The sequence below is a fragment of the Devosia geojensis genome, assembly GCF_000969415.1.
GTDB lineage: Bacteria > Pseudomonadota > Alphaproteobacteria > Rhizobiales > Devosiaceae > Devosia > Devosia geojensis.
The window spans coordinates 1-42,209 of the sequence record NZ_JZEX01000021.1 but is presented as its reverse complement, the minus strand read 5'-3'; the positions used below and the strand labels follow the sequence as shown (position 1 = coordinate 42,209).

Genomic DNA, 42,209 nt, shown 5'->3' with positions numbered 1-42,209 from the left:
TTGCAAGCCACCGCTCTTCGCACCCCTCCCCTCAAGGGGGAGGGGAGCGAAGAGCGGTGGCTTGCAAGGCAAAACGCTGCTGCCGCACTCTGTCAGCAGGGGTGGGGCAAGCTCCTTGTCGAAGCCGGACGGTGGTCGCCCGGCCGAAATCAGGAGCCGAAGATGTCCGACCTCACCCGCCGCGATATGCTCACGTCCGGCGCCGCCCTGTTGCTGGCGTCCGCATTCGGTCCTCTCGCCTCCGCCACGGCACAAGGAGCAAGCCAAATGACCGACATCGTCCCGTTCAAGATCGAGATTCCGCAAACTGCCCTCACCGACCTCAAGGAGCGCCTGGAGATGACGCGCTGGCCGGTCGCGGCCACGACCGACTGGAGCCACGGCCAGCCCGTGCACTTCATCAGGGAACTCGCCGACCGGTGGCTGCACGACTATGACTGGCGGGCGCACGAGGCCGAGCTCAACCGCTACCCGCAGTTCATGACGCAGATCGACGGGCAGACCATCCATTTCCTCCACATCAAGTCGCCCGAGCCCAATGCGTTTCCGCTGATCCTCACCCATGGCTGGCCCTCGACGATCGCAGAGTTCCTGAAGGTCATCGGGCCGCTCTCGAACCCCCGCGCCCACGGGCTCGATGCCGGCATCGCCTTCGATCTCGTCATCCCGTCGCTCCCCGGCTACGGCTTCTCGGGTCCGCTGACGCAGGCCGGCTGGGACAGCGCCCGGGTCGCCAAGGCGTGGGACACGCTGATGAAGCGGCTGGGCTACACCGAATACGGCGCGCAGGGCGGCGACGTCGGGGCGCTGGTGTCCAAGGAGCTCGGCATCCTCGCGCCCGAAGGCCTCAGGGGCGTGCACCTGCAGCAGATCTTCGCCTTTCCCAACGGCACGCCCGGCGAGATGGAAAAGCTCACCCCCTTCGAGCTCGAGGGCTTCGCCAATCTCGACATGTTCGAGAAGTACAACGGCTATCAGGTCATCCAGTCGAAGCGCCCCGGCACGCTCGCCTACGGCCTCGTCGATTCGCCCGTGGCGCAGATGGCCTGGAACACCGAACTGTTCTTCGGCTTCGAGGGGCAGGGGGTCGAGACGGTCGACCGCGACCTCTTCCTCGCCCACGCCTCGATCTATTGGTTCACCGCCACCGGCGGCTCTGCCGCCGCCATCTATCTCGAGGATACCCGCTCGGGCTCGGGCTACCGCGAGGCCGAGAACAGGACGCCGACCGGCGTTGCCGTCTTCCCGTGGGACTTCCGTTCGGTGCGCACCTTTGCCGAGCGCGCCAACAACATCGTCCACTGGACCGAGATGCCCTATGGCGGGCACTTCGCCGCCACCGACGCGCCGGACCTGCTGGTCGCCGACATCCGCGCGTTCTTTGAAAAGGTGCGCTGAGCGGTTTCACGTGAATCAGCGGCCCGGCAGGCGTCACGCCTGCCGGGCCCGCAATCGTCAGCGGATTGAAGATGTGGGAGAATCGGGCCTAGACTGTGCAGATATCATCTGCACTTTCCTCGCCGATTTCAGTCATGAGCAATCGCGCAAAACGTTTCGTCGAGCAGCAGCTCGCCGCCGCGGATATCGTCATCAATGGCGATCGCCCCTGGGACCCCCGGATCCATGACGAACGGCTCTATGCCCGCCTCATCGCGCAAGGAACGCTGGGGCTCGGCGAGAGCTACATGGACGGCTGGTGGGACGCCGAGGCGCTCGACGAGCTGATCTACCGGCTGCTCACCGCCGCCGTGCCCGACGCCTTTCCGAAGGACACTGCCGTCCTCTGGAGCGCCGTCAAGGGACGCCTCCTCAACCTGCAGCGCCTCAAGGTCAAGGAAGTCGGCGAGAAGCACTACGACATCGGCAACGACCTCTATGAGGCGATGCTCGACAGGCGCATGATCTATTCCTGCGGCTACTGGAAGGACGCCGACAGTCTCGACGCGGCGCAGGAGGCCAAGCTCGACCTCATCTGCCGCAAGGTCGGGCTCGAAAAGGGCATGCGGGTCCTCGACATCGGCTCGGGCTGGGGCGGATTCCTGCAGTTCGCCGCGGAGCGCTACGGCATCTCCGGCGTCGGGGTCACCGTGAGCAGGGAGCAGGCGGCGCTCGCCAACGAGCGCACGCAAGGCTTGACGGTCGAGACGCGGCTGATGGACTATCAGGCGCTCGACGGAAAGTTCGACCGCATCGTCTCGGTCGGCATGTTCGAGCATGTCGGCTACAAAAACTACCGGGCGTTCTTCGCCAAGGCGCGCACGCTCCTCGCCGACGACGGGCTGATGCTTCTCCACACGATCGGCGGGCATCACTCGACGACGCATGGCGAGCCGTTCAGCGAGAAGTACATCTTCCCCAACGGCATGCTGCCCTCCATCGCCCAGATCGGGCGGGCGAGCGAAGGCCGCTTCGTCATGGAGGACTGGCACAATTTCGGCGCCGACTACGAGAAGACACTCCTCGCCTGGTGGGCCAATTTCGATGCCGCCTGGCCCGGGCTGGAAGGCAGGTACGGCGCGCGCTTCTATCGGCTGTGGCGCTATTATCTCCTCAGCTTCGCCGCCCTCTTCCGGGCCCGCAACGTCTCGCTCTGGCAGATCGTCTTCTCGCCGAGGGGTGTGCCCGGTGGCTACCGCAGCATCCGCTAGCTTGCGCCCTTGCAGGCAGTGCTCCAGAGTGCGCGCATGAAGCACCTCTACACCACCCTCGGGCCGATGGCGGCCGACGACCTCGGCATGATCCTGCCGCACGAGCACGTGTTCGTCGACCTGCGAACGCCCGACACACCGGGGTATGCAGAGGCGGAGGCGGACGATGTCGTCGCGCTGATGGCGCCGCAGATCGAGGCGATCAAGGCACTCGGCGTCACCGCCCTCGTCGAATGCTCGACGGGCGGAGTGGGGCGGCGCGCCGATTTCGATCTCGCGGTCAGCCGCGCGACCGCCTTCCCGATCGTCGTGCCGACCGGCAACTACCGCGAGCCATGGATTCCTGCCTGGGTGCGCGAGGCGAGCGAGACGCGGCTTGCCGACTGGATGCTGGCCGAGCTCGCCGACCAGATCGAAGACACCGGCTACAAGGCCGGCTGGATCAAGCTCAGCGCCGGGGACGAGGGCATCACCGAGCTCGAGGCCCGGATCCTGCGCGCTGCCGTCACCGCGGCCAAGGGGACCGGCGCGGTCATCGGCAGCCATACGATCAAGGGCCGGGTGGTGATGGATCAGCTCGACATCATCGGGCAGGCGGGCGGGCGGGCCGACCGGTTCATCTCCATCCACACCCAGGCCGAGCCGGATTTTGCCCTCCACAAGGCGGTGGCGGCGCGCGGCGCCTGGATCGAATACGACCATATCGGCTCGGCGCCGGACGAGGAGATCGTCGCGATGATCCTGCGCGCCCTCGAAGCCGGGCTCGAGCGTCAGCTGCTCCTCAGCCACGACCGCGGCTGGTACGACCCGGCGCTGCCGGGCGGCGGCACGCCCAAACCCTATACGGTGCTCAGCGAAAGCATCATCCCGAAGCTGCGCGCACAAGGCGTCGGCGAGGAGACGATCGTGCAGCTGACGCACACCAACCCGTTCGAAGCCTTCGCGCGCTGATCGGTCACGCAACGGACACCTGCCTGCGCTAGGCTTTATGCGCGCGGAGGATGTGTCATGCGCAAGCGAGCCTCGGCAGTCGCAGCGCTGCCCCTGTTGGTCTTTGCCACCATGAACGCCGTCGCCGTCGATCCGGGCGGCTACATGGGCAGCGCGGCGCGCAACGGCACGCCGCATCTGACGACGGCGCGTGCCTATATCGGCGGCGGCAATTTCGCCGGCGCCATCGCGGCGCTGGAGCCGATCATCATCGCTAATCCGCGCGATGTCGAAGCCTTGAGCCTCATGGGCTTTTCCCAGCGCAAGAACGGCAACCACGAGGCGGCGCTCGGCTACTACACCCAGGCCCTCGCCCTCGATCCGGAACACCTCGGCGCCAACGAATATCTGGGCGAGCTCTATGTCGAGACCGGCAGGCTCGCCCTGGCGCAGGAGCGCCTCGACATCATCGAGGCCGCCTGCGGCACGGAGTGCGACGCGTACAAGCAGCTCGCCGCGATGATCGCGGCGGCGCGGTAGCCCAGGTTGCGTGGACGGTTGCGTCAGGGCGAGGCGAAAATGGCGGATTTCGAGAACCGGCGCGCAGCGTACGTTTGGGTACGTGAGCACCCGAAGCGCAGAAAACGGCCATTTGCAGCCCGCCATCACGCAACCTACGCCGCTCCGAGGTTCAGCCGGTAGCTCAATGCCTCGGCCACATGCGCGCGGGCGACCTTCTCGGCGCCGGCGAGGTCGGCGAGGGTGCGCGCGACCTTCAAGACCCGATGATAGGCGCGGGCCGAGAGATTGAAGCGCTCGGCCGCCTGGAGGAGCAGCGCCTGGCTCTCCCTGTCGGGCGCGACCACCGCCTCGATCAGGGTCGGTCCGGCGGCGGCGTTGGTCAGGACCTGCGGATGCCCCGCCTCCATGTAGCGGCGGCGCTGGCGATCGCGGGCGGCGGCGACGCGCTCGGCGACATCGGCCGAGGGTTCACCCCTTGCCGGGGCGATCATGTCGGCGGCCGAGACCGCCGGCACGTCGATGCGGATGTCGATGCGGTCGAGGAAGGGGCCGGAAACGCGCGCCTGGTAATCGGCGGCGCAGGCGGGTCCGCGCCGGCAGGTATGGCCCGGCGAGCCCGCCATGCCGCACTTGCACGGGTTCATGGCCGCCACGAGCTGCACGCGGGAGGGATAGGAGACGCGGGCGTTGGCGCGGGCGATGACCGTCTCGCCCGATTCCAGCGGCTGGCGCAGGCTGTCGAGCACCTGCGGGGCGAACTCGGGCAGCTCGTCGAGGAAGAGCACGCCGTTGTGCGCCAACGACACCTCGCCGGGCCGTACCTTCAAGCCACCGCCGACGAGGGCGGCCATGGAGGCCGAGTGGTGGGGCGTGCGGAAGGGGCGCCGGTCGGAGATGGCGCCGTCAGCCAGCTCGCCGGCGATCGACTGGATCATCGAGACGTCGAGCAGCTCGCGCGGATCGAGCGGCGGCAGGATCGAGGGCAGGCGCGCGGCCAGCATCGACTTGCCGGCCCCGGGCGGGCCGATCATCAGCATGTTGTGGCCGCCGGCCGCAGCCACTTCCAGGGCGCGGCGCGCCACCTCCTGCCCGCGCACATCCGCCAGGTCCGGCAGCGCGCCGCTCGCCAGCCAGCGCTTGGGGCTCGGGCGCGGGGCGAGCTGATGGCCGGTCAGGTGATTGACGATGGCCAGGAGCGTGTCGGCGGCAACGATATCGATCGCCTCGCCGGCCCAGGCGGCTTCCGGGCCGCAGGCGGCAGGGCAGACGAGCCCGAGGTCACGCCCCTGCGCGGCGATGGCGGCGGGCAGCACCCCGGCGACCGGCGAGAGGCGTCCATCGAGCGCGAGCTCGCCCAGCACCATGAACCGGTCGAGGGCGTCGGAGGGAATGGCGCCCATCGCCGCCATCAGGCCGAGCGCGATCGGCAGGTCGTAGTGGCTGCCCTCCTTGGGCAGGTCCGCCGGGGCGAGGTTGACGGTGATGCGTTTGGGCGGAAGCCCAAGGCCGGTGGAGGTGAGCGCGGCGCGCACCCGCTCGCTCGATTCCTTGACCGCCTTGTCGGGCAGGCCGACGAGAAAGAAGTTCGGATGCCCCGGCGCGATCTGCACCTGCACGTCGACGGGCACCGCCTCGATGCCCTGAAAGGCCACGGTCGTAACCCGCGTCACCATGCCTTCGCCCCCAAGCCCCAGCCGTGGCGACGCTAGCAGGCCATGCGCCTGCTTGGCAAGAACGTTTCAGGAACGGGTTAACCGCCGCCACCGGCCGGTTAACCATGCGCGCAGGCATCAGCCTTAACGCAAGGTTTCCTTAACCGGGCGATGTTGATTCAAGGACTTAACGTATTGCGTACCAAAGAGAAGAGTCCCGCCGGATGGTCGATGCCGCTTCCGCGACACCCCTTTCCCGCCTGATCAAGGGCCTCGGCATGGTTCTTCTCATCGCTGCGCTCGCGGCCTGTTCGCGCGGCGGCGGGCTCTACGGGCCCATTCCGGGAGACAACCGTCCGCATTCGGGGGTGGACCGGGCGCGCTCCATGCCGATCCAGGGCATCGACGTCGCGCGCTACCAGGGCGACATCGACTTCCACCAGGTGCGCGCCAGCGGCCAGCACTTCGTCTTCATGAAGGCGACGGAGGGCAAGGACTATATCGACCCCATGTTCTACACCAACTGGGAGAAGGCGCGCGCGGCCGGCATCCCGCGCGGGGCCTACCACTTCATGACCTGGTGCTCGCTGGCCTCGGACCAGGCGCGCTGGTTCACCCAGATGGTGCCGGCCGATCCGGACGCGCTGCCGCCCGTGCTCGACCTCGAATGGAACAACCATTCGAGCTGCAAGCGGCACCCGCCGCGCGAGGACGTGCTCGAAAAGATCGGGGTGATGCTGGCGGCGATGGAAGCCCATACGGGCAAGCTCCCGATCATCTACACCGACATGAACTTCTATAACGACATCCTGCGCGGCGTTCCGTTCCCCAATGCGCTGTGGCTGCGCTCGACGGCGGCCGAACCGCATGTGCGCTACGACCGTCATGACTGGACCTTCTGGCAGTACACGCAGACCGGCGTCGTACGCGGCGTCAAGACCGAGGTGGACCGCAACGTCTTCTATGGCGACCAGAACGCCTGGGTGAACTTCCTGCTGACGGGATGCGACCCGCGCACCGTGCACATCCTCGGGCCGACGGGTCGCTGCCGGATCCAGAAATAGGCAGCGTTTCTCTGCCTCGAGGGGCAGGGGTCAGTGCTGCGTGAACGGCACGAGGATTTCCGAGCGGGCCGAAGTCGTCGGCGCCGTGACCGCCATGATGGCGAAGGTCACGAGGATCATCGCTGCCAGAATGCGCATCTGCTTGCCCTGCCGGTGCCTGTCCATGGCGCCGTTCTAACGCAACGCCATGTCGGGTCAACGACAGGGTAAAGAAGTGCTTAACGATTGGTTTTGAAGAAACTTCGAGCGATCAGGCAATGAGCCCGCTCTGCTTGACGCCGTCGAAGACGAACTGCACGGCGAGCGCGGCCAGCAGGATACCGACGACCCGCGAGACGACGGAAAGGCCGGTCAGGCCCAGCAGCCGCTGGACGGGAATGGCGACAAGAAGCGTCAGCCAGGCGGCAAAGAGGATGAGGGCGAGGGCGACGAGCACCGCCCAGAACTCGAAATTGCTGCGCGCGCCGGTCGTCAACAGGATGACGGCGCTGATGGCGCCGGGGCCGGCGAGCAGCGGCATCGCCAGCGGAAACACCGAGATATCGTGCCGCTGGCGCGACTCGTGCTCTTCCTCGCTCGTCGTGCCGGTGCCGCCCGAATGGCGGGCGAACACCATGTCGATGGCGATGAGGAGCAGCAGGATGCCGCCGGCCGTGCGCAGCGCCGGGATGGTGATGCCGAAGAGGCCGAGGATGGCGTTGCCGGCAATGGCGAAGAAAAAGAGGATGACCGCGGCGACCACAACGCCGCGCGTCGCAAAAATCCGCCGCTCGGCCGGGGTGTTGTCCTTGGTGAGCGCGGCAAAGATGAAGGCGATGTCGGCAACGCCGACCGTGGCGAAGAAGGTCGCGAGCGCTACGAAGAAGGTTTCGGTGGGCATGCGCGAGGCCGCTATGCAGCCTGCTCGAGCACGTCGGGCGGCAGATGTTCTCGAGCGTTGAGAACTTCCATGCCGACGATGCGGCCCTCCTCGTCATAGTCGAGAACTATGCCCGCGGCGACCTCTTCGCTTTCCTCGACCTTGCCGGTCGAAAAACGGATATAGGCGGCATCCACCTCGGGATCGTAGGTGACGGTCGGTCTGGTCACTTCGGCCTCGCTCGCCTGTCGAAGAACACCGTGAGTATACGGAAATCGACCGACGTTTCCACTAGAGCCACCCGAAGGTAGCGTCCTCCATGCTCCGGAATGGGGCGAAAGTGACGCACCACTTCCGGATCGTTCGGATCGACCTCTATCCATTGCGGACTACGCACCGTAGCTTCGACCCACTCGATTTCGAGGTCGCGCTCTCCCAGAGCGGTCCGCGCATGTCCTGTATAGACGGTCGGCTTTTCCATCCCAACCGTTGGCGTCAGCCTCGCCGCTTCTCGATCGCGTCCCAGATCATCGCCGCGATGTCGGGGCCGCCGAAGCGCTTGATCTCGCGGATGCCGGTGGGGGAGGTGACGTTGATCTCGGTCAGGTACCCGCCGATGACGTCGATGCCGACGAAGATCATGTCGCGTTCCTTCAATGCCGGGCCGATGGCCGCGCAGATTTCGCGCTCGCGCTCGGTCAGCTCCGACAGTTCCGGGCGGCCGCCCACATGCATGTTGGAGCGCGCCTCGCCCTCGGCCGGCACGCGGTTGAGGCCGGCAACGGGCTCGCCGTCGACGAGGATGATGCGCTTGTCGCCTTTCCTCACGTCGGCCAAGTACTTCTGCACCATGAACGGTTCGCGGAAGCTCTGCTCGAAGAGCTCGATGAGGGACGCCAGGTTATGGTCGCCCTCCTGGATGAGGAAGACGCCGGCCCCGCCATTGCCGTAGAGCGGCTTGACGATGATGTTGCCGTGCTGGCGCCGGAAGGCGTGGATCTGCGCCCGGTCGCGGGTGACGAGGGTCGGCGGCATCAGCTCGGGAAACTGGGTGACGAGGATCTTTTCGGGCGCATTGCGCACCGCCGCCGGCGGGTTGACGACGAAGGTCTTGGGGTGCAGCCGCTCGAGGATGTGGGTGAGGGTGATGTAGTTCATGTCGAAGGGCGGATCCTGGCGCATCAGCACCACATCCTGGCTGGACAGATCGATGCGCGAGAAGGCGCCGAGCTCGAAATGCTCGCCCTTTTCCTTGTCGAACACCTTGATCGGAGCGACATTGGCCGAGACGACGTCGCCGGAAAGGCTGAGGCTGCTGGGCACGTAGTAGACGAGCTCGTGCCCGCGCGCCTCAGCTTCCAGCATCATGGCGAAGGTGGAATCCCCCTTCGGGTTGATGGTCTCGATGGGGTCCATCTGCACGGCGATCTTCAAGGGCATGAGGCGGTGTTCCCCTAGCGAATCTGGCTCATATCGAAGGCGTTGATGATGTGGCGCGGCCAAGCGAAGGGCGCAAGGAAAATCACGTCGTAGCGCAGGTCCGTGTCGGCGAGCTTCGGGTTGCGCGCCACATAGTGCTCGCCGGCGCGCAGGACCCGGCGGATGTTGACCGCTTCCAGCGCCTGCATCTCGAGGTGCGAGAAGGCGCGGGCCTTGACCTCGACGAAGACGGTGACGCCCCGCCGGCGGGCGACGATATCGATTTCGCCGACCGGCGTCTTCACCCGCCGGGCGACGATCCGGTAGAGCTTCAAACGCAGGTACAGCGCGGCCCAGAATTCGCCGCGGTGCCCGTCGCGCCAGGCGTTAAGCCGCAGCCTATCCCTGGGCTTTGAGGGCGAGGGCGGCATCGTAGACCTGCTTGCGCTTGAGCCCATAGCGGGCGGAAACATCGTCGACGGCGGCGCGCAGCGGTTTTTCGCCGAGCGCTTCGGAGAGCGCCGCCTGCCAGTCCTCCTGGCTTGGTGCTGCCGGCTCGGACGCACCGCCGACCAGGATCACCGCTTCGCCCTTGGTCTCGCCCTCGGCAAACGATGAGGCGAGCTCGGCAAGGATGCCGCGGTGGACGCGCTCGAAGCGCTTGGTCAGTTCCAGCGCGACGGCGGCGGGGCGATCCGGCCCGAATGCCTGCGCCATCGCGGCAAGGGTTGCGGCGAGCCTGCGGGGGCTTTCGTAGAAGACCAGCGTTTCACGTGAATCGGCGAGCGGCGCCAGGGCGTTCGCCCGAGCGCCGGCCTTGGCCGGCAGGAACCCGTGGAAGGAAAAGGCATCGGTCGGCAGGCCGGCGACGACAAGCGCCGAGAGCAGGGCGGAGGGGCCGGGGATGGCGAAGACCGGCAGGTTCTCCTCGGCGATGGCGCGCAGCAGCGGAAAGCCGGGATCCGAGAGGAGCGGCGTGCCGGCGTCCGAGATCAAGGCGATCGCCTCGCCGGCGCGGATGCGCCCGAGGATCTCGCCGATGCGCGCGCGCTCGTTGTGCTCGTGCAGCGCCTGGCGGCGCGCCTTGATGCCGTAGTGGTCGAGAAGCCGCGCCGAGGTGCGCGTGTCCTCGCAGAGGACGAGATCGGCGGCGGCCAGCGTCTCGAGGGCGCGGATGGTGATGTCCTTGAGGTTGCCGATCGGGGTGGCGACCACATGCAGTCCCGGCGCCAGAGGCGGGGCGGTGAAGGCCGTGCCGGCGACGAAATAGCGCGCGTCCTTCTGCTGGGCCTCGGTCATGCATGAGCTCCACGACATCGAGGTTGTGGAGGCTTCCCCCCACCCCAACCCCTCCCCTCCGGGGGGAGGGGCGCGCAAGAGCCGCGACCACCATGCAAAAGACATTCTGCGAAAATCGGGAGGGTCCCCTCCCCCTGGAGGGGAGGGACAGGGCGGGGGGTGCCGGCGGTTATACCGAGACGCAAGCCCGGTCGGCACCATGTTGAGGAAGACTTAAACATAAAGGGCGAGGCTTGCCGGTGAGCTCGAACGAAAGGATCAGTGGTTTTGCCGACCATGCCGCGCACGCGCTCGCTTCGCAAGTCCGGCTCGGCCGTCGTGGCGGCGGGAGTCGCGATCCTTGCCGGCTGCTCGCCGACGCAGATCAACATCGGCTCGCGCACGCTGATGCTGCCGTTCGGCGGAGGCGGCACACAGCAGACGGCACAAACGCCGCAGTCGCAGGCAGCCACAGCCGTCCTGCCCGCCGTGCCGGCCGCCGGGGCGGGCGGCGTGGTGCAATCGAGCCTGCCGGCGTTGCCGCAGGCGACGGGCGAAAACATCGGCACCGGACCGGTGCGCGTCGCGCTCTTGTTGCCGCTCTCGGGCGAGGCGGGACTATCGGCCACCGCCATCTCGATGGCCAATGGCGCGCGGCTCGCCATGGCCTATATCGAGGCCAATCCCAACATCGCCGAGAACACCACCATCGTCCTCAGGGACACCGGGGGAAGCGCCGCGGGCGCCACCGCAGCGGCGAGCGCGGCGGTCAGCGAAGGGGCGCGGCTCATCATGGGGCCGTTGCGGGCCGAGCAGGTGGCGGCGGCGGGCGCGGTGGCGCGCTCGGCCGGCATCCCGCTCATCGGCTTTGCCAGCACGCCGCATGCCGCAGGTCCGGGCATCTACCTCCTCAACGTGATGCCCGAGAGCGAAGTCAGGCGATCGCTCGCCTTCGCCCAGCGTCAGGGCCGCAGCCGCTTTGCCGCCATCGTGCCGGCCACCGCCGCGGGAGAGGCGCAGGAGGCCGCGTTCCGCGGAGCCCTGCAGCAGATGGGACTGATGCCGGCGGCGGTGCACCGGTTCGCCACCACCGCAGAGGCCAGCGCCATCGTCGCCAACCTCGCGCCGCTCCTGACCTCGGGCCGGGTCGACGCCCTGTTCCTTCCAGACCGGGCGAGCGCCCCGCTCTTTGCCGGGCTCATCGCCGATGCCGGGGTTGCGCGGCAATCGGTCGCCATCATCGGCTCGGCCGAATGGGAGGGCGATCCGACGATCGCCGCAACCCCGTTCCTTGCCAGCGCCCTCTACCCGACGGTCGACGATGCCGGCTATCGGGCGATCCTGCCCGAATACCAGGCCCGGTTCGGCGGCACGCCGCACCGGCTGACGACGCTCGCCTATACCGCGACGATCCTCGCCAACGCCGCCCCGCTCTCGCGCGCGAACCCGCCCTACAACGCTCCCGCGCTCACCAACCCGCAGGGCTTCAACGGCCGCGACGGCCACTTCCGCTTCGGCGCGGACGGGCGCGCGCAGATGGCGCTGGCGATGAAGGAGGTGCGGGCGGGCGGAGCGGTGACGGTGGACGCGGCGCGGTTGTGATTGCGTGCCCACCCTCGTGGTTCGAGGCCGCTGCGCGGCACCTCACCATGAGGGTTTCATTACATGTCAGGTTGATGAGGCCTCATCCAGAGGCGGGAGCGAAGCGATCCTCGAAGGACGGGGCCGAGCAAGTCTTCAAGCCGCGAGGTCCGCGACGACCGCGTCAAGCACCGGCCAGCCCTTGTCGGTGACCCGGATGTTGCCGTTGGGCAGGGTCTCGACGAAGCCGTAGCCCTTCAGTTCGGCGATCTGCCGCTCGGCGATGCGGCGCCCGGAAATGGCGGTGAAGCGGGCCGGCGAAATGCCTTCCTTCAAGCGCAGGCCCATGACGAGGAATTCGTCGCCCTGCTCCTCCCAGGTGAGGACCTCGTCGGTGACGAGGCCGTGACCCTTGGCCATGACCCGCTTCTGCCAGTCGAACGGCATCTTCTCGGCGGCGGTGGCGTGGCGCTGGTTGTTGAGAACGAGGCGGCCATGGGCGCCAGGCCCGATGCCGGCATATTCGCCATAGCGCCAGTAGAGGAGGTTGTGCCGGCTCTCCTGGCCCGGGCGGGCATGGTTGGAGATCTCGTAGGCCGGCAGGCCGGCCTCCGCCGTCAGTTCCTGGGTCAGCTCGTAGAAATCGGCGGCAAGATCCTCGTCGGGCATCTTCAGCTTGCCGGCGCGGTGCAGGTCGTAGTAGCGCGTGCCCTGCTCGATGGTCAGCTGGTAGAGCGAGACGTGACCGCGGGCAAGCCAAAGGGCTTCCTTGAGCTCGTCCTCCCAGTCATCGAGCGTCTGGTTCGGGCGGGCATAGATGAGGTCGAAGCTCGAGCGCTCGAAGATCGATTGGGCGAGGCGCACCGCCGCCACAGCCTCGTCGACGGTGTGGAGGCGCCCGAGCGCCGCCAATGGCTCGGGCTTCAAGGACTGGACGCCGAGCGAGACGCGGTTGATGCCGGCGGCGCGGTAGCCCCTGAAGCGGTCGGCCTCGACGCTCGTCGGATTGGCCTCGAGGGTGATCTCGGCGCCGCGCTCCAGCGTCCAGTGCCGGGCGATGGCGTCAAGGATCGTCTCGACGGCGTGCACGCTCATCAGCGAGGGCGTGCCGCCGCCGAAGAACACGGATTTGACCACCCGCCCGGGCGCAAGCGCTGCGGTATGGGCGATCTCCCGGGTGTAGGCGGCGAGGAACGCCTCCTCGTCGAACGGTCCGCGATGGACGTGGGAATTGAAGTCGCAGTAGGGGCACTTGGCCGCGCAGAACGGCCAGTGCACATAGACGCCGAAGAGCTCGTTAGCGCTCAATCGAGGTCCTCCAGCACGGCGTCGACGAATTTGGCGAAGGCGCGGGCGCGATGCGAGAGCCCCGGTTCGCCGGGCGCCCAGGAGTGCTTCATTTCGGGCGGCATCTGGCCGAAGGTGATGTCGTAGCCATCGGGCATGAAGACCGGATCGAACCCGTGGCCCTGGCTGCCGCGCGGCGGCCAGACGATCATGCCGTCGACACGACCCTCGAACAGCCAGTCATTGCCTTCCGGATCGGCGAGGCAGAACGTGGCCATGAAGTAGCCGTGGCGGTCGGCCGGCGAGGTGGCGTTGGCCGCCTGCAGCGCATCCTCGACGCGGCGCATGCCGAGGCTGAAATCGCGCTTGGGGCCGGCCCAGTTGGCCGTATAGACGCCGGGCTTGCCGCCGAGCGCTTCGACGCAGAGCCCGGAATCGTCCGAGAGCGCCAGCAGCCCCGAGGCTTCGGCCGCCGCATGGGCCTTGATGCGGGCGTTCTCGACGAAGGTCGTGCCCGTCTCTTCCGGTTCGGGCAGGCCCAGCTCGCCGGCCGAAAGGATTTCCAGGCCATAGGGCTCGAAAAGCTCCTGGAACTCGGCGAGCTTGCCCTTGTTGTGGGAGGCGAGCACCAGCCGATCGCCGGCGCCGAGTCGCGGGACGGGGACGCTCATTTGCGGCCACCCTTGGTGTCGAGCGCGCGGGCGATGTCGTGCCAGATAGCGCAATCGGGCGATGGGAAGGCTCCTTCACCCGGCGACGATGCCGCCGACCTCTTCTCCGAAGGGAGAGTTAAGGCGGAGCCCTCTTCACCTCTCCCCCGGGGGAGAGGTCGCCGCGCAGCGGCGGGTGAGGGGGCCTTTTTCAGGAACCCGATCATGACGAAAGCGCCGCCCGCTGGACCTGCGTCAATTCGCCGATCCCCTTCTCGGCCAGACTCATCAGGCTCTCGAGCTCGGCGCGGGTGAACGGCGCCTGCTCGGCGGTGCCCTGGATCTCGACGAAACGGCCGGAGCCGGTGAGGACGAAATTGGCGTCGGTTTGGGCCTCGACATCCTCGAGATAGTCGAGATCGAGCACCGGCGTGCCGCGATAGACGCCGCAGGAGACGGCCGCGACCGTGTCGCGCAGCACCGTGCCCTTGACCAGCTCGCGCTCGGCCATCCACCTGACCGCCTCGGCCAGCGCCACATAGGCGCCGGTGATCGCGGCCGTGCGGGTGCCGCCATCGGCCTCGAGCACGTCGCAGTCGAGCGTGATCTGGTTCTCGCCCAAAGCCGCCATGTCGACGACGGCGCGCAGGGACCGCCCGATCAGGCGCTGGATCTCCTGGGTGCGGCCGGACTGCTTGCCGGCCGCCGCCTCGCGGCGGGTGCGGGTGCCGGTCGAGCGCGGCAGCATGCCATATTCGGCCGTGACCCAGCCGACCCCCTGGCCGCGCCGCCAGCCGGGCAGGCTCGTCTCGACGCTCGCCGTCACCAGCACCTTGGTCGCCCCGAAGCAGACGAGGCACGAACCCTCGGCGTTGCGCGCCACGCCCTTCTCGAGGGTCACGGCGCGCATTTCGTCAGGCTGACGACCGGAGGGGCGCTGGAGGCTCATGCTGGCAAATCATCCGCGGCAAGTTGCGTTAACCGCCTCTTAACCCTGACGGGGCCCGCTCACAAGCGCCGGACGCTTGGCGCGGGCGCTCTTTGCCCTTAAATGATGGAGGACGGTTAAAGTGAACAAGTTTATCGATGGCTGACAGGCCCGAACCGGCGGAAGACTTTCTCGCGGTGCTCAACAGCCGCAGCCAGGACATTTTCCGCAAGATTGTCGACCGGTATCTGGAGACGGGCATGCCCGTCGGATCGCGCGACGTCTCCAAGATGCTGGAGATGGGCCTTTCCCCCGCGTCCGTGCGCAACGTCATGGCCGACCTCGAGGACCTGGGGCTGATCGCGGCGCCGCACACCTCGGCCGGCCGCGCCCCGACCCAGAGGGGCCTCAGGTTCTTCGTCGACGCCATGCTCGAGGTCGGCGCCATCGACGAGCGCGAGCGCACCCAGATCACCCGCCATATCGAAGACCAGGCCGGCCAGGGGCAGGTCGAGGACATCCTGACCGAAGCCAGCTCCCTGCTTTCCGGCCTCAGCCAGGGCGCCGGTGTGGTGATCGCGGCCAAGGCCGACATGGTCTTGAAGCACATCGAGTTCGTGCGGCTCGATGCCACGCAGGCCATGGCCATCCTCGTCGGGCAGGACGGGCAGGTGGAGAACCGGCTGCTGCCGCTGCCGCCGGGGCTGACGGCGAGCGCGCTGACGCAGGCCAGCAACTATCTTTCCCACTACGTCGTCGGGCGCACGCTGGCGGAAGCGCGAAAGGCGCTCGCCGCGCGCCGGGCCGAGCAGCGGGCCGAGCTCGACGAATTGACGCAGAAGCTCGTCGACGCGGGCATCGCCACCCTCTCCCAGCCCTCGCCCGCCGGCCATCCGACGGTGATCGTGCGGGGCCGGGCCAACCTCATCAACGAGGCGATGGCCTCCGAGGACCTCATGCGCATCCGCCAGCTCTTCGACGAGCTCGAGAGCAAGGACGGGCTGCTGGAGCTTCTCGGAGACGCCGAGCGGGCGCAGGGCGTGCGCATCTTCATCGGCTCGGAGAACAAGCTCTTCTCGCTCTCGGGCTCGTCGGTGATCCTCTCGCCCTACAAGGACGCCAACGAGAAGATCGTCGGGGTCCTCGGCGTCATCGGGCCCACCCGGCTCAACTACGCGCGCATCGTTCCGGTCGTCGACTACACGGCCAACGTCATTTCCGCCATGATGGCCCGCAAGGCTTGAATTGTCGGCGCCTTTGGCCGATATGCGGGGTCAAATCCCGAAAAAGCTGCGGAAGAAGCAATGAGCGACGAGAACACGACGCCCGAGCAAGAGCCCGAGACCGCCGTGACCCCGGAAACAGAGTCTGCGGAGGTCGATCCGGTCGAGGCGCTCACAGAGGAAAACGCCGAGCTGCGCGACAAGCTGTTGCGCATGGCCGCCGAAATGGAAAACCTCAGGAAGCGCACCGAACGCGAGATCACCGATACGCGCGCCTACGCCATCGCCGGCTTTGCGCGCGACATGCTTTCGGCGACCGACTCGCTCTCGCGCGCCCTGATGGTGCTGCCGGCCGAGGCGCGCGCCAATGCCGACGACACGACGAAGTCGCTGATCGAAGGCATCGAGATGACCGAGCGCGAGATGCAGCGGCTGCTCGCCAAGCACGGCGTCAAGCCGATCGAGGCCGAAGGGCAGAAGTTCGATCCCCACAAGCACCAGGCGATGTTCGAGGTGCCCGATCCGACGCGTCCGGAAGGCACGGTCGTCCAGGTGGTGCAGGCAGGCTTCGCCATCGGCGACCGCGTGCTGCGTCCGGCAATGGTCGGCGTTGCCAGGGGCGGCGGCGCGGCAGGCAAAGCCGAGGCGCCGGCCGAGGGTGAGGGCGGGGTCGACAAGCAGGCCTGAGTCCGGCAAAGCTGCTCTCAACGGGCAAGCCGTTGGGGGCAGCGATGAACAAGACCGTGCGCAACGAGCGCCGGAAGCTTTCGGCGAACTATGCCAATGGCATCGCCATTGCTCTCGTAGCCATCGGCGGCCTCGGACCAGTCATCGCCGTAGTTCAGGACGGCACGCTGTCTTGGATCACCATTGGCTTGGCCACGATTTGCATTGCGTAAGTGCGGGCCTACATTCGATGGCAAGGCAAATGCTGGGAGCGTTGGAAGAATGAGCGATCTGGTTACTCTGGTCCCGTTCGCCGTCTATATCCTCGGCATCTTCGCTGTCGCCGGATGGCTATTGTACATCAACCGCCCGCGCCACCACGGCTGATCTTTCTCACCCCAATATCTGCCGGCTCATCAGCCGCGTGACCCCGGCGGCGGCCATGTCGGCCCATGCCCGTTCCAGCGAGCCGTTGGCGTCGATGGGGCGGGTGCCGTCTTCGATGACGACGGTGGCAAAACCTTCGGCGCGCGCGTCGATGGCCGTCCAGGCGACGCAGAAATCGGTGGCGAGGCCGACGACGTAGACGCTGCCGAGGCCGCGTTCCTTCAAGTAGCCGGCGAGGCCCGTGCGGGTCTTGCGATCGGCTTCCTGGAACCCGGAATAGGAATCGACGGTGCGGTTGTAGCCCTTGCGGATGATGAGCTGGCCGTGGGGGATATCGAGGTCGTGGCTGAGCTCGGCTCCATGCGTGCCCTGCACGCAGTGGTCGGGCCAGAGGACCTGCGTGCCGTAGGGCAGCTCGATGGTCTCGAACGGCGCTTTTCCGGCGTGCTGGCTGGCGAACGAGACGTGGTTGGCCGGATGCCAGTCCTGGGTGAAGACGACGTTGGTGAACCGCGAGGCGAGCGTGTTGACCAACGGCACGATCTCGTCGCCGCCGGCGACGGCAAGATTGCCGCCGGGCAGGAAATCGTACTGCACGTCGACGACGACCAGCACGTCCCTGGGAGAAATGGCAATCGTCGTCATGGCACCTTAACCTCTTGAATTCCCGTCGCGTTCCGGCCGCAGCCAGCGGGCGTGCATCAGGCCGCGCACGGAGTTGCCGAGATAGATTGCATCGGCGGTTTCGAGGTCCGCAAGGGTCAATCGCGCCTCGCGGGCCTGGCCGCGCGCGATGAGCTCGGCGCGCAGCGTTCCCGGCAAGAGGCCGGCGGAGAGCGGCGGGGTGAGGAGGAGCCCATCGCGCTCGATGAAGAGCGTGGTGATGGAGCCTTCCGTCAGCTCGTTGTTCTCGTTGAGGAAAACGACCTCGTCGACGCCATGCTCGGCATGGGCCTTCTGCCGGGCGGTATCGAGAGCTTGCCGGTTGGCGGTCTTGTGGGCGAGCCAGGCATTCGCCGATGTCACCCGCTCGGGGGCGATGACGAAGGTGAAAGGCTGCGGATTTTCTGCGGGTTCCGGCAAGGGCGTGGCGGTTATGGCGAGGCCCTCCGTCTCATGGAGCGTGAGGCGCACGCGGTAGCGCGGTTCGTCAGCCTTCGCGGCCCAATCGGTTAGCAGAGCGGTAACCGTGCCGCGGCTTGCGGGGATGCCGAAATAGGCGGCGGAACCTTCCAGCCGGGCGAGGTGGCGGTCGAGGAGATAAAAACCCTCCCCGCGGGTCCACAGCATCGTCTCGATGAGGCACACCGGACCGGTGGGGTCGGTGAGGAACCGCATCTTCAGCAGCGCCTCGCGGTATTCGTCCTCCATGATGCTGTCGGCGACGATGCCGCCGCCGATGCCGATCTCGCCGTTCCCGCTTTCGTCGACGACTGCGGTGCGGATGGCGACGTTGAGAGCGAAGTCGCCGTCCGGGGCGAACCAGCCGATGGCGCCGGTATAGAGGCCGCGCGGCTCGCGTTCGACCTCGCGGATGATCTCCATCGCCCGCAGCTTCGGCGCGCCGGTGATCGAGCCGCACGGAAAGAGCGCGGTAAGGATGTCGGTGACCGAAAGACCGGGCCTGGCGGTCGCCTCGACGCCGGAGGTCATGGTGTGGAGGGTGCGGTAGGTTTCCACCGTGAAGAGATCGGTGACCCTGACCGAGCCGACCTCACCGATGCGCCCGAGGTCGTTGCGGATGAGATCGACGATCATCAGGTTTTCGGCGCGGTTCTTGGGATCGGCGGCCAATACCTGGCGCCGGGCGGCGTCCTCCTCCAGCGTGCGGCCGCGCGCGATGGTGCCCTTCATCGGGCGTGCCGAGAGCCGGTCGCCCTTCCGGGCGACGAAGAGCTCGGGCGAGCGCGACAAGACCCAATGGTCTTGGGCGCGAATCAGCGCGCCATGGGAGGCAGGCTGGCTCGCGGCGAGCGCGCGGTAGAGGGCGACGGGATCACCCTCGAGCCGAAAGCGCGCCTTGAAGGTGAGGTTGACCTGATAGGTATCGCCGGCCGCGATCAGCTCTTCCACGCGCTCGAAGGCGTCGGCGTAGGCGGTCTCGTCGAGGCTCGGCGCGATATCGATGGCCCGCCCGGCCTCGCCGGCATGGGCGGCAAGCCACGCCTCCGCCCCGGCGCGGTCCAGCGCCCGCGGCGCGTCGTAGAGGCCGAGCCAGAGGAGGGGCGTCTTCGTCCGCTCGGGCAACGGGTGAGCAAGCCGCTCCTCGAAGAGGAAGCCGAGCTCGTAGGCGAGGTAGCCGGCCGCCCACAATCCCTGCCGCCCCGCCGCCTCCAGCCGGACGAGCGCCTCGCGCGCCTCAGCGGCAGTGTGCGCGACGAGGATTTCGCGCGGCCCGGCAAAGAGCAGGCTGCGCCCTTGCGGGCTGCGCGTGTCGTGCAGCAGGACTGTGCCGGGCCGGACCATGGCGCGGTTGTAGTCAGGCGCCCGCGATTTGAAAAGCGACGGGCGGCGACGGGAACAGCGACCGACCACGGTCACATTTTGCTCACCTACGTGCTTGCAGGCCCCATGCACCCCCCCTATATAGCCGGCAAGGCCGAAGATCGGCCAAATCCAAACCCGGGGAGCCCGGCCGGAAAGGGCCACGGAGCCGCCTGCTTGCGGGGACTCCACCAGGGGCTTGCTGAGACAAGAGGTAGACGAAATGGCAAAAGTAATCGGTATCGACCTCGGCACCACCAATAGCTGCGTTGCGGTGATGGATGGGTCCAATGCCAAGGTCATCGAGAACGCCGAAGGCGCCCGCACCACCCCGTCGATGGTCGCCTTCTCCAAGGACGGCGAGCGGCTCGTCGGCCAGCCGGCCAAGCGCCAGGCGGTGACGAACCCCGAAGGCACGCTCTTTGCCGTCAAGCGCCTGATCGGACGGCGCTACGAAGACCCGATGGTCGAGAAGGACAAGGGCCTCGTCCCCTTCAAGATCGTCAAGGCCGACAACGGCGACGCCTGGGTCGAGGCGGCCGGCGAAAAATACTCGCCCAGCCAGATTTCCGCGATGATCCTGCAGAAGATGAAGGAAACCGCCGAGAGCTATCTCGGCGAGACCGTCTCGCAGGCCGTCATCACCGTGCCCGCCTACTTCAACGACAGCCAGCGCCAGGCGACCAAGGACGCCGGCAAGATCGCCGGCCTCGAGGTGCTGCGCATCATCAACGAGCCGACGGCGGCCGCGCTTGCCTACGGCCTCGACAAGAAGAACTCGGGCACCATCGCCGTCTATGACCTCGGGGGCGGCACCTTCGACATCTCGATCCTCGAGATCGGCGACGGCGTCTTCGAGGTGAAGTCGACCAATGGCGACACGTTCCTCGGCGGCGAGGACTTCGACATGCGCCTCGTCGATTATCTCGCCGACGAGTTCAAGAAGGAGCAGGGCATCGACCTGCGCAACGACAAGCTTGCGCTGCAGCGCCTGAAGGAAGCGGCCGAGAAGGCCAAGATCGAGCTCTCCTCCTCGACGCAGACCGAGATCAACCTGCCGTTCATCACCGCCGACGCCTCGGGCCCCAAGCACCTGACGCTGAAGCTGTCGCGCTCCAAGCTCGAATCGCTGGTCGATGACCTCATCGCGCGCACCATCGAGCCCTGCCGCAAGGCGATGAAGGACGCCGGCGTTTCGGCCAGCCAGATCGACGAGGTCGTGCTGGTGGGCGGCATGAGCCGCATGCCCAAGGTCCAGGAAGCGGTCAAGCAGCTGTTCGGCAAGGAGCCGCACAAGGGCGTCAACCCGGACGAAGTGGTCGCCATGGGCGCCGCCATCCAGGCGGGCGTGCTGCAGGGCGACGTCAAGGACGTGCTGCTCCTCGACGTGACCCCGCTTTCGCTCGGCATCGAGACGCTGGGGGGCGTCTTCACCCGCCTCATCGACCGCAACACCACGATCCCGACCAAGAAGAGCCAGGTGTTCTCGACCGCCGAGGACAACCAGTCGGCCGTGACCATCCGCGTCTTCCAGGGCGAGCGCGAGATGGCCGCGGACAACAAGCTCCTCGGCAATTTCGACCTCGCCGGCATTCCGCCGGCCCCGCGCGGCGTGCCGCAGATCGAGGTGACGTTCGACATCGACGCCAACGGCATCGTCAACGTCTCGGCCAAGGACAAGGGCACCGGCAAGGAGCAGCAGATCCGCATCCAGGCCTCGGGCGGCCTTTCCGACGCCGACATCGAGAAGATGGTCAAGGAAGCCGAGGCCAACGCCGAGGCCGACAAGAAGCGGCGCGAGGCGGTCGAGGCCCGCAACCAGGCCGAGAGCCTCGTCCACTCGACCGAGAAGTCGCTCGCCGAATACGGCGACAAGGTCTCGGCCGAGGAAAAGGCCGCCATCGAGACGGCGATCGCCGACTTGAAGGGCGTGCTCGAGAGCGACGACGCCGAGGCGATCAAGGAAAAGACCAGCACGCTCGCCGAAGCTTCGATGAAGCTGGGTGAAGCCATGTACAAGGCCGCCCAGGCGGAAGCCGAGGCCAAGGCCGCCGGCACCGACAAGAGCGACGAGGACGTGGTCGACGCCGACTTCGAGGAAGTCAAGGACGACGACCAGGACCAGAACCAGAAGTCGGCGTAACGGCTGGCCGGCTCGAAGTTTCACGTGAATCGAAAGGCCCGGGAGCGATCCCGGGCCTTTTTCTTGCGCCGGGTTCCCCGGATTGCCCGGTTCCGGTTTTTGCTCTAAGGCAGGCACCGCTGCGGGCCACCCGGCAGGAGTGCTTCGCGCCATTCGCCCGAAGCGGCACCGGGGACATGGGAGAGTTCGGCATGCCCTTCACCCTCGAAGACCTCGACGCACGGCTGGAGGTCCGCGCCGGCGCCTCGCCCGAGGAGAGCTACACGGCCAAGCTCCTTTCCCGCGGCGTCGATAAATGCGCCCAGAAACTCGGCGAGGAAGCGACCGAGGCGGTGATCGCCGCGGTCACCGGCGACAGGGCCGAGCTCGCCAAGGAAGCGGGGGACGTGCTCTACCATCTCCTCGTCCTGCTGCGCGCCGCCGATGTGCCGCTGGCAACGGTCATGGCCGAGCTCGAGAGCCGCACGGCCCGGTCGGGCCTTGCCGAAAAAGCCGCCCGCAAGCCGGAGTAGACATTTGAACAAGCGCGTTCAGGGCCTCAACCCCTACCACCACTTCACCAAGGCGGAGTGGAGCAAGCTGCGCGACGGCGAGCTGATGACGCTCAGCGCCGAGGACCTCGAGCGGCTGCGCTCCCTCTCGGACCCGATCTCGCTCGAGGAGGCCGAGGAGGTCTACCTGCCGCTGACGCGCCTCCTCTCCTTCTACGTCGAGGCGATCCAGGGCCTGCATTCGGTCTCGACCCGCTTCCTCGGCCGGCCCGTCGGCAAGGTGCCGTTCGTCATCGGGGTCGCCGGGTCCGTCGCCGTCGGCAAGTCGACGACCGCGCGTATCCTGCAGGCGCTGCTCGCCCGCTGGCCGTCCTCGCCCAAGGTCGACCTGGTGACCACCGACGGCTTCCTCTATCCCAACGCCGTGCTCGAGGAGCGCGGCCTGATGCAGAGGAAGGGCTTTCCCGAAAGCTACGACCGCGCCCGGTTCGTCTCGTTCCTTGCCGACATCAAGTCGGGCAAGCCGAACGTCGCCTCCCCGGTCTACTCGCACCTCGTCTACGACGTGGTGCCCGGCGCCGAGATCGTCGTCGACCGGCCCGACATCCTCATCGTCGAGGGGCTCAACATCCTCCAGCCCGGCGAACTCCCCAGGACCGGCAAGCCGATCCTCTTTGCCTCCGACTTCCTCGATTTTTCCATCTTTATCGATGCCGACGAGGACGACCTCTTCGACTGGTTCATGGTGCGGTTCTTCCGCCTGCGCGAAACGGCCTTCCGCGATCCGACCTCGTTCTTCCACCGCTTCAGCCAGCTTTCCGAGGAGGAAGCGCGCGCCTATGGCCGGCGGGTGTGGGAGACGATCAACCTGAAGAACCTCAAGGACAACGTGCTGCCGACGCGCAGCCGCGCCGATCTCATCCTCAAGAAGGGCAAGAGCCACTTCATCGAGGAGGTGCTGCTGCGGCGGGTGTAGCGGTGAACCGCTTCTGAACCACGCTCTCAGCCTTGCTTCAGGCACCAGGACACAAGCTTTCCCCGTGACGCAAACACGGGGAATCCAAAATGCGCGACCTTGCAATTGTCCTCGCCATCGGAGCGAGTCTCACCACCCCGGCTCTTGCCGGACCCTTCAAGCCGTGGCCGGTCCAGCACCAGCAAATGCCCGCCGCCGCCGAACTCGACATGGTTTACGTGCAGAACACGCTGAGCCAGCGGCAGATGGCTCTGCAGATGACCACCAACCTCATGAACAGCATGAATGAGGCCACCAAGACCATTATCGGCAACATGGGTGGTTCGGGTTCGTCGGGCGACGACGACTGAGTGACGGCCCCCTTGCTTGTCGGACAAACGCGGGGCAAATTCGCTTGTCTCGCCAAGCAGTTCGGATCGCCCGCATGCCCACCGCCCTCACCCTCTCCGGTTCCATCCGCCAGGGCTCCTGGAACCGCGTGCTGCAAAGGCATGTGGGCAGAAGGCTGGCCGAGGCGGGCGTGGAGGTCACCGAGCTCGACCTCGCCGACTTTCCGATGCCGATCTTCAACGAGGACCTCGAGCCCGACAACGTGCCCGAGACGGCCGTGCGCCTGGCCGAACTGTGGCGCACCCACGACATCGTCTTCATCGCCACCCCCGAATACAATGGCGGCGTCGCGCCCTTGACGGTCAACACCATCACGTGGCTGTCGCGCCAGAAGCCCAGCCCCTTCCGCCATGCGGTCTTCGGCATCGGCGGGGTGTCATCGGGCAAGTACGGCACCATCTGGTCGCTCTCGCACCTCAGGGATTCGCTGACCAAGGTCGGCACCCTGATCGTCCCGACCCTGCTCGGTATCGGCCCGGCCGACGAGGCGTTCGACGAAAAGGGCGATCCGGTGGAGCCCGCCATCATCCGCAAGGTCGGCACCATGGTCAAAGAGCTCACCGAATTCAGCCGCGGCAGCGCCTGATGGTCCGCGCGCTCTACATCACCCACCCGCAGGTGGTCATCGACCCAAATGTACCGACGCCGCGCTGGGGCCTCAACGAAACCGGCCGCGCCCGCGCCGAGGCTTTTGCCGCCCGCGATATCCTGCCGGCCGGCTCGGCCGTCTTTTCCAGCACCGAGCGCAAGGCCGCCGAGCTCGCCGAGATCATCGCCAGGCCCATCGGCGCGCCGGTGACCTACGAGACCGATTTCGGCGAGAACGACCGCTCCTCCACAGGCTACATGGAGCCGCAGCGGTTCGAGGCGACCGCCGACCGGTTCTTCGCCTACCCGCGTGAGAGCGTCGAAGGCTGGGAGCGCGCCATCGACGCGCAGGCGCGCATCGTTTCGGCCGTTGCCCGGGCCCTCGCGAGCGTGCCGGCTGGCACTCTCGCGGTCTTTTGCGGCCACGGCGCCGTCGGCACGCTCCTCAAGTGCCACTGCGGAAACCGCGCCATCGCCCGCGACGAGGACCAACGCCGCATGGCCGACCCCGGCGGCGGCAACGCCTTCGTCTTCGACCTCGAGGCACGCGAGCTCTTCTGCGACTGGGTGGCGATGGAAGCCCTCGATCCGGGCTTGCTATGAGGCCATAGCGGTTTGGTCCCCCTCATCCGCCCCTACGGGGCACCTTCTCCCACGAAGGGAGAAGGGGTGGTGGTCCGCTCTGAAATCCGAGGTTTACACCAAGGTTGTGCGTCCGCACCCTCCCTTCTCCCTTCGTGGGAGAAGGTGGCTCGCGCGTAGCGCGAGACGGATGAGGGGGCCTCCTTCAGGGAAAGGGAGATCCTATCTCGGATGTCTCACCGCCCGTCGCCGGTCTCCGGCAGCCAGGGCGCCAACCCGAAGAGTTCCACCGCATCGGTCAGCGCCGCCGTCAGCGCGTCGAGCCGGGCAGGGTCGCTCGTTTGCGTGCGCAGGCGCACCGGTCCCGCCTTGGGCGCGGTCTCCAGCACCTCGAGGCCCTTGGCCGTAATCGCCACCACCCGCGCCCGCCGGTCCTCGGGGTTGGAGCGCACGATGACCAGTTCCAGCCGCCGCATCTCGTCCACCGCCTGCCCGAGGGTCGCCGCGTGCATCACCAGAGCCTTCCTCAGCGCCGCCAGCGGCAGCGCCGGCCGTTCGGCGAGGATGGTGAGGATCGAGAGCTGCAGCGGGGTCACGCCGAAGGCCTTGCGCAGCGCGTTGCCGTATTCGGCATAGGCGCGCTCGAGCCGGAGCCAGGCGACGGTGGCGGAGAGGGCTTGGACCTGCATGGAAGATGATATGGCGTCATAGGAAATCGAACGACGCTTGGTAGGCGTGTTCGGTGGGGAAGTCCAGCGGCCCCCCAGCGGCGCAGGCGCGTGACTTTCCCCCGCCGGCCGCTATTGTTCGTCTGCAGCGGAGGGAGAGACTCCATGAGCGGGAATGGCGGCAACGGCTTTGTCACGGGCACCGCGAGGACGATCCTGAGGGCCGAAGGCCTCGCGGTCTTCATCGCCGCAACCCTGGCCTATTTCCTCGATAACGCCGCCTGGTGGCTCTATCTCGTCCTTTTCCTTGCCCCCCGACCTCTCCTTCCTCGCCTATGGGGCGGGACCCAGGATCGGCGCGGCCGCCTACAATGCCGTCCATTCCTATGTCCTGCCGCTCATCCTCGCGCTCGCCGGCTGGTGGCTGGGGCAGGATCTCGCCCTCCACATCGCCCTCATCTGGCTCGCCCATATCGGCATCGACCGGGCCATCGGCTACGGCCTCAAATACCCCACGGCCTTCGGCCACACGCATCTCGGGCCCGTCGGCAAGGCGAAGTAGCTCCTATGCCGTCATAGCACCGCGCAGTTGCGCGGGGGCCGCGAATATGAGAGGGAAACCCGATCGGCAACATCGGAGGGATCCTTGGGCGCGCAACTCATCGTTGGGCTGGACGTTTCGACGCGGCACGAAGCGGAGGCGGTGGTCGAGGCCATCGGCGACGCCGTCACCCACTACAAGATCGGCTACCAGCTGTTCTATGGCGGCGACGGCTATGCGCTGGGCAAGGTTCTCATTGCCGCCGGCAAGAAGGTCTTCTTCGACCTGAAACTCCTCGACATCGACAACACGGTGGAAAAGGGCGTCGCCGCGATCGCGCAGACCGGTGCGGCGATGCTCACCGTCCACGCCTATCCGCGCGCGATGAAGGCGGCGGTCCGGGGCGCGGCGGGCTCGGGCCTCACGATTCTTGCCGTAACCGTCCTCACCTCGATGGACGATGCCGACGTCGCCGAGGCCGGCTACGCCCGCGACGCCGCCGGGCTCGTGGCGCTGCGCGCCGCCCAGGCCCGCGACATCGGCGTCGGCGGCCTCGTCGCCTCCGCCCACGAAGCGGAGATGGTGCGCGCGATCGTGGGCCAGAAGCTTGCCATCGTCACCCCCGGCATCCGCCCGGCCGGCAGCGATATCGGCGACCAGAAGCGGGTGATGACCCCGCGTGAGGCAATCAACGCCGGTGCCACCCACCTGGTTGTGGCGCGGCCCATCGTTGCCGCGGCCGATCCGGCGGCGGCGGCGAAGGCGGTGCTGGCGGAGATGGCGGGGGGTGTGCGGGTGGCCTGAAGCGTTCGCAAAAGGCCCTTGCTCGATTAAGGCCCCTCACCCGGCGCTACGCGCCGACCTCTCCCCCAGAGGGAGAGGTGATGCTGGGGCGGCACGGTGCCCACACCTCTCCCTCTGGGGGAGAGATCGACCCCGATAGGGGTCGGGTGAGGGGGCCTTCAGCCCTGCCTCAATACGTGTTGCGCAGCGTCTGGCTGAACACCAGCTGGTTGCCGTCGGGGTCGCGGAAGATCGCGGTCTTGGCGAAGTCCCCCGTGCGCTTGGCGACGGGGGTGATGCCCTGGATGGACAATTCCTCCAGCACTTCGGCCAAGTCCGAGACGATGAGGGTGACGAACGAGGAGCCGGCCCGGTCGGCGTCGGTGAAGACCTGCACCCAGCCGCCGGTCGAAAACTTCCACTCGGCCACCTCCGACATCGGCCGCGCGTCCGCCGGCCGCCCGAACAGGCGCTCGTAGAAGGTCATCGCCGCCGCGATGTCCTCGACGGCGATCCCGGCGAGCGCGTTGGTGATCGGCATGGGGCTTTTCCTCCGCGTCTTCTTGGTCGGCGCCGGACGGGCAGGGACCCCGGTTCCGGCACGCACGTTGGGTAAATCGGCAGGCATGACCGATCCATAACATGTTCGGTGTGGCAAGAGCAGGGTCGTGCCGGCAGTTGGCGTTCGCCGTTCGAATTGCTAAGAGGGGCCCGATCTTGTGGAGACGAGGACGATGGCGGATTTGAGGGTGGTCGTTGCCGGGGCCGGCGGACGCATGGGGGCGGCCAATATCCGCGCCGTCGCCGCCACCAAAGGCCTGACGCTCCACGCCGCCCTCGACCGGCCGGAATCCTCGGCCGTCGATGCCGACGCCGGCAGCCATTCGGGCATTGCGCCGCTGGGCGTCGCCATCACCGGCGACGTCGAAGCGGCTCTCGATGGGGCCGACGTCATCCTCGATTTCACCACGCCGACATCGAGCGTGGCGCTCGCCCGCCGCGCCGCCGAGCGCGGCCTCGTCCACGTCATCGGCACCACCGGCTGCACGCGCGACGAGGACGCCGAGATCGCGGCCGCCGCCCGGGCCGGCGCGCGCATCGTCAAATCCGGCAATTTCTCGCTCGGGGTCAATCTCCTCGCCGATCTGGTGAGGAAAGCCGCCGCGGCGCTCGCCGACTACGACATCGAGATCCTCGAAATGCACCATGCAAGGAAGGTCGACGCCCCCTCGGGCACCGCCCTGCTGCTGGGTGAAGCGGCCGCGCATGGGCGTCGCGTCGCGCTCGCCGAGACGTCTGTGCGGGTGCGCGACGGCCATACGGGTCCGCGCGTCGAGGGCAGCATCGGCTTTGCGGCGCTGCGCGGCGGCACCGTCGTCGGCGACCATACGGTGATCCTCGCCGGCCCCTCCGAGCGCATCGAGCTCTCGCACCGCGCCGAGGATCGGATGATCTTCGCCCACGGCGCGGTCAAGGCAGCCCTCTGGGCCGCCGACAGGCCCGCCGGGCTCTACACCATGGCCGACGTGCTCGGCTTGAACACTTAGCAAGGAAACGAGACCCATGACCGGCACCCTCATCCTCGTGCGCCACGGCGAGAGCGAGTGGAACCTCAAGAATCTCTTTACCGGCTGGCGCAATCCGGGCCTGACCGAAAAGGGCATCGAGGAAGCCCGCGCCGCCGGGCGGCTCCTGAAGGCCAAGGGGCTGGTGCCGGACCTCTATTACACCTCGGCGCTGGTGCGCGCGCAAAAGACCCTCGACCTGATGCTCGAGGAAATGGGGATCGAGAACGTCACCATCACCCGCAACGTCGCCCTCAACGAGCGCGACTACGGCGACCTTTCCGGCCTCAACAAGGACGATGCCCGCGCAAAATGGGGCGAGGAGCAGGTGCTGATCTGGCGCCGCTCCTACGATGTACCCCCGCCGGGCGGCGAGAGCCTCAAGGACACCGCTGCGCGCACGCTTCCCTATTACGAGGCCGAGATCCTGCCGCACCTCAAGGCCGGTAAGACCGTCCTCATCGCCGCCCACGGCAATTCGCTGCGCGCCATGGTCATGGCCATCGAGAAGCTCACCCCCGAGGAGATCCTGAAGCGCGAGATCGCGACGGGCCAGCCGACGATCTACAGGATCGGCACGGATGGGGAGTTGGCCGAGAAGGTGGCGGCTTAGGGCTCTTCATAGCTGAATGGAAACAGCGACCCCTTCGCCTCCCTCCCCCTTGAGGGGAGGAGAGCAGACCGGCGGTGTTTCCGTCCAATCGTGAAACGCTCTAGGACTCGCCATCAGCAGCTGCGCTCCGGTGCTCCCACACCCACCGGCTGTCACCCCGGCGCAGGCCGGGGCCCATCCTGAGATGCGGCACCAGCCGCAAGGTGTATGAACGAGGCAGGACACGCCCAGCCGCCGCCAGCCTGCTCGCCGATGTGTTCAGGGCTGGATCCCGGCCTTCGCCGGGATGACATCGGTGGGTGGGAAAGTTCTGGTGCCTGATTCACGTGGAACATTGCTCCGCTCCGCTTGACACCCGCGTTTCACGTGAATCGCAAAGTCAATGGGCGGCCGAGATCACGCCGGCTTCCCAGCCGAGGATGGCGCGCTTCCTCGGCACGCCCCAGTGGTAGCCGGTGAGGGCCCCCGAGGTGCCGACCACGCGGTGGCAGGGGACGACGAAGGAGATCGGGTTCTTGCCGACAGCGGCGCCGACGGCACGCGAGGCGGTGGGGCGCCCGATGTGGTTGGCGACCTGGGAGTAGGTCGTCGCCTTGCCGCAAGGGATCTTCAGCAGCGTCTCCCACACCTTCACCTCGAAATCGGTGCCGATCAGCACCACCCGCACCGGCCGGTCCGCCGACCAGCGCCCGGGGTCGAAGACATGGGCGATGACCGGCGCCACCCGCGCATCGTCGCGGGTGAAGCGGGCCCTCGGCCAGCGGTTGGCGAGATCCTCGAAGGCCTGTTCGACGGTGGTGTTCCCGTCGGCAAAGCCGAGGCCCGAGATGCCGTATTCGGTCATGGTGGCGACGGCCGTGCCGAAGGGCGAGGGCGCCGCGCCCCAGACCATGTCGATGCCTTCGCCCTTGGCGCGGAAGGCGCCGGGGGGCATGGCTTCGTAGGTGACGAAAAGGTCGTGGAGGCGCGAGGTCGAGGAGAGCCCGACCTCGTAGGTGGTGTCGAGGACGCTCTCCTGCGCCGCCAGCAGCGACTTGGCGTGGTCGAGCGCCACCGCCTGGGCGAAGGATTTGGGCGAGAGCCCGCACCAGCGGCGGAAGAGATCGGTCAGCTGCCGCTCGGAGAGGCCGAGGGCGCGCGAGAACCGTTCGAGATCGGCGACATCGGGCCCGTTCTCGCTGAGATAGCGGATCGCGGCCTGCACCGTCTCGTAGTCGGTTTCCGGAATGGCGGTCATGAGCTTGTTCATGACCCCAATATAGGCATCGGCATCAGCGCGGACGACCCGGTTTTGACGTGACCGATTCGGCCCGCGCCTGGCGCAGCGCCGTGCCGAAAGCCTTGCCGAAGCTCGCCTTTTCGTCGGGCGAGAGGAACGCGCCCACCTCGCTCTCCGTCTCGCCGCTCTTCAGCTTCAGGCCCGTGGTGCGCTCGTCGAAATCGCGCTCGATGACCAGCCGCACCGCGGTCGGCCTGAAATTGGCCTTGCTCAGTTCCCCCTTGGGGCCGACGAAGACGATCTCGAGCCGTCCCGGCCAGAGCGTCACCTCCTCGCGGCGCTTGCCGGCGCGCTGGGAGAGCCGCAGGGCGAGGACGATGGCGAGAAAGTCCAGGCCCATCAGGCCGGCGATCGGCAGGGCCCCGACCGAAAAGACCGTCAGCCCCGGCAGCGCCATCAGGACGAGCACCAGCCCCACCACGATGGCGATGGCCCGGGGGCTCATCCTGCGGGGCGGGGTCAAGACGGCGGCGAACAGCGGCGCGGGGATGTCTTGCATTGGCGGACGACTCTCGAAATCAGTATAGGCTCAACTTTGAAGGCGAGAGAATGGCAGCGGTGAAAAAAGCCCGCCCGCTTCCTCCGGAAGACGTGGAATCGATTTTCGCAACGTTCGCGCGCATCGATCCCGAACCCAGGGGCGAGCTCGAATACGTCAACGCCTTCACCCTGCTGGTCGCCGTCGTCCTTTCGGCGCAGGCGACCGACGCCGGGGTCAACAAGGCGACGCGCAAATTGTTCCAGCTCGCGCCCACCCCCGCCGCCATGGTTGCGCTGGGTCAGGACGGGATCGAAGCGCATATCCGCACCATCGGCCTCTATCGCAACAAGGCCAAGAACGTATTTCTGCTCAGCCAGAAGCTCATCGCCGAGCACGGCGGCGAGGTGCCCGATACCCGCGAGGCGCTGGAGGCGCTGCCGGGGGTCGGGCGCAAGACCGCCAACGTCGTCCTCAACATCCACTTCAAGCAGCCGACGATCGCCGTCGACACGCACCTCTTCCGCGTCGGCAACCGCACGGGCCTGGCGCCCGGCAAGACGCCGCTCGCCGTCGAGCAGGCGCTTTTGAAGACCGTGCCGGAGAAATATCTTCTCCACGCCCATCACTGGCTGATCCTGCACGGGCGGTATGTGTGCAAGGCGAGAAAGCCCGAATGCTGGCGCTGCGCGATCGCCCAGTGGTGCCGGTACGAGCCGAAGACACCGCTGCCCGATGTTCAGGCGAAAGCGATTGTCCGTTAGGCCGGTTGACCCCTCACCCGGCGCTTCGCGCCGACCTCTCCCCAGAGGGGCGAGGTGAATGCGGTGCTTGGGCTTGTATCGTGCACATCCACAGAGTCCCCTCGCCCCTCTGGGGAGAGGGACAGGGTGAGGGGTCTTCCAGTGAGGAGTTACAGCCCATACCCCCGCGCCATCGCGGCGGCGGCCAGCGGGATCAGCGCCAGCAGCAGCATCTCGACATGGATGAACCGGCGCGCCCGGCGCACCTCGGCCTCGGGCGGCACATAGGCCTCGTCGGCCTTGGCAGCCCGCCGCCAGCGCGCGATGGCCAGGGTCGGCGAGATCGAGATGACGCCGACGGCGACGAAAAGGCCGATCTTGGTCCAGAAGACCGGATTGGGGAAATAGAAGCCCATCCCCGCGTCGCCCCAGATCACCCGCGAGAAACCGGCGACGAGGACGAGCGTCGCAAACCCCCCATAGGCCGAATCGAGCCCGGCGAGCTGGACGATCCGCTTGCCCGAAAGCCCCGGGCGCAGCACGACCATCTCGGCAAAGATCAGGCCGACGACGGAGAAGACGGCCAGGTGATGCGCGTAGGCGAGAACGAGGTCGAGCACGTCTGTCTCCGCTTTGCATGGTCCGTTTGCGTTGCGGCCGTCACCGCTTTGCATTAAACCCCATGAGGATTTCTGACAGAGCTCTGGAGTTGCCGCAATGGCCGGAACCCGATTCGATGTCCTGACCATCGGCAACGCCATCGTCGACGTCATCGCGCCCATCGAAGAGGGATTCCTCGAGGCCGAAGGGCTCTCCGAAGGCATCATGCACCTCGTCGACGTCGACCGCTCCGAATACCTCTATTCGCGCATGCCCGAGGGCAAGCAGCAGATCTCGGGCGGGAGCGCGGCCAACACCGCGGCGGGCGTTGCGAGCCTCGGCGGGCGCGCCGCGTTCGTCGGCAAGGTGGCCGAGGACGAGCTCGGCGACGTCTTCGCCCACGACCTCGACCTCATCGGCGTCCACTACAACACCAGCCGCCTGATCCATGGCGCGGCCACCGCCCGCTCGATGATTCTCCTCAGCCCCGACGGCGAGCGCACGATGAACACCTATCTGGGCGCCTGCCATCAGCTGACCGAGGCCGACATCGCCGAAGACGAGATCGGGGCGGCTTCCATCACCTATATGGAAGGGTTCCTGTGGGATCCGGTCGAGGCCAAGAAGGCGTTCGTGCTGGCCGCGCACTACGCCCACAAGAACGAGCGCATGGCCGCCTTCACTCTCTCGGACCCGTTCTGCGTCGACCGCTACCGGCCCGAGTTCCTCGACCTCATCCGTTCGAAAACCATCGACTGCGTCTTCGCCAACGTCAACGAGGTCAAGTCGCTCTACCAGACCAATGACCTCGGCGAAGCGGTGCGCGCCATCGCCCAGGACGCCGACATCGCTGCCATCACCATGGGCGCCGAGGGCGCGATGGCGGTGATGAACGGCGAGATCGTCTCCGTGCCCGCCTTCCCGGTCGACCAGGTGGTCGACGCCACCGGCGCCGGCGATCTGTTCGCTGCCGGTTTCCTTCTGGGGATCGCGCGCGGCCAATCGCTCGAAACGGCGCTGACGATGGGGTGCCTCACGGCGTCCGAAGTCATCTCCCACATCGGCGCGCGCCCGCTGGTGGACCTGGAAGAGCTGACGCGGGCGCACGGACTGGCGGGGTAAGCGTTGGCTGCCCAAGGCACGTTGCAACGCCACCCACGATGTCGCGCAGGCCGGAATCCAGCCTGAGATCCCGTTAAGTCCGCAAGGTGTGTGAAGGCTATGGTGCCGCCACCTGGCGGGGTAGAGGAACCCCCTCATCCGCCCTTCGGGCACCTTCTCCCACGAGGGGAGAAGGGGTGGTGCCTGGCATAAGGCCTGAGCGTATTCAGATTTGCATTGAAACGGCGGTGAACCGCCTTCCCTTCTCCCCTCGTGGGAGAAGGTGGATCGCGCGCAGCGCGAGACGGATGAGGGCCTCAGGCCTCGAACATGCGCTTGAGCTTATGGAAGAACCCGTCCGAGGTCGGGTTGGTCTCCTCGGTCGTCAATCGCACGAATTCTTCCAGCAGCTCGCGCTGGCGCTTGGAGAGGTTCTGCGGCGTCTCGATGTCGAGCTGCACGTAGAGGTCGCCGGTCTCCTTGCTGCGCAAGACCGGCATGCCCTTGCCCTTGAGGCGCACGCGCTGGCCCGGCTGCGTGCCGGGCGCGACCTTGACCTTGGCGCGGGCCCCGTCGAGCGTCGGCACCTCGAACTCGCCGCCGAGCGCCGCCGTCGTCATGGCGATGGGCACGCGCGCATAAAGGTCCGCCCCGTCGCGGTGGAAGAGGTCGTGCGGCTTGATCGAAACGAAGATGTAGAGGTCGCCCGGCGGGCCGCCGCGGATGCCGGCCTCGCCCTCGTTGGCGAGGCGGATGCGGGTGCCGTCCTCGATGCCGCTCGGAATGTCGACGGCGAGCTTGCGGTTCTGCTGGCGGCGGCCCTGGCCGCCGCAGTCGGTGCACGGCTCGTCCATCATCTCGCCGCGCCCCTGGCAGACGGGGCAGGTGCGCTCGATGGTGAAGAACCCCTGTGCGGCGCGGACCTTGCCGTGCCCGCCGCACTGGCGGCAGGTATGGGTGCCGGTGCCGGGCTTTGCGCCCGAGCCGTCGCAGGTGGTGCAGGACACCAGCGTCGGCACGTCGATCTCGACCGTCTGGCCGAGGAAGCTTTCTTCCAGCGTGATCTCGAGATTGTATCTGAGGTCCGAGCCGCGCAGCCGCGAGGCGCCGCCCTGCCGGCCGCGCCCGCCGCCCATGAAGTCGCCGAAGATGTCCTCGAAGATATCGGACATCGAGGAGGTGAACTCGGGGCCGAACCCGCCGTTGAAGCCGTTGCGCCCGCCGCCGTTCTCGAAGGCGGCATGGCCGAAGCGGTCGTAGGCGGCGCGCTTCTGCGGGTCCTTCAACGTGTCGTAGGCCTCGTTGACTTCCTTGAACTTGGCCTCCGCCTCGGAGTTGCCGGGGTTGCGGTCCGGGTGGAACTGCATGGCGAGCTTGCGGTAGGCGCTCTTGAGGGACGCTTCATCCGCCTGCCGCTGGCACCCAAGAACTTCATAGAAATCGCGTTTGGACAAACCGTTCTCCTCGCGCCGTCTTCAAATGGCGCGCAAAGCCACCTTGCGCCGGACAGACCGTCGCGCTGAATTCATTTGCCTAAATGGCAACGAAACGCCCGGCCTGCAAGGGCGAAGCGGGCGTGAAGCTCTGCAAAAACGAACCGACCGATGCATTCGGCGCAAGGGTGCGGGGTTTCGACAACATCGCAAGGCGCTTCACGCCGCCAACCTGTCCATGCGCACGGGGATGCCGTGGTCGGCGAGATACTGCTTGGCCTGCCCGATCGTGAACGTGCCGAAGTGGAAGATCGAGGCGGCGAGGACGGCGCTGGCGTGGCCTTCCTTCACCCCCTCGACCAGATGGTCGAGGGTGCCGACGCCCCCCGAGGCGATGACCGGCACGTCGACCTCATCGGCGATGGCGCGGGTCAGGGCGAGATCGAAGCCGGCCTTGGTGCCGTCGCGGTCCATGGAAGTGACGAGGAGCTCACCGGCCCCGCGCTCGACCATTCTGGCGGCGAACTCCACCGCGTCGAGCCCGGTCGGGTTGCGCCCGCCATGGGTATAGATCTCCCATTCGGAGCGGTTGTCGCCGCCGACCGCCTGGAAGAGGCGCTTCTTGGCGTCGACCGAGACGACGATGCACTGGTTGCCGAACTTGTCGGCGGCTCGGGCGATGAAATCGGGATCGTTGACCGCGGCCGAATTGATCGAGACCTTGTCGGCCCCCGAGAGCAGGAGCTTCCTGATGTCCTCGATGGTGCGCACGCCACCGCCGACCGTCACCGGCATGAAGCAGTGCTCGGCGGTGCGCGCGACGACGTCGAAGATCGTGTCGCGGTTCTCGTGGCTCGCCGTGATGTCGAGGAAGGTCAATTCGTCCGCGCCCGCCGCGTCATAGGCGATGGCGGCCGCCACCGGATCGCCGGCGTCGACGAGATCGAGGAAGTTGACGCCCTTGACGACGCGCCCGTCCTTGACGTCGAGGCAGGGGATGATGCGGATCTTGAGGGTCATGCACGAACTCCGGGGAACAGAGCGGTATATAGGCGATCGGCGCGGCCTGTGAAACGCACGATCATGCCGGCTACCGCTGCCGGCGCCAGACGAGGTAGTGGGCGACGAGGACGAGGAGCCAGGCGGCGAGCGCCAGCGCCCCAATGGGAAGCGTTGCGAGCATGAACCAGCCCATGACGAACATCGTGTAAAGCGTTCCGCCCCAGTCGCTGCCGCCGATCATGCAGGGATGGATATCGCCTTCGTTGAGGGTGCAGCCATGCGCCTGCGCCAACCAGCCGGAAAGCGCGACGCTCGCCACCGGCCAGAGGGCGAAGACGAGGATGAGGACCAGGGCGAGGGCGTAGAGGACCCATGGGAACCGTCCGCGCCTCGCCCCCGCCGTGCTCATGCCGCCGCCTTCAGCCGCGCCAGTGCTTCACGTGAATCAATGCGCCCGTCATAGAGCGCGCGCCCGGAAATGGCGCCTTCCAGCGCCCGGTATTCCGGCCGGGTCATCGTCTCGATGTCGGCCATGGAGGCGAGGCCCCCGGAGGCGATGACGGGGATGGAGACGGCGCGGGCAAGCTCGAGCGTTGCCGGCCAGTTGATGCCGGTGAGGATCCCGTCGCGGTCGATGTCGGTATAGACGATGGCCGCCACCCCGGCGCCCTCGAAGCGTTTGGCGAGCTCGACCACGGAAAGCTCTGACGTCTCCGCCCAGCCTTCCACCGCCACCATGCCGCCCCGCGCATCGATGCCGACGGCGACCTGTCCGGGGAAGCGCCTGGCGGCCTCTTTCACCAGCGCCGGATCGCGCACGGCCACGGTGCCGAGGATGACGCGGGCGAGGCCTTTTTCGAGCCACGCCTCGACATGCGCGAGCGTGCGGATGCCGCCGCCGAGCTGCACAGGCATCTCGACCGCTTTGAGGATCGCCTCTACCGCCGCGCCGTTGCGGCTCTCGCCGGCGAAGGCGCCGTTGAGGTCGACGACGTGCAGGTATTCGAACCCTTCAGCCTCGAAGGCTTTCGCCTGCGCGGCCGGATCGTCGTTGAAGACGGTCGCCTGATCCATGTCGCCAAGCTTCAAGCGCACGCACGCTCCGTCCTTGAGGTCGATGGCGGGAAAGAGGATCACGGCCGCCACCCCAGGAAATTCTCGATGAGCTTTAAACCCAGCGCCTGGCTTTTTTCCGGGTGGAACTGGGTGCCGAACAGGTTGTCGCGGCCGACACACGCGGTCACCGGGCCGCCATAGTCGGCGGTGGCGAAGAGCGTTCCGGCGTCGGCGGTCTTCAGGTGATAGGAGTGGACGAAATAGGCGTGCAGCCCCTGCGGCCCGTCGGCGATGCCGGCGAGCAGCGGATGGGGTTGGGTGAACGCCAGCGTGTTCCAGCCCATGTGCGGGATCTTCAAGGCCGGGTCGGCGGGCGTCAGCTTCTCGACGGCGCCGGCGATCCAGCCGAGGCCGGGGGTGACGACCTTCTCGCGGCCCTCGTCGGCCATCAGCTGCATGCCGACGCACACCCCGAGGAACGGCGTGCCCTTGGCAATGACCTTCTCCTCCAGCACCTCGCGCATGCCGGCGACGGCATCGAGCCCGGCCTTGCAGTCGGCGAAGGCGCCGACGCCCGGCAGCATGATGCGGTCGGCCCGCCGCACGGCTTCCGGATCGTCGGTGACGATGATCTGCGGCGCATCGGCGAGGCCGGCCGCGACGCGCTCGAAGGCCTTGGCCGCCGAGCGCAAATTGCCGGCGCCGTAGTCGATGATGGCAAGGCTCGTCATGTGTCGCGCCCGAGCTTCAGCCAGACGAGCCGGGCGGTGTCCTCGGCCGGAGCCGTCAGATCGGCGCGATAACGCCAGCCACCGCGCCTCAGCGCCGCGCCGCGTATCGAGGCCGCGGCAAAGCCGAGCCAGGCGGCGAGCAGCACATAGAGCCAGAACGCGGCCGAACCGCCGATGAAGGGCGCGGCAAAGACCAGCGCCACGAGGGCGGCGGCATAACCCAGGAGCTCCAGCCAGAGCCCGTGTCGCAGCAGGAAGACCGGCGGCAGCAGGGTGGCTGCCCAGGAGAATTTCTCCGGCACGGCCTGCGGCGCCTCGTCGATCTTGCCGAATTTGGGCTCGTAGATGGCGTAGAGGGTCATTGGTGGTCTCCACTTACGTGGTGCACTTAGAGCAAAAGCCGGAGGGTTTAAAGGGTTCTTGGCGGCATCGAATTTGGTAGAAGGCCCCCTCACCCGCCGGCTGCGCCGTCGACCTCTCCCCCAAGGGAGAGGTGTCCCTCTGGGTGCCTGGGTGCCCCTCTTCACCTCTCCCTCGGGGGAGAGGTCGCCCGAAGGGCGGGTGAGGGGGCCTTCCTTCCCACAACGAAGCTAAAGCATGCCCTTGGTCGAGGGAATGCGGTCGCCCGCCCGCGGGTCGATCTCGACCGCCTCGCGCAGCGCCCGGGCCAGGGCCTTGAAGCCGCTCTCGGCGATATGGTGGTTGTTGTCGCCGTAGAAGGTCTCGAGATGCAGCGTGATGCCGGCGTTCATGGCGAAGGCCTGGAAGAACTCGCGAAAGAGCTCGGTGTCCATCTCGCCCACCTTGTCGCGGGTGTACTCCACCTTGAAGACGAGGAACGGCCGGCCGGAGACGTCGACGGCGCAACGCGTCAGCGTGCCGTCCATCGGCAGGTCCACGCTGGCATAGCGGCGGATGCCCTTCTTGTCGCCCAGCGCCTGGCGGACGGCCTGCCCCAGCGCGATCCCCACGTCCTCGGCGGTGTGGTGGAAATCGATGTGCAGGTCCCCCTTGGCGCGCACGTCGATGTCGATCAGCGAGTGGCGGGCGAGCTGGTCGAGCATGTGGTCGAGGAAACCGATGCCGGTCGCGATGTCGTGCGTGCCGGCGCCATCGAGGTTGACCTTGACGGCGATATCGGTCTCGTTGGTCTTGCGGACGATCTCGGCGGTGCGCATGGGTTTTTCCACTTGAAACGGCGCGTGTCCTTAGCATTTGCGGGGCAAGGGATAAAGATCGGGTGAATGGGTGGGTGCGTCTGCACCCAGTTACCTCCCCAACCACGATGTCACCCCGGCGAAGGCCGGGGCCCATCCTGAGATACCGCGCCAGCCGCAAGGTGTGTGAACGCGGCAGGAAGCTCGTAGCCGCACTTCCGGTGCTCGCTGATGTGTTCAGGGCTGGGTCCCGGCCTTCGCCGGGATGACATCGGGGGAGGCGAGCATCGTGCCCACCACCTCCCGCATTTGCATTCGCGCAGCCCGCGCCTAAATAGGAGGCAACAGTTCAGGAGTAATTCCCCAAATGAGTGACAACGATTTCCCGGGCTGGCACGGGACGACCATCGTTTCGGTCCGCAAGGGCAACAAGGTGGTGGTGGCCGGCGACGGCCAGGTGACCATGGGCCAGACCGTGATGAAGCACGGCGCCAGGAAGGTCCGGCGGCTTGCCGGCGGCAAGGTGATCGGCGGCTTCGCCGGCGCCACGGCCGATGCCTTCACGCTTTTCGAGCGGCTCGAGGCCAAGCTCGAGCAGTATCCCGAGCAGCTGATGCGGGCCGCCGTCGAGCTCGCCAAGGATTGGCGCACCGACCGGTACCTGCGGCGGCTCGAGGCCATGATGATCGTTGCCGACAGGAACGAGACCCTTGTCCTTACCGGCACCGGCGACGTCCTCACCCCGGACCACAAGGTCGCGGCCATCGGCTCGGGCGGCAACTACGCGCTCTCGGCGGCGCTGGCGCTGGCGCAGGCCACCGACCTCGACGCCGAGGAGATCGCCCGCCGGGCGATGAAGGTCGCCGAGGATATCTGCGTCTACACCAACGGCAACGTGACGCTCGAAGCCATCGAGCTCGACGCGTGACCTGTTCGATCCGGCGACTGACGGGTGACGACGTCGGGGCCTACCGGGCCATCCGGCACGAGGCGCTCCTCAACCATCCGGATGCGTTCGCCAGCTCGGCCGAGGGCTTTGCCAGGAAGAGCGACGAGGAGCTGAAGAACCTCCTCGAGCACCTTGCATTCTTTGCCGCAGAGACCACTTCGGGTGCATTGGGCGGAATCGTCGCCTTCATGCGCAGCGACGGCCCCAAGGAATCGCACCGCGGCTGGATGATCCAGGTCTATGTGCGGCCAGAGATGCGCGGCACCGGCTGCGGCCTTGCCCTCATCGAGGCGCTGGTCGAGCATGCCCGGCACCACGTGATCCAGGTGCACCTGGGCGTTGCCACCCACAACGAGCCGGCCATCCGGCTCTACAAGCGGGCCGGGTTTGAAATCTACGGAACCGAGCCCAGATATCTCTTCGTGAACGGTCGATTTGTCGACGAACACCTGATGGTGCGCTTTCTGGACAAGGCACCGCGAGAAAGTGACAAAAATGAGTGAAACCAATTTTTCCCCGCGCGAGATCGTTTCCGAGCTCGACCGCAATATCGTGGGCCAGAAGGACGCCAAGCGCGCCGTGGCGGTGGCGCTGCGCAATCGCTGGCGCCGCCAGCAGCTCTCGCCGGAACTGCGCCAGGAAGTGACCCCGAAGAACATCCTGATGATCGGGCCGACCGGCGTCGGCAAGACCGAGATTTCGCGCCGCCTCGCCAAGCTGGCGCAGGCGCCCTTCGTCAAGGTCGAGGCCACCAAGTTCACCGAGGTCGGCTATGTCGGCCGCGACGTCGAGCAGATCGTGCGCGACCTCGTGGAAGCGGGCATTTCGGTCCTGCGCGACAAGCGGCGGCGCGATGTCGAGGCGCAGGCGCACCAGAACGCCGAGGAGCGGGTGATCGACGCGCTCGTCGGCCATTCGGCGACGCCCTCGACGCGCGATTCGTTCCGCAAGAAGCTGCGGGGCGGCGAGCTCGACGACAAGGAGATCGAGATCGAGATGGCGGCCAATCCGGGCAGCCCGATGTTCGACATCCCCGGCATGCCGGGCGGCAGCGTCGGCATGATCAATCTCTCCGACATGTTCGGCAAGGCGTTTGGGCAGCGCGGCGTCAAGCGCAAGATGAAGGTCAAGGACACGCACGACATCCTCATCGCCGAGGAAGCCGACAAGCTCCTCGACCAGGAGCAGCTGAAGAGCGAGGCGATCGACCTGGTGGAAAACCACGGCATCGTCTTCATCGACGAGATCGACAAGGTGGCCGCGCGCAGCGACGGCGGCGGTGTCGTCGGCGGGCCTTCGCGCGAGGGCGTGCAGCGCGACCTCCTGCCGCTCATCGAAGGCACGACCGTCGCGACCAAGTACGGGCCGGTCAAGACCGACCACATCCTCTTCATCGCCTCGGGCGCGTTCCACGTGTCCAAGCCCTCGGACCTCTTGCCCGAGCTGCAGGGGCGCCTGCCGATCCGGGTGGAGCTGCGCGCGCTCACCCGCGAGGATTTCATCCGCATCCTCAACGAGACCGACAACAGCCTCATCAAGCAGTATGTGGCGCTGATGGGGACGGAAGGAGTGACGCTCGCGTTCACCGCCGACGCCATCGAGGCGATCGCCGACGCGGCGGTCAAGGTCAATTCCAGCGTCGAGAACATCGGCGCACGCCGTTTGCAGACGGTGATGGAGCGGCTGGTGGAAGACATCTCGTTCGACGCCCCCGACAAGGCCGGCGAGACCGTGACCATCGACAAGGCCTTCGTCGAAAAGACCGTCGGCGTCCTCTCGTCCGACACGGACCTGTCGAAGTTCGTGCTGTAAGGGCGGCAACGTCTTCCCGCCGCCGGCGGCTCCTGCGCCTCCCTCCCCCTCGAGGGGAGCACTATGTCCGCCAAGGGCACTGCGTCCCCTTCTCCCCTTGAGGGAGAAGGTGGCCCGAAGGGCCGGATGAGGGGTCAGGGATATCGCCACAGCACCTGCGATCGTGGCGGCATCGCAGACCCCTCACCCTGATTTTCCGCTGAACGCGGAAAATCTGTCCCTCTCCCTCAAGGGGAGAGGGGACGGGGCTCAATCGGCAGTTCCATGCGCCGCGTTGACCAGCACGCCGGTGCGCGTCTCCCCCAGTTCCAAAAGACATACATCGCGAGTCTCGCGCAATGGCGGGTCGAGCACGGCGGCGACCGCGACCAATGCGGCATCCATCGCCTCGGCGACATCGAGGGGCAAGGCCTCGATCTCGTTGCTCGTGCAGATGTCCTCGGGCGGATAGAGCCCGTTGGCGAGAAGCGCCAGCACGCCGACCGCGTTTTTCGCGAGCGCCCGCGACAGCACGATCCGCAGCTCCTCGGCGGTGCCGGCGTCGGTGCCGGGCTTCAGCAGCGGCACCAGGTCGAGCCAGGCGGCTTCGCCGGTCTCGATCCTGTCGGTCAGCGCATCCCATTGCGTGCCGGGCGATTCGCCGGCATTGAGCTTTTCCACCACCGCACCGGCATCCGACCCGTCGAGCATGGCGCGCACGGCCTGCGGCGTCAGCTCCTGCGCCCCGCAGGGAACGCTCAATGCGGCCAAGAGAGCGGCGGTGCAGAACTGGCGCATCGAAAATCTCCTCGACGCGCAGTCTAGTCCCGCCCGCGGGCATCGCCTAGGGCGTGGACTCATAAGCTTTAGTCCAGATGCGGATTGAAGCGAGCAGGACGGCGGCGAGGAAGTTTCTTGCCAGCTTGTCGAAACGGGTGGCGACGCGTCGGAACTGCTTGAGCCTGCAGAAG

50 protein-coding genes and 1 pseudogene are annotated in these 42,209 nt (G+C 67.1%); 24 read left to right on the top strand and 27 right to left on the bottom strand.

What is annotated here, in order from left to right; all coding sequences use genetic code 11:
- Positions 1-267: 267 nt before the first annotated feature.
- From VE25_RS01155 to VE25_RS01140, 4 genes are all read left to right on the top strand, one after another.
- Positions 268-1,398, top strand: a complete 1,131-nt coding sequence (locus VE25_RS01155; RefSeq protein ID WP_046106741.1) for an epoxide hydrolase family protein — start codon at positions 268-270, stop codon at positions 1,396-1,398.
- A gap of 134 nt (positions 1,399-1,532) precedes the next feature.
- Positions 1,533-2,648 carry a cyclopropane fatty acyl phospholipid synthase gene (cfa, locus tag VE25_RS01150; RefSeq protein ID WP_083988646.1) on the top strand — a complete coding sequence of 372 codons (1,116 nt, stop codon included), beginning with the start codon at positions 1,533-1,535 and terminating at the stop codon, positions 2,646-2,648.
- Positions 2,649-2,684: 36 nt separating this feature from the next.
- Positions 2,685-3,599: a phosphotriesterase family protein gene (locus tag VE25_RS01145; RefSeq protein ID WP_046106739.1), complete on the top strand. Its 915-nt coding sequence runs from the start codon at positions 2,685-2,687 to the stop codon at positions 3,597-3,599.
- Positions 3,600-3,656: 57 nt separating this feature from the next.
- On the top strand, positions 3,657-4,118 hold the full coding sequence (locus VE25_RS01140) for a tetratricopeptide repeat protein (RefSeq protein WP_052731645.1): 462 nt from the start codon (positions 3,657-3,659) through the stop codon (positions 4,116-4,118).
- A gap of 134 nt (positions 4,119-4,252) precedes the next feature.
- On the opposite strand, the gene VE25_RS01135 is transcribed toward VE25_RS01140, so the two are convergent.
- The gene (locus tag VE25_RS01135) at positions 4,253-5,773 is read right to left on the bottom strand and encodes a YifB family Mg chelatase-like AAA ATPase (protein ID WP_046106738.1); all 1,521 of its coding nucleotides are present in this window, start codon (positions 5,771-5,773) and stop codon (positions 4,253-4,255) included.
- Between the two features lie 203 nt (positions 5,774-5,976).
- On the opposite strand from VE25_RS01135, the gene VE25_RS01130 reads away from it, so the two are divergent.
- Positions 5,977-6,816, top strand: coding sequence for a glycoside hydrolase family 25 protein (locus VE25_RS01130; protein ID WP_046106737.1), 840 nt, complete (start codon positions 5,977-5,979; stop codon positions 6,814-6,816).
- Positions 6,817-6,846: 30 nt separating this feature from the next.
- Here the strand turns inward: VE25_RS01130 and VE25_RS23495 are convergent, their stop codons facing one another.
- The 7 genes from VE25_RS23495 to rsmI form a co-directional block, all read right to left on the bottom strand.
- Complete coding sequence (locus VE25_RS23495) at positions 6,847-6,981, bottom strand: hypothetical protein (RefSeq protein WP_280136827.1); 135 nt, start codon at positions 6,979-6,981, stop codon at positions 6,847-6,849.
- Positions 6,982-7,066: 85 nt separating this feature from the next.
- A complete protein-coding gene (locus VE25_RS01125; RefSeq protein WP_046106736.1) occupies positions 7,067-7,696 on the bottom strand; it encodes a MarC family protein in 630 nt (209 codons plus the stop codon).
- 11 nt (positions 7,697-7,707) lie between these two features.
- Positions 7,708-7,905 (bottom strand): DUF2283 domain-containing protein, encoded by a 198-nt coding sequence (locus VE25_RS01120; RefSeq protein ID WP_046106735.1) that lies wholly within the window; start codon positions 7,903-7,905, stop codon positions 7,708-7,710.
- Complete coding sequence (locus VE25_RS22155; protein WP_083988645.1) at positions 7,902-8,156, bottom strand: DUF4258 domain-containing protein; 255 nt, start codon at positions 8,154-8,156, stop codon at positions 7,902-7,904. Before VE25_RS22155 ends, VE25_RS01120 begins: the two co-directional genes overlap by 4 nt.
- A 14-nt stretch (positions 8,157-8,170) precedes the next feature.
- A complete protein-coding gene (gshB, locus tag VE25_RS01115) occupies positions 8,171-9,115 on the bottom strand; it encodes a glutathione synthase (protein ID WP_046106734.1) in 945 nt (314 codons plus the stop codon).
- A gap of 14 nt (positions 9,116-9,129) precedes the next feature.
- Positions 9,130-9,525 (bottom strand): YraN family protein, encoded by a 396-nt coding sequence (locus VE25_RS01110; RefSeq protein WP_046106733.1) that lies wholly within the window; start codon positions 9,523-9,525, stop codon positions 9,130-9,132.
- The gene (gene rsmI / locus VE25_RS01105; RefSeq protein WP_046106732.1) at positions 9,494-10,393 is read right to left on the bottom strand and encodes a 16S rRNA (cytidine(1402)-2'-O)-methyltransferase; all 900 of its coding nucleotides are present in this window, start codon (positions 10,391-10,393) and stop codon (positions 9,494-9,496) included. The genes VE25_RS01110 and rsmI overlap by 32 nt, the downstream gene beginning before the upstream one ends.
- Positions 10,394-10,654: 261 nt before the next feature.
- On the opposite strand from rsmI, the gene VE25_RS01100 reads away from it, so the two are divergent.
- Positions 10,655-11,974 carry a penicillin-binding protein activator gene (locus VE25_RS01100; protein ID WP_152664467.1) on the top strand — a complete coding sequence of 440 codons (1,320 nt, stop codon included), beginning with the start codon at positions 10,655-10,657 and terminating at the stop codon, positions 11,972-11,974.
- Between the two features lie 135 nt (positions 11,975-12,109).
- On the opposite strand, the gene hemW is transcribed toward VE25_RS01100, so the two are convergent.
- From hemW to rph, 3 genes are all read right to left on the bottom strand, one after another.
- Entirely contained in the window at positions 12,110-13,261 is a 1,152-nt protein-coding gene (gene hemW, locus VE25_RS01095) for a radical SAM family heme chaperone HemW (RefSeq protein ID WP_046106731.1), read from the bottom strand.
- On the bottom strand, positions 13,258-13,911 hold the full coding sequence (locus VE25_RS01090) for a non-canonical purine NTP pyrophosphatase (protein ID WP_046106730.1): 654 nt from the start codon (positions 13,909-13,911) through the stop codon (positions 13,258-13,260). The genes hemW and VE25_RS01090 overlap by 4 nt, the downstream gene beginning before the upstream one ends.
- A gap of 202 nt (positions 13,912-14,113) precedes the next feature.
- Positions 14,114-14,839, bottom strand: coding sequence for a ribonuclease PH (gene rph, locus VE25_RS01085; protein ID WP_046106729.1), 726 nt, complete (start codon positions 14,837-14,839; stop codon positions 14,114-14,116).
- A gap of 137 nt (positions 14,840-14,976) precedes the next feature.
- On the opposite strand from rph, the gene hrcA reads away from it, so the two are divergent.
- From hrcA to VE25_RS22870, 3 genes are read left to right on the top strand one after another with little or no spacing between them, the layout of a single operon-like run.
- On the top strand, positions 14,977-16,062 hold the full coding sequence (hrcA, locus tag VE25_RS01080) for a heat-inducible transcriptional repressor HrcA (RefSeq protein ID WP_046106728.1): 1,086 nt from the start codon (positions 14,977-14,979) through the stop codon (positions 16,060-16,062).
- Positions 16,063-16,728: a nucleotide exchange factor GrpE gene (gene grpE, locus VE25_RS01075; protein WP_280136828.1), complete on the top strand. Its 666-nt coding sequence runs from the start codon at positions 16,063-16,065 to the stop codon at positions 16,726-16,728. It abuts the gene before it with no gap.
- A gap of 44 nt (positions 16,729-16,772) precedes the next feature.
- The gene (locus VE25_RS22870) at positions 16,773-16,940 is read left to right on the top strand and encodes a hypothetical protein (protein WP_160299936.1); all 168 of its coding nucleotides are present in this window, start codon (positions 16,773-16,775) and stop codon (positions 16,938-16,940) included.
- Between the two features lie 160 nt (positions 16,941-17,100).
- On the opposite strand, the gene pncA is transcribed toward VE25_RS22870, so the two are convergent.
- Positions 17,101-17,739: a bifunctional nicotinamidase/pyrazinamidase gene (pncA, locus tag VE25_RS01070; protein ID WP_046106726.1), complete on the bottom strand. Its 639-nt coding sequence runs from the start codon at positions 17,737-17,739 to the stop codon at positions 17,101-17,103.
- 6 nt (positions 17,740-17,745) lie between these two features.
- Positions 17,746-19,560, bottom strand: coding sequence for an aminodeoxychorismate synthase component I (locus tag VE25_RS01065; protein ID WP_046106725.1), 1,815 nt, complete (start codon positions 19,558-19,560; stop codon positions 17,746-17,748).
- Between the two features lie 241 nt (positions 19,561-19,801).
- Here VE25_RS01065 and dnaK point away from each other — a divergent pair, with 241 nt between their 5' ends.
- The 6 genes from dnaK to VE25_RS01035 all read left to right on the top strand — a co-directional run bounded on the left by dnaK (position 19,802) and on the right by VE25_RS01035 (position 24,769).
- Positions 19,802-21,721 (top strand): molecular chaperone DnaK, encoded by a 1,920-nt coding sequence (gene dnaK / locus VE25_RS01060; protein ID WP_046106724.1) that lies wholly within the window; start codon positions 19,802-19,804, stop codon positions 21,719-21,721.
- A gap of 191 nt (positions 21,722-21,912) precedes the next feature.
- Positions 21,913-22,233: a phosphoribosyl-ATP diphosphatase gene (locus tag VE25_RS01055; protein WP_046106746.1), complete on the top strand. Its 321-nt coding sequence runs from the start codon at positions 21,913-21,915 to the stop codon at positions 22,231-22,233.
- A 4-nt stretch (positions 22,234-22,237) separates the two neighbouring features.
- Positions 22,238-23,188 carry a type I pantothenate kinase gene (gene coaA, locus VE25_RS01050; RefSeq protein ID WP_244466835.1) on the top strand — a complete coding sequence of 317 codons (951 nt, stop codon included), beginning with the start codon at positions 22,238-22,240 and terminating at the stop codon, positions 23,186-23,188.
- An 89-nt stretch (positions 23,189-23,277) separates the two neighbouring features.
- Positions 23,278-23,538: a hypothetical protein gene (locus tag VE25_RS01045; RefSeq protein ID WP_046106722.1), complete on the top strand. Its 261-nt coding sequence runs from the start codon at positions 23,278-23,280 to the stop codon at positions 23,536-23,538.
- 74 nt (positions 23,539-23,612) lie between these two features.
- Entirely contained in the window at positions 23,613-24,164 is a 552-nt protein-coding gene (locus VE25_RS01040; RefSeq protein WP_046106721.1) for an NADPH-dependent FMN reductase, read from the top strand.
- Positions 24,164-24,769, top strand: a complete 606-nt coding sequence (locus VE25_RS01035) for a histidine phosphatase family protein (protein WP_046106720.1) — start codon at positions 24,164-24,166, stop codon at positions 24,767-24,769. The genes VE25_RS01040 and VE25_RS01035 overlap by 1 nt, the downstream gene beginning before the upstream one ends.
- A gap of 215 nt (positions 24,770-24,984) precedes the next feature.
- Here VE25_RS01035 and VE25_RS01030 read toward each other — a convergent pair whose 3' ends face one another.
- Positions 24,985-25,437 (bottom strand): MarR family winged helix-turn-helix transcriptional regulator, encoded by a 453-nt coding sequence (locus VE25_RS01030; RefSeq protein ID WP_052731643.1) that lies wholly within the window; start codon positions 25,435-25,437, stop codon positions 24,985-24,987.
- 286 nt (positions 25,438-25,723) lie between these two features.
- On the opposite strand from VE25_RS01030, the gene VE25_RS23730 reads away from it, so the two are divergent.
- Positions 25,724-25,978 (top strand): DUF4260 domain-containing protein, encoded by a 255-nt coding sequence (locus VE25_RS23730; RefSeq protein WP_439328888.1) that lies wholly within the window; start codon positions 25,724-25,726, stop codon positions 25,976-25,978.
- 84 nt (positions 25,979-26,062) lie between these two features.
- Positions 26,063-26,761 (top strand): orotidine-5'-phosphate decarboxylase, encoded by a 699-nt coding sequence (gene pyrF, locus VE25_RS01020; protein ID WP_046106719.1) that lies wholly within the window; start codon positions 26,063-26,065, stop codon positions 26,759-26,761.
- 169 nt (positions 26,762-26,930) lie between these two features.
- Here pyrF and VE25_RS01015 read toward each other — a convergent pair whose 3' ends face one another.
- Positions 26,931-27,281 (bottom strand): VOC family protein, encoded by a 351-nt coding sequence (locus tag VE25_RS01015; RefSeq protein ID WP_046106718.1) that lies wholly within the window; start codon positions 27,279-27,281, stop codon positions 26,931-26,933.
- 193 nt (positions 27,282-27,474) lie between these two features.
- Between VE25_RS01015 and dapB the strand changes: the two genes are divergently transcribed.
- On the top strand, positions 27,475-28,287 hold the full coding sequence (gene dapB, locus VE25_RS01010) for a 4-hydroxy-tetrahydrodipicolinate reductase (RefSeq protein ID WP_046106717.1): 813 nt from the start codon (positions 27,475-27,477) through the stop codon (positions 28,285-28,287).
- A gap of 16 nt (positions 28,288-28,303) precedes the next feature.
- Positions 28,304-28,918, top strand: coding sequence for a 2,3-bisphosphoglycerate-dependent phosphoglycerate mutase (locus VE25_RS01005; RefSeq protein WP_046106716.1), 615 nt, complete (start codon positions 28,304-28,306; stop codon positions 28,916-28,918).
- A gap of 379 nt (positions 28,919-29,297) precedes the next feature.
- Here VE25_RS01005 and VE25_RS01000 read toward each other — a convergent pair whose 3' ends face one another.
- Both VE25_RS01000 and VE25_RS00995 read right to left on the bottom strand, forming a co-directional pair.
- Positions 29,298-30,176, bottom strand: coding sequence for a methylated-DNA--[protein]-cysteine S-methyltransferase (locus VE25_RS01000; protein ID WP_046106715.1), 879 nt, complete (start codon positions 30,174-30,176; stop codon positions 29,298-29,300).
- A gap of 13 nt (positions 30,177-30,189) precedes the next feature.
- Entirely contained in the window at positions 30,190-30,696 is a 507-nt protein-coding gene (locus tag VE25_RS00995) for a DUF2244 domain-containing protein (RefSeq protein ID WP_046106714.1), read from the bottom strand.
- Positions 30,697-30,746: 50 nt separating this feature from the next.
- Between VE25_RS00995 and nth the strand changes: the two genes are divergently transcribed.
- A complete protein-coding gene (nth, locus tag VE25_RS00990) occupies positions 30,747-31,439 on the top strand; it encodes an endonuclease III (protein WP_046106713.1) in 693 nt (230 codons plus the stop codon).
- A 149-nt stretch (positions 31,440-31,588) separates the two neighbouring features.
- Here nth and VE25_RS00985 read toward each other — a convergent pair whose 3' ends face one another.
- Positions 31,589-32,038, bottom strand: a complete 450-nt coding sequence (locus tag VE25_RS00985) for a DUF2214 family protein (protein ID WP_083988643.1) — start codon at positions 32,036-32,038, stop codon at positions 31,589-31,591.
- A gap of 97 nt (positions 32,039-32,135) precedes the next feature.
- Between VE25_RS00985 and VE25_RS00980 the strand changes: the two genes are divergently transcribed.
- Positions 32,136-33,140, top strand: a complete 1,005-nt coding sequence (locus tag VE25_RS00980; protein WP_046106711.1) for an adenosine kinase — start codon at positions 32,136-32,138, stop codon at positions 33,138-33,140.
- 296 nt (positions 33,141-33,436) lie between these two features.
- On the opposite strand, the gene dnaJ is transcribed toward VE25_RS00980, so the two are convergent.
- The 7 genes from dnaJ to hisB all read right to left on the bottom strand — a co-directional run bounded on the left by dnaJ (position 33,437) and on the right by hisB (position 38,519).
- Entirely contained in the window at positions 33,437-34,573 is a 1,137-nt protein-coding gene (gene dnaJ, locus VE25_RS00975; protein WP_046106710.1) for a molecular chaperone DnaJ, read from the bottom strand.
- Between the two features lie 198 nt (positions 34,574-34,771).
- Positions 34,772-35,572 carry an imidazole glycerol phosphate synthase subunit HisF gene (gene hisF, locus VE25_RS00970; RefSeq protein WP_046106709.1) on the bottom strand — a complete coding sequence of 267 codons (801 nt, stop codon included), beginning with the start codon at positions 35,570-35,572 and terminating at the stop codon, positions 34,772-34,774.
- Positions 35,573-35,642: 70 nt separating this feature from the next.
- Positions 35,643-35,963 (bottom strand): hypothetical protein, encoded by a 321-nt coding sequence (locus VE25_RS00965; protein ID WP_046106708.1) that lies wholly within the window; start codon positions 35,961-35,963, stop codon positions 35,643-35,645.
- A complete protein-coding gene (gene hisA, locus VE25_RS00960) occupies positions 35,960-36,691 on the bottom strand; it encodes a 1-(5-phosphoribosyl)-5-[(5-phosphoribosylamino)methylideneamino]imidazole-4-carboxamide isomerase (protein ID WP_046106744.1) in 732 nt (243 codons plus the stop codon). The genes VE25_RS00965 and hisA overlap by 4 nt, the downstream gene beginning before the upstream one ends.
- Positions 36,688-37,341 (bottom strand): imidazole glycerol phosphate synthase subunit HisH, encoded by a 654-nt coding sequence (hisH, locus tag VE25_RS00955; protein ID WP_046106707.1) that lies wholly within the window; start codon positions 37,339-37,341, stop codon positions 36,688-36,690. Before hisH ends, hisA begins: the two co-directional genes overlap by 4 nt.
- Positions 37,338-37,703 carry a DUF2628 domain-containing protein gene (locus VE25_RS00950; RefSeq protein WP_046106706.1) on the bottom strand — a complete coding sequence of 122 codons (366 nt, stop codon included), beginning with the start codon at positions 37,701-37,703 and terminating at the stop codon, positions 37,338-37,340. The genes hisH and VE25_RS00950 overlap by 4 nt, the downstream gene beginning before the upstream one ends.
- Positions 37,704-37,931: 228 nt before the next feature.
- The gene (gene hisB, locus VE25_RS00945) at positions 37,932-38,519 is read right to left on the bottom strand and encodes an imidazoleglycerol-phosphate dehydratase HisB (RefSeq protein WP_046106705.1); all 588 of its coding nucleotides are present in this window, start codon (positions 38,517-38,519) and stop codon (positions 37,932-37,934) included.
- Positions 38,520-38,865: 346 nt separating this feature from the next.
- Between hisB and hslV the strand changes: the two genes are divergently transcribed.
- The 3 genes from hslV to hslU are packed head-to-tail and all read left to right on the top strand — an operon-like array spanning position 38,866 to position 41,259.
- A complete protein-coding gene (hslV, locus tag VE25_RS00940; RefSeq protein ID WP_046106704.1) occupies positions 38,866-39,426 on the top strand; it encodes an ATP-dependent protease subunit HslV in 561 nt (186 codons plus the stop codon).
- Positions 39,423-39,950 carry a GNAT family N-acetyltransferase gene (locus VE25_RS00935; RefSeq protein WP_052731642.1) on the top strand — a complete coding sequence of 176 codons (528 nt, stop codon included), beginning with the start codon at positions 39,423-39,425 and terminating at the stop codon, positions 39,948-39,950. The genes hslV and VE25_RS00935 overlap by 4 nt, the downstream gene beginning before the upstream one ends.
- Positions 39,943-41,259, top strand: coding sequence for an ATP-dependent protease ATPase subunit HslU (gene hslU, locus VE25_RS00930; protein WP_046106703.1), 1,317 nt, complete (start codon positions 39,943-39,945; stop codon positions 41,257-41,259). The genes VE25_RS00935 and hslU overlap by 8 nt, the downstream gene beginning before the upstream one ends.
- Before the next feature lie 249 nt (positions 41,260-41,508).
- On the opposite strand, the gene VE25_RS21605 is transcribed toward hslU, so the two are convergent.
- Positions 41,509-42,036: a hypothetical protein gene (locus VE25_RS21605; protein WP_052731641.1), complete on the bottom strand. Its 528-nt coding sequence runs from the start codon at positions 42,034-42,036 to the stop codon at positions 41,509-41,511.
- A 46-nt stretch (positions 42,037-42,082) separates the two neighbouring features.
- Positions 42,083-42,209 (bottom strand): annotated as a pseudogene (locus VE25_RS00920) (IS5/IS1182 family transposase); the annotation flags it as partial.

Bases quoted from the DNA above. Each gene is read 5' to 3' on its own strand.
- VE25_RS01130 (WP_046106737.1), top strand. From the start codon at position 5,977: ATGGTCGATGCCGCTTCCGCGACACCCCTTTCCCGCCTGATCAAGGGC.
- rph (WP_046106729.1), bottom strand. From the start codon at position 14,839: ATGAGCCTCCAGCGCCCCTCCGGTCGTCAGCCTGACGAAATGCGCGCC.
- hisH (WP_046106707.1), bottom strand. From the start codon at position 37,341: ATGACGAGCCTTGCCATCATCGACTACGGCGCCGGCAATTTGCGCTCG.
- VE25_RS00995 (WP_046106714.1), bottom strand. From the start codon at position 30,696: ATGCAAGACATCCCCGCGCCGCTGTTCGCCGCCGTCTTGACCCCGCCC.
- VE25_RS01155 (WP_046106741.1), top strand. From the start codon at position 268: ATGACCGACATCGTCCCGTTCAAGATCGAGATTCCGCAAACTGCCCTC.
- VE25_RS00965 (WP_046106708.1), bottom strand. From the start codon at position 35,963: ATGAGCACGGCGGGGGCGAGGCGCGGACGGTTCCCATGGGTCCTCTAC.
- VE25_RS01035 (WP_046106720.1), top strand. From the start codon at position 24,164: ATGGTCCGCGCGCTCTACATCACCCACCCGCAGGTGGTCATCGACCCA.
- hslU (WP_046106703.1), top strand. From the start codon at position 39,943: ATGAGTGAAACCAATTTTTCCCCGCGCGAGATCGTTTCCGAGCTCGAC.
- gshB (WP_046106734.1), bottom strand. From the start codon at position 9,115: ATGCCCTTGAAGATCGCCGTGCAGATGGACCCCATCGAGACCATCAAC.
- VE25_RS00950 (WP_046106706.1), bottom strand. From the start codon at position 37,703: ATGACCCTCTACGCCATCTACGAGCCCAAATTCGGCAAGATCGACGAG.
- VE25_RS01110 (WP_046106733.1), bottom strand. From the start codon at position 9,525: ATGCCGCCCTCGCCCTCAAAGCCCAGGGATAGGCTGCGGCTTAACGCC.
- hisF (WP_046106709.1), bottom strand. From the start codon at position 35,572: ATGACCCTCAAGATCCGCATCATCCCCTGCCTCGACGTCAAGGACGGG.
- VE25_RS23495 (WP_280136827.1), bottom strand. From the start codon at position 6,981: ATGGACAGGCACCGGCAGGGCAAGCAGATGCGCATTCTGGCAGCGATG.
- VE25_RS01125 (WP_046106736.1), bottom strand. From the start codon at position 7,696: ATGCCCACCGAAACCTTCTTCGTAGCGCTCGCGACCTTCTTCGCCACG.
- VE25_RS01140 (WP_052731645.1), top strand. From the start codon at position 3,657: ATGCGCAAGCGAGCCTCGGCAGTCGCAGCGCTGCCCCTGTTGGTCTTT.
- dapB (WP_046106717.1), top strand. From the start codon at position 27,475: ATGGCGGATTTGAGGGTGGTCGTTGCCGGGGCCGGCGGACGCATGGGG.
- VE25_RS21605 (WP_052731641.1), bottom strand. From the start codon at position 42,036: ATGCGCCAGTTCTGCACCGCCGCTCTCTTGGCCGCATTGAGCGTTCCC.
- cfa (WP_083988646.1), top strand. From the start codon at position 1,533: ATGAGCAATCGCGCAAAACGTTTCGTCGAGCAGCAGCTCGCCGCCGCG.
- VE25_RS01030 (WP_052731643.1), bottom strand. From the start codon at position 25,437: ATGCAGGTCCAAGCCCTCTCCGCCACCGTCGCCTGGCTCCGGCTCGAG.
- hslV (WP_046106704.1), top strand. From the start codon at position 38,866: ATGAGTGACAACGATTTCCCGGGCTGGCACGGGACGACCATCGTTTCG.
- hrcA (WP_046106728.1), top strand. From the start codon at position 14,977: ATGGCTGACAGGCCCGAACCGGCGGAAGACTTTCTCGCGGTGCTCAAC.
- VE25_RS01005 (WP_046106716.1), top strand. From the start codon at position 28,304: ATGACCGGCACCCTCATCCTCGTGCGCCACGGCGAGAGCGAGTGGAAC.
- VE25_RS01135 (WP_046106738.1), bottom strand. From the start codon at position 5,773: ATGGTGACGCGGGTTACGACCGTGGCCTTTCAGGGCATCGAGGCGGTG.
- nth (WP_046106713.1), top strand. From the start codon at position 30,747: ATGGCAGCGGTGAAAAAAGCCCGCCCGCTTCCTCCGGAAGACGTGGAA.
- VE25_RS01040 (WP_046106721.1), top strand. From the start codon at position 23,613: ATGCCCACCGCCCTCACCCTCTCCGGTTCCATCCGCCAGGGCTCCTGG.
- VE25_RS01065 (WP_046106725.1), bottom strand. From the start codon at position 19,560: ATGGTCCGGCCCGGCACAGTCCTGCTGCACGACACGCGCAGCCCGCAA.
- VE25_RS01045 (WP_046106722.1), top strand. From the start codon at position 23,278: ATGCGCGACCTTGCAATTGTCCTCGCCATCGGAGCGAGTCTCACCACC.
- VE25_RS01090 (WP_046106730.1), bottom strand. From the start codon at position 13,911: ATGAGCGTCCCCGTCCCGCGACTCGGCGCCGGCGATCGGCTGGTGCTC.
- VE25_RS00980 (WP_046106711.1), top strand. From the start codon at position 32,136: ATGGCCGGAACCCGATTCGATGTCCTGACCATCGGCAACGCCATCGTC.
- VE25_RS01055 (WP_046106746.1), top strand. From the start codon at position 21,913: ATGCCCTTCACCCTCGAAGACCTCGACGCACGGCTGGAGGTCCGCGCC.
- VE25_RS01015 (WP_046106718.1), bottom strand. From the start codon at position 27,281: ATGCCGATCACCAACGCGCTCGCCGGGATCGCCGTCGAGGACATCGCG.
- VE25_RS01145 (WP_046106739.1), top strand. From the start codon at position 2,685: ATGAAGCACCTCTACACCACCCTCGGGCCGATGGCGGCCGACGACCTC.
- VE25_RS22870 (WP_160299936.1), top strand. From the start codon at position 16,773: ATGAACAAGACCGTGCGCAACGAGCGCCGGAAGCTTTCGGCGAACTAT.
- dnaK (WP_046106724.1), top strand. From the start codon at position 19,802: ATGGCAAAAGTAATCGGTATCGACCTCGGCACCACCAATAGCTGCGTT.
- pncA (WP_046106726.1), bottom strand. From the start codon at position 17,739: ATGACGACGATTGCCATTTCTCCCAGGGACGTGCTGGTCGTCGTCGAC.
- rsmI (WP_046106732.1), bottom strand. From the start codon at position 10,393: ATGACCGAGGCCCAGCAGAAGGACGCGCGCTATTTCGTCGCCGGCACG.
- hisB (WP_046106705.1), bottom strand. From the start codon at position 38,519: ATGCGCACCGCCGAGATCGTCCGCAAGACCAACGAGACCGATATCGCC.
- VE25_RS22155 (WP_083988645.1), bottom strand. From the start codon at position 8,156: ATGGAAAAGCCGACCGTCTATACAGGACATGCGCGGACCGCTCTGGGA.